57 protein-coding genes, 1 other RNA gene and 1 pseudogene (2 of these 59 cut by a window edge) are annotated in these 54,794 nt (G+C 61.9%); 23 read left to right on the top strand and 36 right to left on the bottom strand.

The genetic code is table 11. The annotated features are described in order from the left end of the window. A protein-coding gene (locus EFD56_RS12405; RefSeq protein ID WP_126905392.1) for a peptidoglycan -binding protein crosses the window boundary here: on the top strand, positions 1 to 888 show its 3' portion. The gene continues 144 nt to the left of window position 1, outside the view; the window shows 888 of its 1,032 coding nt (coding positions 145–1,032); its start codon lies beyond the left edge, outside the window; it ends in the stop codon at positions 886 to 888. On the opposite strand, the gene EFD56_RS12400 is transcribed toward EFD56_RS12405, so the two are convergent. From EFD56_RS12400 to EFD56_RS12380, 5 genes are all read right to left on the bottom strand, one after another. Next, positions 889 to 2,139 carry an RNA polymerase sigma factor gene (locus EFD56_RS12400; protein ID WP_126905391.1) on the bottom strand — a complete coding sequence of 417 codons (1,251 nt, stop codon included), beginning with the start codon at positions 2,137 to 2,139 and terminating at the stop codon, positions 889 to 891. Positions 2,140 to 2,146: 7 nt separating this feature from the next. Further along, a complete protein-coding gene (locus tag EFD56_RS12395) occupies positions 2,147 to 2,485 on the bottom strand; it encodes a YciI family protein (protein WP_012485138.1) in 339 nt (112 codons plus the stop codon). A gap of 251 nt (positions 2,486 to 2,736) precedes the next feature. Continuing rightward, on the bottom strand, positions 2,737 to 2,925 hold the full coding sequence (locus EFD56_RS12390; RefSeq protein WP_012485137.1) for a YegP family protein: 189 nt from the start codon (positions 2,923 to 2,925) through the stop codon (positions 2,737 to 2,739). A gap of 255 nt (positions 2,926 to 3,180) precedes the next feature. Next, positions 3,181 to 4,173: a Bug family tripartite tricarboxylate transporter substrate binding protein gene (locus EFD56_RS12385; protein WP_126905390.1), complete on the bottom strand. Its 993-nt coding sequence runs from the start codon at positions 4,171 to 4,173 to the stop codon at positions 3,181 to 3,183. 144 nt (positions 4,174 to 4,317) lie between these two features. Continuing rightward, on the bottom strand, positions 4,318 to 6,120 hold the full coding sequence (locus EFD56_RS12380) for an ABC transporter transmembrane domain-containing protein (RefSeq protein ID WP_126905389.1): 1,803 nt from the start codon (positions 6,118 to 6,120) through the stop codon (positions 4,318 to 4,320). A 192-nt stretch (positions 6,121 to 6,312) separates the two neighbouring features. On the opposite strand from EFD56_RS12380, the gene rpmE reads away from it, so the two are divergent. Beyond that, on the top strand, positions 6,313 to 6,534 hold the full coding sequence (gene rpmE / locus EFD56_RS12375; RefSeq protein ID WP_003566413.1) for a 50S ribosomal protein L31: 222 nt from the start codon (positions 6,313 to 6,315) through the stop codon (positions 6,532 to 6,534). 139 nt (positions 6,535 to 6,673) lie between these two features. Here the strand turns inward: rpmE and rcdA are convergent, their stop codons facing one another. The 3 genes from rcdA to EFD56_RS12360 all read right to left on the bottom strand — a co-directional run bounded on the left by rcdA (position 6,674) and on the right by EFD56_RS12360 (position 9,204). Continuing rightward, positions 6,674 to 7,189, bottom strand: coding sequence for a protease adaptor protein RcdA (gene rcdA, locus EFD56_RS12370; protein WP_004679442.1), 516 nt, complete (start codon positions 7,187 to 7,189; stop codon positions 6,674 to 6,676). A gap of 389 nt (positions 7,190 to 7,578) precedes the next feature. Beyond that, the gene (locus EFD56_RS12365; RefSeq protein WP_126905388.1) at positions 7,579 to 7,770 is read right to left on the bottom strand and encodes a DUF1192 domain-containing protein; all 192 of its coding nucleotides are present in this window, start codon (positions 7,768 to 7,770) and stop codon (positions 7,579 to 7,581) included. 153 nt (positions 7,771 to 7,923) lie between these two features. After that, positions 7,924 to 9,204: an MFS transporter gene (locus EFD56_RS12360; protein ID WP_004679449.1), complete on the bottom strand. Its 1,281-nt coding sequence runs from the start codon at positions 9,202 to 9,204 to the stop codon at positions 7,924 to 7,926. 171 nt (positions 9,205 to 9,375) lie between these two features. Here EFD56_RS12360 and EFD56_RS32595 point away from each other — a divergent pair, with 171 nt between their 5' ends. Next, positions 9,376 to 9,540: a hypothetical protein gene (locus EFD56_RS32595; protein ID WP_012485131.1), complete on the top strand. Its 165-nt coding sequence runs from the start codon at positions 9,376 to 9,378 to the stop codon at positions 9,538 to 9,540. Positions 9,541 to 9,562: 22 nt separating this feature from the next. Here EFD56_RS32595 and EFD56_RS12355 read toward each other — a convergent pair whose 3' ends face one another. The 8 genes from EFD56_RS12355 to tkt all read right to left on the bottom strand — a co-directional run bounded on the left by EFD56_RS12355 (position 9,563) and on the right by tkt (position 19,432). Then, on the bottom strand, positions 9,563 to 10,486 hold the full coding sequence (locus EFD56_RS12355; protein WP_126905387.1) for a PhzF family phenazine biosynthesis protein: 924 nt from the start codon (positions 10,484 to 10,486) through the stop codon (positions 9,563 to 9,565). A 265-nt stretch (positions 10,487 to 10,751) separates the two neighbouring features. Then, the gene (locus tag EFD56_RS12350) at positions 10,752 to 11,774 is read right to left on the bottom strand and encodes a class I fructose-bisphosphate aldolase (protein WP_037118104.1); all 1,023 of its coding nucleotides are present in this window, start codon (positions 11,772 to 11,774) and stop codon (positions 10,752 to 10,754) included. 285 nt (positions 11,775 to 12,059) lie between these two features. After that, on the bottom strand, positions 12,060 to 13,262 hold the full coding sequence (locus EFD56_RS12345) for a phosphoglycerate kinase (RefSeq protein WP_170965683.1): 1,203 nt from the start codon (positions 13,260 to 13,262) through the stop codon (positions 12,060 to 12,062). 70 nt (positions 13,263 to 13,332) lie between these two features. Then, positions 13,333 to 15,207 (bottom strand): potassium/proton antiporter, encoded by a 1,875-nt coding sequence (locus EFD56_RS12340; protein ID WP_126905386.1) that lies wholly within the window; start codon positions 15,205 to 15,207, stop codon positions 13,333 to 13,335. Positions 15,208 to 15,585: 378 nt separating this feature from the next. Continuing rightward, positions 15,586 to 15,765: a hypothetical protein gene (locus EFD56_RS12335; RefSeq protein WP_126905385.1), complete on the bottom strand. Its 180-nt coding sequence runs from the start codon at positions 15,763 to 15,765 to the stop codon at positions 15,586 to 15,588. Positions 15,766 to 15,908: 143 nt separating this feature from the next. Beyond that, the gene (locus tag EFD56_RS12330) at positions 15,909 to 16,223 is read right to left on the bottom strand and encodes a hypothetical protein (protein WP_126905384.1); all 315 of its coding nucleotides are present in this window, start codon (positions 16,221 to 16,223) and stop codon (positions 15,909 to 15,911) included. Between the two features lie 143 nt (positions 16,224 to 16,366). Beyond that, entirely contained in the window at positions 16,367 to 17,377 is a 1,011-nt protein-coding gene (gap, locus tag EFD56_RS12325) for a type I glyceraldehyde-3-phosphate dehydrogenase (protein ID WP_126905383.1), read from the bottom strand. Positions 17,378 to 17,458: 81 nt separating this feature from the next. After that, positions 17,459 to 19,432 (bottom strand): transketolase, encoded by a 1,974-nt coding sequence (tkt, locus tag EFD56_RS12320; protein WP_126905382.1) that lies wholly within the window; start codon positions 19,430 to 19,432, stop codon positions 17,459 to 17,461. A 332-nt stretch (positions 19,433 to 19,764) separates the two neighbouring features. Here tkt and EFD56_RS12315 point away from each other — a divergent pair, with 332 nt between their 5' ends. From EFD56_RS12315 to ssrS, 3 genes are all read left to right on the top strand, one after another. After that, a complete protein-coding gene (locus EFD56_RS12315) occupies positions 19,765 to 20,040 on the top strand; it encodes a DUF4164 domain-containing protein (protein ID WP_004673381.1) in 276 nt (91 codons plus the stop codon). 16 nt (positions 20,041 to 20,056) lie between these two features. Beyond that, on the top strand, positions 20,057 to 20,434 hold the full coding sequence (locus EFD56_RS12310; protein ID WP_004673378.1) for a cell division protein ZapA: 378 nt from the start codon (positions 20,057 to 20,059) through the stop codon (positions 20,432 to 20,434). 69 nt (positions 20,435 to 20,503) lie between these two features. Next, positions 20,504 to 20,662: non-coding RNA, 6S RNA (gene ssrS, locus EFD56_RS12305), on the top strand. A 79-nt stretch (positions 20,663 to 20,741) separates the two neighbouring features. Here the strand turns inward: ssrS and EFD56_RS12300 are convergent. The 4 genes and pseudogenes from EFD56_RS12300 to EFD56_RS12285 all read right to left on the bottom strand — a co-directional run. Then, positions 20,742 to 21,200 (bottom strand): annotated as a pseudogene (locus EFD56_RS12300) (esterase-like activity of phytase family protein); the annotation flags it as partial. 32 nt (positions 21,201 to 21,232) lie between these two features. Next, the gene (locus EFD56_RS12295) at positions 21,233 to 22,216 is read right to left on the bottom strand and encodes an NAD-dependent epimerase/dehydratase family protein (RefSeq protein ID WP_126905381.1); all 984 of its coding nucleotides are present in this window, start codon (positions 22,214 to 22,216) and stop codon (positions 21,233 to 21,235) included. A 66-nt stretch (positions 22,217 to 22,282) separates the two neighbouring features. Further along, entirely contained in the window at positions 22,283 to 22,849 is a 567-nt protein-coding gene (locus EFD56_RS12290; RefSeq protein ID WP_126905380.1) for a helix-turn-helix domain-containing protein, read from the bottom strand. Positions 22,850 to 22,925: 76 nt separating this feature from the next. Further along, complete coding sequence (locus EFD56_RS12285) at positions 22,926 to 23,261, bottom strand: ArsR/SmtB family transcription factor (RefSeq protein WP_004673371.1); 336 nt, start codon at positions 23,259 to 23,261, stop codon at positions 22,926 to 22,928. A gap of 55 nt (positions 23,262 to 23,316) precedes the next feature. Between EFD56_RS12285 and EFD56_RS12280 the strand changes: the two genes are divergently transcribed. The 3 genes from EFD56_RS12280 (at position 23,317) to EFD56_RS12270 (ending at position 27,276) form a co-directional block, all read left to right on the top strand. Next, positions 23,317 to 23,799: an SRPBCC domain-containing protein gene (locus EFD56_RS12280; RefSeq protein ID WP_126905379.1), complete on the top strand. Its 483-nt coding sequence runs from the start codon at positions 23,317 to 23,319 to the stop codon at positions 23,797 to 23,799. 148 nt (positions 23,800 to 23,947) lie between these two features. After that, a complete protein-coding gene (gene gnd, locus EFD56_RS12275; RefSeq protein ID WP_126905378.1) occupies positions 23,948 to 24,979 on the top strand; it encodes a phosphogluconate dehydrogenase (NAD(+)-dependent, decarboxylating) in 1,032 nt (343 codons plus the stop codon). A 185-nt stretch (positions 24,980 to 25,164) separates the two neighbouring features. Then, a complete protein-coding gene (locus EFD56_RS12270; protein WP_126905377.1) occupies positions 25,165 to 27,276 on the top strand; it encodes a mechanosensitive ion channel family protein in 2,112 nt (703 codons plus the stop codon). 6 nt (positions 27,277 to 27,282) lie between these two features. On the opposite strand, the gene EFD56_RS12265 is transcribed toward EFD56_RS12270, so the two are convergent. Beyond that, complete coding sequence (locus EFD56_RS12265) at positions 27,283 to 27,660, bottom strand: DoxX family membrane protein (protein ID WP_004673364.1); 378 nt, start codon at positions 27,658 to 27,660, stop codon at positions 27,283 to 27,285. A 237-nt stretch (positions 27,661 to 27,897) separates the two neighbouring features. Here EFD56_RS12265 and mprF point away from each other — a divergent pair, with 237 nt between their 5' ends. Together mprF and EFD56_RS12255 are read left to right on the top strand one after the other, a co-directional pair. Further along, positions 27,898 to 30,501 (top strand): bifunctional lysylphosphatidylglycerol flippase/synthetase MprF, encoded by a 2,604-nt coding sequence (mprF, locus tag EFD56_RS12260; RefSeq protein ID WP_126905376.1) that lies wholly within the window; start codon positions 27,898 to 27,900, stop codon positions 30,499 to 30,501. Next, entirely contained in the window at positions 30,498 to 31,880 is a 1,383-nt protein-coding gene (locus EFD56_RS12255) for a virulence factor family protein (RefSeq protein ID WP_126905375.1), read from the top strand. Before mprF ends, EFD56_RS12255 begins: the two co-directional genes overlap by 4 nt. Before the next feature lie 118 nt (positions 31,881 to 31,998). On the opposite strand, the gene EFD56_RS12250 is transcribed toward EFD56_RS12255, so the two are convergent. The 8 genes from EFD56_RS12250 to ruvC form a co-directional block, all read right to left on the bottom strand. Beyond that, a complete protein-coding gene (locus EFD56_RS12250; protein WP_126905374.1) occupies positions 31,999 to 32,562 on the bottom strand; it encodes a DinB family protein in 564 nt (187 codons plus the stop codon). Positions 32,563 to 32,600: 38 nt separating this feature from the next. After that, on the bottom strand, positions 32,601 to 33,107 hold the full coding sequence (locus EFD56_RS12245) for an NUDIX hydrolase (protein WP_012485113.1): 507 nt from the start codon (positions 33,105 to 33,107) through the stop codon (positions 32,601 to 32,603). Between the two features lie 7 nt (positions 33,108 to 33,114). Next, positions 33,115 to 34,014, bottom strand: coding sequence for a metallophosphoesterase (locus EFD56_RS12240; protein WP_064822689.1), 900 nt, complete (start codon positions 34,012 to 34,014; stop codon positions 33,115 to 33,117). Beyond that, positions 34,015 to 35,055 (bottom strand): Holliday junction branch migration DNA helicase RuvB, encoded by a 1,041-nt coding sequence (ruvB, locus tag EFD56_RS12235; protein WP_012485111.1) that lies wholly within the window; start codon positions 35,053 to 35,055, stop codon positions 34,015 to 34,017. An 82-nt stretch (positions 35,056 to 35,137) separates the two neighbouring features. Next, positions 35,138 to 35,752, bottom strand: coding sequence for a Holliday junction branch migration protein RuvA (ruvA, locus tag EFD56_RS12230; RefSeq protein WP_012485110.1), 615 nt, complete (start codon positions 35,750 to 35,752; stop codon positions 35,138 to 35,140). Between the two features lie 13 nt (positions 35,753 to 35,765). Then, positions 35,766 to 36,179, bottom strand: coding sequence for a type II toxin-antitoxin system VapC family toxin (locus EFD56_RS12225; protein ID WP_126905373.1), 414 nt, complete (start codon positions 36,177 to 36,179; stop codon positions 35,766 to 35,768). Further along, entirely contained in the window at positions 36,179 to 36,430 is a 252-nt protein-coding gene (locus EFD56_RS12220) for an AbrB/MazE/SpoVT family DNA-binding domain-containing protein (protein ID WP_010004698.1), read from the bottom strand. The genes EFD56_RS12225 and EFD56_RS12220 overlap by 1 nt, the downstream gene beginning before the upstream one ends. A gap of 46 nt (positions 36,431 to 36,476) precedes the next feature. Continuing rightward, positions 36,477 to 36,989: a crossover junction endodeoxyribonuclease RuvC gene (gene ruvC, locus EFD56_RS12215; protein WP_126905372.1), complete on the bottom strand. Its 513-nt coding sequence runs from the start codon at positions 36,987 to 36,989 to the stop codon at positions 36,477 to 36,479. A gap of 241 nt (positions 36,990 to 37,230) precedes the next feature. On the opposite strand from ruvC, the gene EFD56_RS12210 reads away from it, so the two are divergent. Then, a complete protein-coding gene (locus EFD56_RS12210; RefSeq protein WP_126905371.1) occupies positions 37,231 to 39,546 on the top strand; it encodes a methyl-accepting chemotaxis protein in 2,316 nt (771 codons plus the stop codon). Between the two features lie 123 nt (positions 39,547 to 39,669). Further along, entirely contained in the window at positions 39,670 to 40,671 is a 1,002-nt protein-coding gene (locus EFD56_RS12205; RefSeq protein ID WP_012485107.1) for an LLM class flavin-dependent oxidoreductase, read from the top strand. Between the two features lie 72 nt (positions 40,672 to 40,743). Here the strand turns inward: EFD56_RS12205 and EFD56_RS12200 are convergent, their stop codons facing one another. Further along, positions 40,744 to 41,490, bottom strand: a complete 747-nt coding sequence (locus tag EFD56_RS12200) for a YebC/PmpR family DNA-binding transcriptional regulator (RefSeq protein WP_012485106.1) — start codon at positions 41,488 to 41,490, stop codon at positions 40,744 to 40,746. A gap of 141 nt (positions 41,491 to 41,631) precedes the next feature. On the opposite strand from EFD56_RS12200, the gene EFD56_RS12195 reads away from it, so the two are divergent. Next, the gene (locus tag EFD56_RS12195) at positions 41,632 to 42,135 is read left to right on the top strand and encodes a pyridoxamine 5'-phosphate oxidase family protein (protein ID WP_029532164.1); all 504 of its coding nucleotides are present in this window, start codon (positions 41,632 to 41,634) and stop codon (positions 42,133 to 42,135) included. Between the two features lie 17 nt (positions 42,136 to 42,152). Here EFD56_RS12195 and EFD56_RS12190 read toward each other — a convergent pair whose 3' ends face one another. The 6 genes from EFD56_RS12190 to EFD56_RS12165 form a co-directional block, all read right to left on the bottom strand. Further along, positions 42,153 to 43,001: an MBL fold metallo-hydrolase gene (locus EFD56_RS12190; protein ID WP_126905370.1), complete on the bottom strand. Its 849-nt coding sequence runs from the start codon at positions 42,999 to 43,001 to the stop codon at positions 42,153 to 42,155. A gap of 109 nt (positions 43,002 to 43,110) precedes the next feature. Further along, a complete protein-coding gene (locus EFD56_RS12185) occupies positions 43,111 to 43,935 on the bottom strand; it encodes a TIGR00282 family metallophosphoesterase (RefSeq protein ID WP_126905369.1) in 825 nt (274 codons plus the stop codon). A 3-nt stretch (positions 43,936 to 43,938) separates the two neighbouring features. Then, entirely contained in the window at positions 43,939 to 44,526 is a 588-nt protein-coding gene (locus tag EFD56_RS12180; RefSeq protein ID WP_126905368.1) for a 5-formyltetrahydrofolate cyclo-ligase, read from the bottom strand. 130 nt (positions 44,527 to 44,656) lie between these two features. Beyond that, positions 44,657 to 45,577 (bottom strand): NAD-dependent epimerase/dehydratase family protein, encoded by a 921-nt coding sequence (locus EFD56_RS12175; RefSeq protein ID WP_126905367.1) that lies wholly within the window; start codon positions 45,575 to 45,577, stop codon positions 44,657 to 44,659. Beyond that, complete coding sequence (locus EFD56_RS12170) at positions 45,574 to 46,398, bottom strand: glycosyltransferase (RefSeq protein WP_064828373.1); 825 nt, start codon at positions 46,396 to 46,398, stop codon at positions 45,574 to 45,576. Before EFD56_RS12170 ends, EFD56_RS12175 begins: the two co-directional genes overlap by 4 nt. A gap of 202 nt (positions 46,399 to 46,600) precedes the next feature. Next, positions 46,601 to 47,821, bottom strand: a complete 1,221-nt coding sequence (locus EFD56_RS12165; RefSeq protein WP_126905366.1) for an NAD-dependent epimerase/dehydratase family protein — start codon at positions 47,819 to 47,821, stop codon at positions 46,601 to 46,603. A gap of 163 nt (positions 47,822 to 47,984) precedes the next feature. Here EFD56_RS12165 and ybgC point away from each other — a divergent pair, with 163 nt between their 5' ends. From ybgC to tilS, 9 genes are all read left to right on the top strand, one after another. Beyond that, positions 47,985 to 48,440 (top strand): tol-pal system-associated acyl-CoA thioesterase, encoded by a 456-nt coding sequence (gene ybgC / locus EFD56_RS12160; RefSeq protein WP_004671619.1) that lies wholly within the window; start codon positions 47,985 to 47,987, stop codon positions 48,438 to 48,440. Between the two features lie 368 nt (positions 48,441 to 48,808). Then, positions 48,809 to 49,528 (top strand): protein TolQ, encoded by a 720-nt coding sequence (gene tolQ, locus EFD56_RS12155; protein ID WP_004671617.1) that lies wholly within the window; start codon positions 48,809 to 48,811, stop codon positions 49,526 to 49,528. Positions 49,529 to 49,546: 18 nt separating this feature from the next. After that, complete coding sequence (gene tolR, locus EFD56_RS12150; RefSeq protein WP_003566333.1) at positions 49,547 to 50,002, top strand: protein TolR; 456 nt, start codon at positions 49,547 to 49,549, stop codon at positions 50,000 to 50,002. A gap of 8 nt (positions 50,003 to 50,010) precedes the next feature. Next, entirely contained in the window at positions 50,011 to 51,150 is a 1,140-nt protein-coding gene (locus tag EFD56_RS12145; RefSeq protein ID WP_126905365.1) for a hypothetical protein, read from the top strand. Next, the gene (locus EFD56_RS12140) at positions 51,151 to 51,459 is read left to right on the top strand and encodes a hypothetical protein (protein ID WP_126905364.1); all 309 of its coding nucleotides are present in this window, start codon (positions 51,151 to 51,153) and stop codon (positions 51,457 to 51,459) included. It begins immediately after the preceding gene. 20 nt (positions 51,460 to 51,479) lie between these two features. Beyond that, a complete protein-coding gene (gene tolB / locus EFD56_RS12135; protein WP_010008051.1) occupies positions 51,480 to 52,790 on the top strand; it encodes a Tol-Pal system beta propeller repeat protein TolB in 1,311 nt (436 codons plus the stop codon). Between the two features lie 151 nt (positions 52,791 to 52,941). After that, the gene (gene pal / locus EFD56_RS12130) at positions 52,942 to 53,475 is read left to right on the top strand and encodes a peptidoglycan-associated lipoprotein Pal (protein WP_004671607.1); all 534 of its coding nucleotides are present in this window, start codon (positions 52,942 to 52,944) and stop codon (positions 53,473 to 53,475) included. A 159-nt stretch (positions 53,476 to 53,634) separates the two neighbouring features. Continuing rightward, positions 53,635 to 54,624, top strand: a complete 990-nt coding sequence (gene ybgF, locus EFD56_RS12125) for a tol-pal system protein YbgF (RefSeq protein ID WP_037141178.1) — start codon at positions 53,635 to 53,637, stop codon at positions 54,622 to 54,624. 11 nt (positions 54,625 to 54,635) lie between these two features. Continuing rightward, positions 54,636 to 54,794, top strand: the start of a protein-coding gene (gene tilS / locus EFD56_RS12120) for a tRNA lysidine(34) synthetase TilS (protein ID WP_126905363.1). The gene runs 1,299 nt beyond the window's last position; 159 of the gene's 1,458 nt are visible here — the first part of the coding sequence; its start codon is at positions 54,636 to 54,638; the stop codon falls past the right edge of the window.

Genomic DNA, 54,794 nt, shown 5'->3' with positions numbered 1-54,794 from the left:
ACGGGGCGAGACGAGGTGCTCAATCGCCTCAACAGCCAGATCAACGAGCTCACCCAGCTTCTGGCGCTCGAAAAAGGCAGCAACCAGGATCTGCAGGACTCAGTCGCCAATCTGCAGGCTTCGCTTGCCAACGCCGAAGGCGAGCGCTCACGGCTGCAGGCGCTGCTGAGCGCCGGCTCGGGCGGCCAGGATGCCGCTCAGAAGCGGATCGGCGCGATGACGCAGGAACTCGACGAGCAGAAGCAGGTGAGCGAACGGGCCCTCAGCCAGGTCGAGCTGCTGAACCAGCAGATCGCAGCGCTTCGCAGCCAGATCGCCGCCGTCGAAGCAGCCCTGCAGGCGTCGGAGGAGAAGGATCGGGTCTCGCAGACCAAGATCGCCGACCTCGGCAGCCGTCTCAATGTTGCGCTCGCCGCGCGTGTGCAGGAGCTGAACCGCTATCGTTCAGATTTCTTCGGCCGCTTGCGCGAGATCCTTTCGGACCGCGAGAATATCCGCATCGTCGGCGACCGGTTCGTTTTCCAATCGGAGGTGCTGTTTCCCTCGGGCGGTGCCGAACTCAACCCGGAGGGGCAGACGGAGATGGCGAAGCTTGCCACCGCCCTGCTCGACCTCGCCAAGGAAATTCCGCCTGAGATCAACTGGGTACTGCGTGTCGACGGCCATACCGACAATGTGCCGCTTGCCGGAACAGGCCGCTATCGCGACAATTGGGAGCTTTCCTCGGCGCGTGCGACGTCGGTCGTCAAGTTCCTGATCGGCCAAGGCGTGCCGGCCGACCGGCTCGTTGCCGCCGGCTTCGGCGAGTTCCAGCCGATCGCGCCCGGCGATGCGCCGGATGCACGCGCCACCAACCGCCGCATCGAGCTGAAGCTGACCGAGAAATAATCAGCTTGATATTGTCCGCCGCGACTCCTCGAGCCTGTCGGCGAGAAAAGCGCGAACGGCGGGACTGTCGCTGAGGCCGATCGCCGTCGCGTAAGCGTCAGCCGCGGCGGGATTGTCGCCGGCCCGTGCCAGAAGAAAGGCACGCACGGCCCAGTAGGGCTGATAGGTCGCGATGGCGCGCGGATCGATCCTGTCGAGCCGGATGAGGCCTTCGGCAGCACTTGAGGCCCTGCCGATTACCGCCGCCTCGGCGACGCGTGCGCCGAGCGTCGGCTTCATCACCAGCAGCGCGGCATAGAGCGTCGTCAGCGCCTGCCAGTCGGTCGATCCGGAAAGGCGGCGCGCCGCATGCACGGATTGAATTGCCGCCTGACACTGAAAAGGTCCGAAACGCTCGAAGCCCCCGGCCTTGCGCAGCAGCGCGTCTGCCTCAGCGATCATCTTCACGTTCCAGAGGGCCGTATCCTGCTCGTCCAGCGGCACATATCGACCCTCGCCGCAGCGTCGGGCATTACTGCGGGCTTCGCAGTGAAGCATCAGCGAGAGGAGACCCATCGCTTCCGGCTCGTCCGGCAGCACCGCCAGAAGCGCGCGGCCGAGCCAGATCGCTTCGGCGGCGAGCGACTGGTGCGCCTCCTCGCCGTCAAGGCCATCCCATCCGAGGCCGTAAGCAGCGTAGATCGCCGAAAGCACGGCGGCCAGCCGCTCCGGCAGGGCGGGCCGAGGCGGAACGGTGAAGGGAATACCGGCATCACGGATCTTCACCTTGGCCCGCACCAGCCGCTGGCTTATCGCCTGCGGCGAGACGACGAAGGCCCGTGCGATGGTTCTCGCCTCGATGCCGAGAACCGTCTGCAGCATCAGCGCCGTATGCACGGAGCTGTCGATGGCAGGGTGGGTACAGGCAAAGAGCAGCTTCAGCCGCTCATCGGGAAAAACGGAACTGCCGGCCTCGTTCATGCGCTCCTCCGCTTCTTCGAGGGCGAGCGATATCGTCGTTCGTGCGTTGGCCTCGACGGTGCGATGGCGGGCCGACTGCATGAGGTTGCGGCGCGCCGCCACCAGCAGCCAGGCGTCCGGCTTATCGGGAATGCCGCGCTCCGGCCAGACGCGAAGGGCCGAAGCCAGCGCCTCCGACAAAGCGTCTTCCGCCGCCGGCACGTCCCGCGAGCGGGCGGCGAGAAAGGCGATCAGCTTGCCATAGGACTGACGCGCCACCTGTTCGGCGGCGCGTCCGACATCGGCGGACATTGCCGCCTCACATCTGCAGGCGCGGGCGCACCTCGACCGAGCCCTTGTCGGAGATCGGAACGCGGGTCGCCCATTCCAGCGCGGTGTCCATATCAGGGACCTCGATCAGATAGAAGCCGCCGAGCTGTTCCTTGCCCTCCGGATAGGGACCGTCCTGGACATCGTGGTCCTCGCCTTTGCGGCGCAGGATCGTGCCTGTCTCGGGGGCCGTCAGGCCGGCGCCGCCGGTCATGATTCCGGCCTGCGCCAGCGCCTTGCTGTAGGCGACCCAACCGTCGCGATAGGCAGGATCGCTGCGGCGGGCAAAATCCTCGGGGGCTTCGCGAATGATGAGAGCATATTGCATGGAAAACTCCTGATCTCGTTGTTGGCGTTGCTCCAGGCAGCCGACGAAAGCCACTATGCCTGGTGGAGCGGCTCAGCCGTTCCGAGACAATGAGGCGCGAGCGGCGGTCGTTTCGACATGGTTTTGAAAAAACTTGAAAATGAAAACGGCGCCGGAAATCCTAAAGCAGATGAGCCGGGCTCAAGAGACCCGCGCGGCTCACGGGCGCGAAAAAAAGCAGGGCGGCGCTCACGCCGCCCGTGCCTTCCTGCTCAGGCTTCGGCCTTCGTCTGATCGACGACGTCGGCGCCGGGCGTGTTCTTCTTGATGGATTCGATGGCACTCATGGCCGAGGCCTTCGCCTTGTAGCCTTCGGACAGGAACATGGTTTCCCCGTTCGATGCCTTGAAGCGGAAGCGGAATTCGCCGGCCTTATCCTTGTAAACTTCGAATTTGTACATGGATGTCTCCCGAAACGCTGAATTGCACCATCAGCATCAAGGAGGCTAGATCAAAATGGCGAGCTTTTCCACTACCTTAATGAGATTGAGCTGCCCGATGCACCGGCCCCGAAAATCGTCATCGATTTTCGCAAAGCATGATGCGCCAGGTCGGCGCGCTTTTCCTGTGCGCCAAAGACATGCCGCGCGACAGCGTCCAGCGGCATGGTTTCCATTGAATGCAAGACGCGTGACGTGCGGCGGACGCGGCCGGCGTCATTCCATTTGGATGTTCGCGCCCTTGACGACCGGCCCCCATTTGGCGAGCTCGGCTTTCACATGGGCAGCGAGTTCCTCCGGCGTCGAGCCAACAATGGTGGCGCTGAATTCCTTCATCCGCTCGGCGACGGCGGGGTCGGCGAGCGCTTTTTTGGCGGAGGCGTTGAGGCGCATCACAACTTCGTTCGGCGTCTTGGCCGGAGCGAAGAGAGCGTTCCAGGTATAGGTCTCATAGCCCGGAATTCCCGACTCCGCGATCGTCGGAATGTCGGGGAAGGAGGGCGCGCGCTCGGCTGTCGTCACCGCCAGCGCCCTTAGCGTGCCCGCCTTGATGTGGCTGGACGACGAGGGCAGGTTATCGAACATGATCGGCACCTGGTTGCCGATGACGTCGTTCAAGGCCGGTCCGGCGCCCTTATAGGGGATGTGCTGCATGCTGACGCCGGCCATGCTCTTGAACAGTTCGCCGGAAAGATGCAGCGGCGTGCCATTGCCCGAGGAGGCGTAGCTGTATTTATCAGGTTCGGCCTTCAGCAGCGCGATCAGTTCCGGCACGGTCTTTGCCGACAGTTCCGGATTGACGACGAGCACGTTCGGCACGATGACGAGCAGCGAGACCGGAGCGAAATCCTTCTCGGGATCATAGGGTGTTGACTTGAGGATCAGCGGATTGAGCGCGTGGGTCGCGACCGTGCCCATCAGAATGGTGTAACCATCAGGTTCAGCGCGGGCGACGTTGCCGGCGCCGAGATTGCCGCCGGCTCCGGCGACGTTCTGGACGATCACCTGCTGGCCAAGATCTTCCGACATCTTCTGCGCGACGATACGGGCGACGACATCGGTCGAGCCGCCGGCCGCAAAGGGCACGACCATGGTGATTGCACGATCGGGAAAATCCGCAGCGCCGGCAGACGTGCCGAGCGCAAGAGCCGCAAGCACGCCGAAGCCGAGCGCAAGGCTCGTCCGTCGCTTCATGTTGGAAAGCGCCATTCCTATCTCCTCCCAAGGATTTCAACAGCCATCCCCTACCCAGGGGCATGAAGAGGGTAGGGCGGGGGATGCGAAAGACAACCGCAGGAGGGCGGCAGGATTTTCAGACTTTCGTCGCGGTCTGCAGGAAAAGTGCGCGCCCGGCTATTTCGCCGGGGCGAGTACATCCTCGTTGGCGGCATCGAATTGCAGCCGTGCGAGTCGGGCATAGATGCCGCCCTGGCGGATCAGACTCTGATGCGTGCCTTCCTCGATGACGCGGCCCTGGTCCATGACGAGAATGCGATCGGCTTTCAGCACTGTTGCCAGACGATGGGCGATGACCAGCGTCGTGCGGCCATCGACCAGCCCGTCGAGCGCCTTCTGCACCAGCGTCTCGCTTTCGGCATCGAGCGCCGAGGTTGCCTCGTCGAGCAGCAGCAGGGGCGCGTTCTTCAGGATGGCGCGGGCGATGGCGATGCGCTGGCGCTGACCGCCGGAGAGGGTGATGCCGCGCTCGCCGACCTCGGTCTCGTAGCACTTGTCCAGCCGGGCGATGAATTCGTCGGCCTGGGCGGCAATCGCCGCGGCGCGAACCTCGTCGCGCGAGGCACCGGGTCGGCCGAAGGCGATGTTGTCATGGATCGAAGCGGCGAAGATGGTGACATCCTGCGGCACGATGGCGATGCGTTGGCGCAATTCGTCCGGTGTCGTCAGCCGGGCGTCGACGCCGTCGATGGTGACGGTGCCCTGCTGCGGGTCGTAAAAGCGCAGCAACAGCGAAAAGACGGTGCTCTTGCCGGCGCCGGACGGGCCGACGATGGCGACGGTTTCCCCGGGGGTGATCGCAAAGCTTAAGCCGTGCAATGCCGATTTGCCGGGGCGCGAGGGGTATGCGAAATGCACGCCGGCAAATTCGACGCGGCCGCGACCGGGCGAAGGAAGTGCTTCCGGGCTGGCGGGGGCGGCGATCGGGGAGACCTCGTCGAGAAGCTCTGTCAGCCGATCGGCAGCGCCGGCCGCCTGCGAGAGTTCACCCCAGACCTCGGACAGCGCGCCGAGCGACCCGGCTGATATGACGGCGTAGAGCAGGAATTGGCCGAGCGTGCCGGCCGAAAGGGTGCCGGCAAGGACGCTGTGAGCGCCGACCCACAAGACCGCGACGACGCTGCCGAAGATCAGCGTGATGGCGATGCCCGTCAGCAGGGCACGCGAGCGGATGGCGGCGCGAGCAGCCTCATAGGCAGATTCGACGGCGCCGCCGTAGCGCGTCGCTGCAGCATCCTCGCCATTGAAGGCCTGCACTGTGCGGGTCGCGGCGATCGTCTCGTTGGCGAAGGCGGAGGCTTCGGCAAGGGTATCCTGGGCGGCGCGGGAACGCCTGCGCACCGAGCGGCCGAAGGCGACGAGCGGGAAGACGATCAGCGGGATCGCCCCGATGACGAGGCTCGAAAGCTTCGGCGAGGTGACGACCATCATGCCCATGGCGCCGAGACAGAGGATGAGGTTCCTGAGCGCTACCGAGGCAGTGGCGCCGACGGCGGACTTGATCTGCGTCGTGTCGGCAGTCAGCCGCGAGACGATTTCGCCGGACTGGTTGACGTCGAAGAAGGAGGGCGACAGCCGCGTCACATGGGCAAAGACGTCGCGGCGAAGATCGGCAACGATGCGTTCGCCGATGGTGATGACGAAATAATAGCGCAGTGCGCTGGCGATCGCGAGCACGACGGCCATGACCATCAGCATGGCGAAGTAGCTGTTGATGAAGCTGCCGTCGGACTGGGTGAAGCCATGGTCGATCATGCGGCGCACGGCGAGCGGCAGCGCCAGCGAGGTGATGGCGGCAAGCGCCAGTGCAATCAGCGCTCCGGCCACCATGCCTCGGTAGCGCATGAGATAAGGCGTCAACCGCCCAAGCGGACGCAGCGACCGCCTTTTGTTTTCCCCAGCCTGTGCCTGTTCTGCCAAATCGTCTCCGATCGCCTTCAGGACCCGCTTATGCGGCCTGTTGGCTCTTGTTATCCCGGCGTCCTTCATGTATAGGCACGCCATCCTAATGGGAAGCCGTAGCCATCACGACTGCGGCTTCATTTATTCAATCGGTTCGGTGGCCGCAACTGCATGCGGCAATTTGAACTCCGGTATCGCAGGAAGATTGTTATGAAGGCAGGCATCCATCCCGACTATCACATGATCAAGGTAGTCATGACCGATGGCACCGAATACGAAACCCGCTCGACCTGGGGTTCGGAAGGCGCTGTCATGAACCTCGAAATCGATTCCAAGTCGCACCCCGCCTGGACCGGCGGCAACCAGCAGCTGATGGACCGCGGTGGCCGCGTTTCCAAGTTCAACAAGCGTTTCGGCGGCCTCGGCCTGTAATCGCTTCTGCTCGACGGAATTCGAAAAGAGCCCGGTTCTGCCGGGCTTTTTTGCGTCTGCCGGTTGGTACGGCGGCGCAGCAAATAAAAAACCGGCCGCGCAATGCGCAGCCGGTTCAAATGGAATTATGTCAGATCGCTCAGTTGTTTCCGAAGGCCGTCTGCAGCAGGGAAAGCTGGGCCTGGACGCTGTTCTGATTGTCGTGGACGATCACCGCTTCGGCCGGGCGATAGATTTCGCGGTCCAGCAGGGCGATGCGGTTCTGCAGGCGCAAGGAGCGCTCGACGAGATCGCGGAAAGATTCCGGCAGATCGCCCCAGCCCGGTGCGGCGCGGTCGACGTTGAAGCCGTCGAGGCGAACCTTGTTCTTCTCAGCCAATACCTGATCGCGGGACATCTCGCCGTTGTTGACGGCGCGCTGCAGCAGCAGCCAGGAGGCCATCTGCATCAGTCGGGTGGTCAGCCGCATCGATTCCGCGGCGTAGAGGACGGACGCCATGCGCGGCAGAACCTTGGAGGCTGCGCGGCCCTGGCCGTCGAGATAGGCGGCGGTCTCCTCGACCAGCGACATGCCTTCGGCATAAAGCGCCTTGAACTGCGAGGATGCAGCCGCGCGGCCTGCAAAACTGATCGTGTTCAATCCAACTTCCGACATCGCAATAGTCCCTGTTGCACGCAGCTACTTATGGTCAGGTAACGCCGGCGCCGACGGAAAAGTTTCCGAGCCCGGTCTTTATGACTTTAAGATGGTATCATTAGCGCAAATGCGCAAGCCGTTTCTTAAGAAAGGGTTAATCTCCACAGTTTCATGGAAATGCGCCGGCTGCAGCAAAAAGAAGAGCCGCAAAAGCGGCTCTCAAGGTAAAACAGGGAGAAAAATCAGACCAATTCACCGCGTGGAAAACTGTCTGAGACCCAGAGAAAATCTGGATGAATATAGTAATACCTTATAAAGCTTAATATTTTATTAACACTGTGCTGAATGAAGACTTGAGGCTGACTCATTTTGCCAGCCATGGTCTTGTTTTCTGACGTTTTTGCCGGTCACGATCGAAAGAAGCTTTCCGCCGCCTGTCGTCCGGAGGCCTTGCGGGCGACCTCGGCTTCCACGCGGGCAATCTCGCTCTTCAGCAATTCCACCCGCGCCTTCAGCTCATCCACGGAAAGCATGGAGAGATCGGTGCCGATCTCATGGGCGGTTTTCTTCTGCGGCCGGTCGTCATCGATAAAGCTCATCGGTTCTCCTCCTTTTGCTGCAGGCAGCATGATGGCGAAAAATACGGTTGATGCGGAAGGGAAATCTAGGCCGATCCGGCCTAAACCACCCATGTCCTGAGCCTCCCGTTGATGAGTCACGGAAAAAACCGCAGCGCAGTTCTGCGGGGCGCTCTATCCGAACTTTACAGCAGGATCGCCGCTTTCGGGAGACTTGCCGGTGCCGCGATCGGCCAGCGACATGCTTTCCGGCGTCAGCATCGGCGATGTGCCGGTCGGGATCGTCGTATAGGCATCGCGGTCGCTGGCCGGGACGGCAGCGCGGATGCGGCTTCTGACAATGGCATAACCGGTGATCAGCACATGGGCGACGGCGGTGACCAGGAAAAGCGCATGCGGGGTGATCGCCGACATCACGGGGCCGCCGAGCGTCGGGCCGATGACGGTGCCGATGCCGTAGAGGAGGAGCAGGCCGCCGGAGACCTTGACGAAATCCTCCGATGCCGCGAAGTCGTTCGCGTGAGCGACGGCGATCGGGTAGAGCGTATTGGCCACCGCGCCGTAGAGGACAACCAGCCCGATCAGCAAGGCGGGCGATGTCGGATGGAGCATGAAGATCAGCAGGCCGGCGAGCGCCGCGATCGCCGACATGGCGGCGAGCACGTAACGCCGGTCGATCCGATCGGAAAGCCGGCCAGCCGGCAACTGCATCATAGCGCCGGCGAAGATGGTGGCGCTCATCATGATGGCGATGCTGGTGTCGGAAAGACCGGCGCCGGCGCCGAAGACGGCGCCCAGCGTGCCATAAGCACCGTTAGCGATACCGACGAGCAGGATGCCGAGGCAGGAGACAGGCGAATTGCGGTAGAGCGCCGGCAGGTCGAGGCGCACGGCCTTCAGCGGCTGCGGCGAGGCGGCGGTCGAAAGCGTGGTCGGCAGCATGGCGATGCAATAGAAGATGCCGCAGATCATGAACAGCACCGGCGTGCGCACATCTTCGAGCGGGATCATCATCTGGCCGCCGACAACGCCGAGCAATGTGATGCCGATATAGAGCGAGAAGATCGCACCGCGGCTCTCGTTGCTGGCGCGCTCGTTCAGCCAGCTTTCGATGATCATCGACGTGCCGGCGGTGGAGAAGCCAGTGACGGCGCGCAGCACCACCCACCAGACGGGATGGATGATGATGCCACTCACCAGCGCGATGATGGCGATAATCGAGATGAAGCCGGAGAAGGCGCGCACATGGCCGACGCGGCGCACCAGTTTCGGCGCCACCAGGCAGCCGATGACGAAACCCGCGGCCCATGAGGTGCCAAGCAGGCCGAGCGTCGTCGTCGCATAGCCTTCGAGATTGCCACGCACCGGAAGCAGGATGCCCTGCAAGCCGTTGCCCATGAAAAGGAAGAGCGTGCCAAAGAGCAACGCGGCGACGGACAACAGATTTCTCTTCATTTCCCCAGACTCGGTCTCAGCGATTGTAAACGGACATAAGGCAAGACCTGCGTCTGCCCGGCCTCAAGATGATTGATTGTGCCCCGGAATCTCTTTACGGCGTGTCGGATCCTGTGTTCGCGCGGAAAAATGTCCGTCCTGTGACATTCCGAAAAATGGAAAAAATAAAGCATGACAAAGCTGATAGCCTTGCTGCTCATCCTTGCCATGGCGATACAGGTGATCAAGCCGCTCGGCTTTCCCGGCCTCCGGCGGCGCATGGATTTCTGGAAGATCGCGCTGATCGCCTTCGGCGTCTGGGCATTGGCGCTTTTGTCGCGCGACTTCCTGATGTGAGCCCGCACTCCTTGCGGGACCGTCAGTCCTGCAGGATGATTTCTCCGCGCATGACGGAAACGCAGCGTCCCGAGATGACAACATCGGTGACGATCCCGCCGGATTTCACGACATCGAGGGCAATGATGCTGCGGCGGCCCATTTCGACGCCTTGTTCGATGGTGATGCGGACATCCATATCGGCGTCCGGCGCGAGCGACACCAGATAGGCGCCGAGGGCGGCCGAAGCGCTGCCGGTTGCCGGGTCCTCGGGCACATTGTCGAGGGGCGCGAACATGCGGGCGCGAATGTTCCATGGATTATCCGCCGACCTGGCATAGACGAAGAGCGAAAAGTCGTGGCCGCTCGTCGTCTGACGGCCTGCGGCTGCTTGGAAACCGGCAAGGTTCGGGCGGGCGGCGGCCAGGCTTTCCAGCCCCTTCAATTCGGCGACGGCGAAGTTCAGACCGACCGAGGCAAAGACCGGCGCGTGGGTAGTGGTGACGATGACGCCCGGATCGAGAGAGATGCAACGGCCAACGGTTTCCTCGGCAATGGTATCGCCGACCGTCAGCGGCTGCGGCGCGCGGATGGCGGCGGCCGTGACCTTTCCGCCGCTGCGTTTCAAATCGACTTCGACGATGCCGGCCTTTTCCTCGAAGCGCAATTTTTCACCGACCGGTCTGCCGAAGAGTTCTGCCTGCTGCCCGAGCACAAAGGCGGTGCCGACATTCGGATGGCCGGCGAAGGGGATTTCCATCGTCGGGGTGAAGATGCGCACGTGGGCCGAATTCCGCGGATCTTCCGGCGGCAGGACGAAGGTGACTTCGGAATAGTTGAACTCGGTGGCGATCCTCTGCATCGCCGCATCGCTCAAGCCCCGGGCATCGGAAATGACGGCAAGCGGATTGCCCTCGAAGCGAGTGGAGGTGAAGACGTCGACGGTGAGGTAGGAGAGGGTGTTCATGGCGGCTCCTGTTTGTGGCAGGCCGCTATGAGTAAGCATGGTTTTTAAGGGAATGAAGCGGTTTCTTGTCGCCGTGACAATGAGAGGGGAAGCGTCTTACGCGGACGCACTTGTTGACCACGCAACTTCCCCGGTGGCGATGGGGAGGACGGGGTCTCTCCAGTCTCCTCATTCCTGTGACGAGCATAGGAATGAGGGAGGCGAGGGGACCGGGCGCGAGCGGCAACGCTGGTTCGCCGCTCCCGCCCGGATCCCAAGTCCACAATCAGGCGGCCTGTTCCAGGTCTTTCTTCCAGTTGCCCTTGGCGGCGAGGCTGTTCATCTCGGCGCGGTGGGTGAATTCGCGCTGGCCGGCGGCGACATTTTCCGGCTTGCCGTTCCAGGCCTTGAGGGCGCTGTCCTGCAGGGCGCGGCCATAGGAGAAGGTGACGAGCCAGGGCAGGTCAAAACCATTGATCGCGGAAAGATGCGCGGTCGCCTCTTCCGTGGTCTGGCCGCCGGAGAGGAAAGCGATGCCGGGAACCGCAGACGGAACCGTGCGCTTCAGCACCTGGACGGTGCGCTCGGCAACTTCCTCGACCGATGCCTTGCGGGCGTTCTTGCCGTCGATGACCATGTTCGGCTTCAGGATCATGCCTTCGAGGCTGACGCGAGCTTCGGCCAGTTCCTCGAAAACGATGCGCAGGGTGGATTCAGTCACTTCGGCGCAGCGGTCGATGTTGTGGTCGCCCGGCTTGCCGTCCATTAGGCATTCCGGCTCGACGATCGGCACGATCTTGGCTTCCTGGCAGAGAGCCGCATAGCGAGCGAGTGCCTGAGCGTTGGCGCGGACCGAGCCGCGGGTCGGCAGCGAGGACGAGATGGCGATGACGCCGCGCCATTTGGCAAAACGGGCGCCGGCTTCATAATATTTGGCAAGGCGTTCGCCAAGACCGTCGAGGCCTTCGGTGATGGTTTCGCCGGGAAATTTGACCATAGGCTTGGCGCCGGTATCGACCTTGATGCCGGGAATGGAACCGGCAGCGCGGATGATGTCGACGAACGGCGTGCCGTCGGCAGCCTTCTGGTAGAGCGTCTCTTCGAAGAGAATGACGCCGGAAATATATTTCTTCATCGCCTCGTCGGAGCGGAAGAGCATCTCGCGGTAGTCGCGGCGGCTGGTTTCGGTCGATTCGAGGTTGATCGTGTCGAAACGCTTCTTGATGGTGGAGGTCGATTCATCGGCGGCAAGCAGTCCCCGGCCGCCCGCAACCATCTGCACTGCAATGTCTTCCAGTCGTTCGCTCATTCGATCTCTCCACAGCGTTAAACATGGCGGTTTAAGAATATAGGACGGCGATAACAGAAGTTTATAGGGAGGAAAATGGAAGGCTAAGTCATTGAAACGATTGAAATCAATTCAATCGTTTGAAAAAATGGGATTTTTTTCAGCCCTTGAGCAAAAGACCGCGGAAGGCTTCTCGCCACCGCGGTCTATCCACATGTAAAACCTGCCAAATTGGCTTTGCGGCGCCGCACCCCCCTATAGCAAGGTGCGACGCCGAATGCGTCTTTCGCGCCGAGGCGCTGGGTCTTATCCGGCGGCGTTGAGGACGGCGACGCCGGGAAGTTCCTTGCCTTCCATCCATTCCAGAAAGGCGCCGCCGGCGGTCGAGACATAGGTGAAATCGTCGGCAACGCCGGCATGGTTGAGCGCCGAGACGGTGTCGCCGCCACCGGCAACCGAGGTCAGCTTTCCGGCTGCGGTGCGCTCAGCGGCATATTTCGCGGCAGCGACGGTTGCGGTATCGAAGGGCTCGATTTCGAAGGCGCCGAGCGGACCGTTCCAGACGAGCGTTGCGGCGCGCTCGATCCAGGCGTTGATAGCCTCGACCGATTTCGGCCCGACGTCGAGCACCATGGCATCGGCGGGAATAGCGTTGATATCGACCGTCTCGCTGGCCGCACCCGCCTTGAATTCGCGGGCGACCACACCGTCTTCCGGCAGGATGATGGCGCAGCCTGCAGTCGCGGCCTCGATCATGATCTGCTTGGCGGTCTCGGCGAGATCATGTTCGCAGAGCGACTTGCCGACATTGGTGCCGCGGGCGGCGATGAAGGTGTTGGCCATGCCACCGCCGATTACGAGCGCGTCGACCTTCTTGACGAGGTTCATCAGGAGGTCGATCTTGGTCGAGACCTTGGCGCCGCCGACAATTGCGACCACCGGGCGGACCGGGGCGCCGAGGCCTTTTTCCAGCGCTTCCAGCTCGGCCTGCATGGTGCGCCCGGCATAGGCCGGCAGGTGATGGGCAAGGCCCTCGGTCGAGGCATGGGCGCGGTGAGCGGCGGAGAAGGCGTCGTTGACATAAATATCGCCGTTGGCGGCAAGCGCCTTGGTGAAGTCGGGATCGTTCTTTTCCTCGCCTTTGTGGAAGCGCGTGTTTTCCAGAAGCAGGATATCCCCGTCATTCATCGCGGCGACGGCGGCGGCGGCGGCCTCGCCGGTGCAGTCGGACGCCGTCGCCACGGCGTGATCGAGCACTTCCTCGACGGAAGGGGCAATCAACGACAGCGACAGATCCGGCGAAGGGCCGTCCTTCGGTCGGCCGAAATGGGCGAGCAGGATCACCTTGGCGCCCTTCTCGGACAATTCGAGGATCGTCGGCGCCACACGCTCGATGCGCGTCGTATCGGTGACCTTGCCATCCTTGACCGGAACGTTAAGGTCGACGCGGACGAGCACGCGCTTGCCGCTGATGTCGGTGAGATCGTCGAGGGTCTTGAATGCAGGCATGGGGAGGATCCAGTCTTGGTTGGCGGAAGTTGCGCCGACCATAGCAAGGATCATTTCAGACGCAAGGCGTTCAACGGCCGTTTTCGCGTCTGGCTTCCTCCCCTCCGGCCGATGCTTTGGCCGCGCCCTCGGAGGTGGCCGCTTCGTGGCTTCGGCGTCCCTTCAGCCGGTCGCGGATGCGCTGGATGATGTCCTTGAGATTGATGAAGATCGGCAGCGTGATTGCCGGTTCGACCGCTTCGAGCGACATGCCGACTGAGGTCACGTGGTCGTGCTCGTCGAGATCGCGGACGATGAGAATGATCGAGCCAAGGCGGACGCGGTCGGCATAATCGGCCTTGCCGCCGAGGCGCTGGCGCATCAATTCGGCGATCGTCAGGCCCTTCTCGGATTCGTTGAGCAGGCCGGGACCGTAGGCGGCGTCGAGATCGGCGGCGGGGCGGGCAGGCGAGAGGGCGAAGGCACCAAAGAATTCGGCATCGTCTTCGTCCACGGGCGCACGGCTGGCGAACAGCCGGTCGAGCAGGCGGGAGTAGCTCGGCACGATGAAGAGATAGACGAGATCGTTCTCGCGCAGCCGCCCGGCATATTGATAGCGCATCGATTTGCCGTCGCGGATCACAAGCGAGGGGGTTGCCCAGCGCGGAATGCGCTCGCCGCGCAGCACCGGACTATCCTTGATGACGCGATAGGAGAGCAGTTCGTGGTTGGCAGCACCCGGCAGATCGACCTCGACCTTGTCGACGGCACCGATGCGTGGGGGGATGATGAGGCCGAGCTTTTTGGCGACGGGTTTGATTGTCCAGCCTTGCACCAGCAGGGAGACCAGCACGATGATGAAGGCGGTGTTGAAGAAGATCTGGCCGTTTTCCAGCTTGCCGAGGATCGGCATGATGGCAAGCAGGATGGAGACGGCGCCGCGCAGACCGACCCAGGCGACGAAGCCGATTTCCTGCTGCGTGTAGTCGAAGGGAAGCAGCGACAGCCAGACGGCGAGCGGCCGGGCGACGAAGATCAGGAAGAGGGCAAGCAGGATGGCCGGCACGATGATCACCGGGAATTGCGACGGCGTGGCGAGCAGGCCGAGCACCAGGAACATGATGATCTGTGCCAGCCAGGTCATGCCGTCCTGAAAGCGCTTGATGGTGCCGATTGCCTGCATCTTGCGGTTTCCGGCATAGATGCCGGCGACGTAGACGGCGAGGAAGCCGCTGCCGCCGACCGCGCCGGTGAAGGAGAAGACGAGCAGGGCGAGCGCCAGCACGAAGATCGGCGTCAAGCCGCGATCGGTATCGAGCCTGCTGACGATCAGCACGATCATCATGCCGCCGAGCAGGCCGAGGATCACGCCGAGCCCCATCTGCTGCACGAACATGGCGAGCATGCTGATGTTGATGCCGGCATAGCGTTCGCCGCTCGCCAGCACTTCGACGAGGGCAATGGTGAGAAAGATCGCCATCGGATCGTTGGTGCCGGATTCGACTTCGAGCGTCGAGCGCACCTTGTCACGGATATTGATGCCGCCGATGCGCAGCAGGAAGAAGACGGCGGCGGCGTCCGTCGACGCCACGATCGAGCCGAGCAGCAGACCTTCCAGCCAGGTGAAGTTCAACAGCCACATGGCGGCGACGGCAAAGAGTGAGGCAGTGATCAACACGCCGACCGAGGCGAGCGTGAGAGAAGGCACGGCCGCCAGCCGAAAGGCCTGCATCGGTGTGCCGAAGCCGGAATCGAACAGGATGACGGCGAGCGCGATGGAGCCGAGAATATAGGCCAGGTAGTTGTTGCTGAACTCGATGCCGAGGCCATCGACGCCGGCGGCAAGGCCGATCATCAGGAACAGCAGCAGCAGCGGCGCGCCGAAGCGGAAAGCGAGCAGGCTCGAAAAAGCAGCTAGAAGCACGAGCGCTGTCGCAACCAGCACCACGATATAGAACGCTTCCATGCCCGCCCCTTTCCATCGACTGCCTCGCGGATACGGCCACCCCCGGCCGATCCGTCTATTTCCACCCTCCACCACGCGCGTCGATCCAGTAAACGGCAAAACGGCAGAGAAGGGTAGGCCTTGCGGCTTAACCTCGTCTCGTGCTGCATCATGCTGCTGAACAGCCACCGGACGGCGACCGACACGGAAATGCTACGGGAGAAATTCTCTATAAAGAATGTATAGGAAAATCAGGCGAGAGCAGGGCGAAAGGCAGGAAGATCGATTTTTCCTGCGGGTATCCGCAACCGCGACAGGATAGGGCACGCTTCTGCTTTCACGCGGCCCTTTCGTCTTGTCCAATGATGGGAACGAAGGGATTACAGCCGCGGATCGGCGCTATCCCAACACTGCCTGAAGTATGATAACGGCGAGAAACGAAAGGCCGATGGCCGCGGCAACCCGGATCACCAGCCGATCAGCCTTCGCCAGCACAGCAGGTCGGACGTCCCGCTTCCGATGAAACCGCCGCCGCCGCTTGAGGGTGGTCTGGGACAAGCGTTTTTGCGCCTCTGCCATTGATCGCCTCCGCTTGGATCTTAACATCGCTCAATCTATCACGTTTGGCCAACGGATTGCCAACCTGCGATTCCATCATTGCGGTCACACCGACCTTTCGCTTCGAAGCGGTTTTCAAAGCCGGAAACGATGTAGAGCGACCGTCAGTCCTCGGCGTCTTCGCTCTCGTCGGTCAGATCCTCGACCGGAACCAGGAAAACGACGAATTCGTCGTCGATGGTCCGTTGCGGATCGTCATCGAATTCATAGGCGTGCTCGACTTCACTGGCTTCCTCGTCGGTCGCCTTGCGCAGGCTGAGCGCTGCCTTGCGGTCCCAGAGCGGCTTGCCTTCGGATTCGAGGATGGTCAGGTCGTCGCGAAAATCCTCCGCCTCGAAGAAATGCGTCGCTTCCTCATGGTTTTTCGAGCGAAAGCTGGCAATGGCGCGGCCAGCGATCTCAACGGTAAAGTAATCCATCCATCTCTCCCTATCTGCCCGGCCGGCAATGCGGCTCAGGGCTTGGTGCACCATAGCAGATTTTCGCAATTGATCCGGGGCGGTGCCTATAACAAAACGGCCCGGTTTCCCGGGCCGCTTGCGATTGGTCGTTCGTCAGACTCTCAGATCAGCTTGGCGAAGGCAACGGCCGTGTCCGACATGCGGCTGGAGAAGCCCCACTCGTTGTCGTACCAGGACAGAATGCGCACGAAGTTGCCTTCCATGACCTTCGTCTGATCGGTCGCGAAGATCGAGGAGTGGCTGTCGTGGTTGAAGTCGCGGGAGACGAGCGGCTCGTCGGTGTAGCCGAGGATGCCCTTCAGCGCGCCGTTGGAGGCGGCCTTGATGGCTTCGTTGATTTCGCCGACCGTGGTCGCCTTCTTGGAGACGAACTTGAAGTCGACCACCGAAACGTTCGGGGTGGGAACGCGGATCGAGGTGCCGTCGAGCTTGCCCTTGAGGTGCGGCAGCACGAGACCAACGGCCTTGGCGGCGCCCGTCGAGGTAGGGATCATGGAGAGGGCAGCTGCGCGGGCGCGATACAGGTCCTTGTGCATCGTGTCGAGCGTCGGCTGGTCGCCGGTGTAGGAGTGGATGGTCGTCATGAAGCCGTGGTCGATGCCGACGGCATCATCGAGGACCTTGACAACCGGCACCAGGCAGTTGGTGGTGCAGGAGGCGTTGGAGATGACCATGTGCTCCTTGGTGAGCTGGTCATGGTTGACGCCGAAGACGACGGTCAGGTCGGCGCCGTCGGCAGGAGCCGAGACGATGACGCGCTTGGCGCCGGCCGTCAGATGGGCGGCGGCCTTGTCGCGGGCAGTGAATATGCCGGTGCATTCCATGGCAATGTCGACGCCGAGTTCGCGGTGCGGAAGCGTTGCCGGATCCTTGATCGCCGTGACCTTGATCGGCTTGCCGTTGCCGACGGTGATCGTGTCGCCTTCGACCTTGACGTTTGCGGGGAACTTGCCGTGGATCGAGTCGTAGCGCAGCAGGTGGGCGTTGGTCTCGACCGGGCCGAGGTCGTTGATGGCGACGACTTCGATGTCGGTCCGGCCGGATTCGACGATAGCGCGGAGGACGTTACGGCCGATGCGGCCGAAACCATTGATGGCAACCTTGACTGTCATGTGCATTCACTCCCGATAGAATAGAGCCCGATGGAGAGGGCCTGGAATTGAGGAGATGGAGAGCGCCTCAAGGCGCCCTCTTTAAAGCTTTGCTTCCGCAGCCGCAACGACGGCGTCGGCGGTGATGCCGAAATGCTTGTAAACGTCCTTGACCGGGCCGGAGGCGCCGAAGCCCTTCATGCCGATGAAGCTGCCTTCCGGTCCGATGAACGCGTCCCAGCCTTCGCGCACGGCGGCTTCGACGGCGATCTTGACCGGCGAGTTGCCGAGAACATCCTTGCGATAGGCGTCCGGCTGCTCGAAGAACAGTTCTGTGCAGGGCACCGACACGACGCGCACCGAAACCCCCTTGGCTTCGAGCGTGGCGCGGGCGGCGACGGCGATTTCGACCTCGGAACCGGAAGCGAAGATCGTCACCTTGGCATCGGCGTTGCCGGCGAGCGTATAGGCGCCGAGTTCGCAGAGATTCTTCTCATTATACTCGGTGCGGACGGTCGTCAGGTTCTGGCGGGTGAGCGCCAGCGCGGACGGACGGTTCTTGCTCTTGATGGCGATCTGCCAGCATTCCGCCGTCTCGACGGCGTCGGCCGGACGGAAGACCTGCAGGTTCGGGACGGCACGCAGGCCGGCGATCTGCTCGACCGGCTGGTGGGTCGGGCCGTCTTCGCCAACGCCGATCGAGTCATGCGTCAGGACGTGGATGACACGAATGCCCATCAGCGCCGAGAGGCGGATCGGCGGGCGGCAATAATCCGAGAAGATCATGAAGCCGCCGCCGTAGGGAATGAGGCCGCCGTGCAGCGAGATACCGTTCATGGCAGAGGCCATGCCGTGCTCGCGGATGCCCCAGTGCATGTAACGACCCTTGAAATCCGTCGGGGTGATCGAGACCATCTGGCTGGTCTTGGTGTTGTTCGACGGCGTCAGGTCGGCGGAGCCGCCGAGCGTCTCCGGCAGGAAGCCGTTGATGATTTCGAGCGCATCCTCGGACGCCTTGCGGGTGGCGACGGTCGGTTTGGTCTCGGCGAGTTTCTTCTTGTAGTCGGTGATCGCCGCGTCGAAGCCTTCCGGCAGTTCGCCTGCCATACGGCGGGAGAATTCCGCTCTGGCCGGCGACTTGGAAAGAGTTTCTTCCCATGCCTTGACGATATTGTCGGAGCGGGTGCCGGCTGCACGCCATGCTTCGAGAACGTCGGAAGGGACGACGAAGGGCTCGTAATCCCAGTTCAGAGCCTTGCGGGTCGCGGCGATTTCATCGGCGCCGAGCGGGCTGCCGTGCACCTTGTGGCTGCCGGCCTTGTTCGGAGCACCGAAGCCGATGACCGTCTTGCAGGCGATGAAGGTCGGGCGATCGGACTTGTGGGCGGCCTCGATCGCATCGGCGATGGCAGCCTGATCGTGGCCGTCGATCTCGATGGTGTTCCAGTGGACGGCCTTGAAGCGGGCGATCTGGTCGGTCGAATCCGACAGCGAGACGGCGCCGTCGATGGTGATCGAATTGTTGTCCCAAAAGAGGATCAGCTTATTCAGCTTCAGGTGGCCGGCAAGCGCGATCGCTTCATGGCTGATGCCTTCCATCAGGCAACCATCGCCATTGATGACGTAGGTATAGTGGTCCTGCAGATCAGCACCGAATTCATCGCGCAGCTTGCGTTCGGCAATCGCCATGCCGACGGCGTTGGCGATGCCCTGGCCGAGCGGGCCCGTCGTGGTTTCGATGCCGGTCGCGTGGCCATATTCCGGATGGCCGGCGGTCTTGGAACCGATCTGGCGGAACTGCTTCAGGTCCTCGACCGTCATGTCGGGATAACCGGTCAAATAGAGCAGCGAGTAGAGTAGCATCGAGCCATGGCCGGCCGACAGCACGAAGCGGTCACGGTTCGGCCAGTGCGGCTTCTTCGGGTCGAAGCGCAGATATTTGGTGAACAGGACCGTTGCCACGTCGGCCATGCCCATCGGCATGCCGGGGTGGCCGGAATTCGCCTTTTCAACGGCGTCCATGGCGAGGAAACGGATCGCATTCGCCATCCGGTCGTTTTGTTCGGGAGAGGTCATGGCTTTTCCGCAAGCTCCGAGTGTCGGGGGATGGCCTCGAGCCTCCAAGACCATCGAATGAAAGCGGCAGAGACATAGCAGTTAAGACGGGCGAGTCAATAAATGGCGGGCCGAATCCGGCGGAGTTGCGGCGATTTTTGACATTTGTTCGTGCGATTATACAAATGACAAATCTTATGCGACAGGCACCGATAAAACGCTCATCCACAAGATAGGCCGGCGGACGGGTGCGGGGATTTATTGACGGGCCGTCGGCGAGCTGCATATCCTTTTGAACTCACAGGATCGGCGCGGAGTGCCGATTCGCAGATCCTGCGCGGGAATCGGAAGGCATGACGCCCACAGGCAAAACCATGGAAGCAGCGCTCAACGAGCTGAGACAGGCGATTTCGAGCCTCGAAAACGCCGTCGACATGCGTATCGAGCGGCAGCGCGAACAGGGGGAGATCGAGGGCGAGGTGCGGCGCGTGCATGCTGACCGCTCCCGGCTGGCGCAGGAGCTCGACCAGGCTGAATTCCGTGCCAACCGGCTGGAAGAGGTCAATCGCGAGGTCTCGCGGCGGCTGGTGACGGCCATGGAGACGATCCGCGCGGTTCTGGATCGCTGATAAAGAGAGTTTTAGCATGGCGCAGGTAACGGTAACGATCGACGGCAAGGCCTATCGCATGGCCTGCGAGGAAGGGCAGGAGGATCATCTGACCGACCTCGCTACCCGTTTCGACCGCTATGTCGGCCATCTCAAGGGTCAGTTCGGCGAAATCGGCGATCTCAGGATCACCGTCATGGCCGGCATCATGATCATGGATGAGATTGCCGAGCTGACGCGCCGCATCGCGGGCCTGGAATCCGAGCTCGAGTCGCTGCGCGGCAACCGCGACACCGTGCTTGCCGCGACCGCCCGCACCGAGGAAACGCTGGCGGCGGCGCTCGGCGAAGTGTCGAGCCGCATCCGCGGCATCACCGACAAGCTGAACGGCCGCTCCGCCCCGGAGCTCAACTGATCTCAATTAAATCGGCGCGGGCCGCCGTCGCCACTGGCGCGTCGGCGCAAACGACCTTATATATCGCGATGCGGTCTGCGCCTCTCGACAGGAACCACAATCCCTGGGGCCATACTCGATCCAAAGGGAGCTGTCCCTGGCCAGGCCCGTGGGCCTGGACACACGGTGCCCACCTACGTTTGTAGGCGCCCAGGATCGTAAACATCCATCGGTCGTCGTGGATCGCACTTTCTCTCCATTGCCGGCGAAGGCATCCAGATCGACAGGCGAACGCGGCTTACGCGTCCGCCTTTTTCAGCAGGTGCGACTACTTCTTCAAGCCGGGAAGGGTGACCTGGAACACCTGGAACATGGTGTCGACGTCGGCGCCGCCTTCCGCCTTATAGGCTGCGCCCTCCTGGAAACCATCCTGAGTCAGGAAGTCGTTGTCATTGGCGACGAACAGGAAATAGTCATCCGGCAGGTTCGGATCGAGAACGCTTGCAAGCCCCATGGCTTCCCATTTTTCAGACAGGTCGTTCTTGTCGTTCGGCGCACCGTTGTGCAGGCCGAAGCGGGCGAGATCGGCCTTGTCATTGAGATCGATGAAGGGCGTCAGCGTCGCCGGCGTCAGCGAGAGATCGACGACCCCTTTCGGTGCGATCGGCTTGTCGGCGTCGAAATCGCTGCCGGCGATATCGGTCGCGGCGGAGAGATCGACGATATTGACCTTACGGTAGAGCGAGGTATCGCCCTTTACGCCCTGGCCGTTGCCGCTGTCGCGGGATGACGCTTTTCTCGCCTCGGCGATTCAGCGCCCTAGTCGACCGGATAGGGGCCTTCGGCGAAAATTTCTTCGTGGTAACCTTTGGCGCCGACCGCGAGCGACAATGGGCTGCGCCATTCGCGTTTTTCGCGCAGGCAATCGAGCACGAAGCGGAAATCATAGCGCGGCTGCCAGCCGAGTTCGCGCCGTGCGCGCTCATTGACGTAGACGCGGTCGAGAGCCGGAAACATCTTCCAGCTGCGTTCGGCATAGAGGGCGCGCGCTCCGGGAAAGAGCCGCCCGACGGCCGCAGGCGCATCGCGCCTGAGGTCAGCGCAATCGGCCGGTGAAAAGGGCGTTGTGGCCGAGATGATGTAGCGGCTGAAGCCGATCGAACGCGCCCTTTCGAGCGCCAGCAGGTGGGCGCCGACCACATCCTCGATATCGACGCGGCGATGGAGCAATTCATTGGCTTGGGCATTGTCCGCCGAATAGACATTGCGGATATCGGGATCGTCGTCACTTTCGGGAAAGAAGCGCGAAGTCCTCAGGACGATAACCGGCAGTCCGAACTTACGGGCGAAGAGCTCGCACAGAGCTTCGGCAGAGAGTTTCGTCACGCCGTAGATATTCTTCGCGACCGGCCACACGTCCTCGGTGACCCAAGCCGCCGGTTCGCCGGCCACCGGCGTCAACGCCGCGCCGAAGGTGCTGGTGGTGCTGGTAAAGACGAAGCTTGCGACGCCCGCGGCGGCCGCTTCTTCAAGCAGGTTCAGCGTGCCGCCGACATTGGTGTCGAGGAAGTCGCGATTGCCGTGGGTTGCCACATGCGGCTTGTGCAGCGTGGCGGCATGGATGACGCGGCTGATGCCGGACATCGCCCGCCGGACGAAGGCGCGGTCGCCGATGGAGCCGACCGCGTCGGTGAAATCCGAAGGCTTGATGTCGACGCCGCGCACCGATCGGCCTTTCGCCTTCAGGACGCGCATCAGCGCCTCGCCGAGATGGCCGGCGCTTCCCGTCACCAATATCGTCATCGCATTTCTCCAGACCGTTTCCGCGGCGGAGGCTATTGAGACCGGGATTTCCGGGCAACGCATAAATTATGCATGAGCGTGCAGGAAAGCTGCAGGCTCGGTGACGGTCGTGACGAGGCGCCCGGCGCTGCCGTCGGAAAGCATGATCCGTTCCCAGGTGACGCGGCCGGCGGCAATCGGCAGGCGCGCATTGCCGTTGGCGCCGGTATCGAATGTCAACGACATGAGCCTGCCCTCATGCCAGCCGCATGCCTCCAGCGACTGTTCGGCGGCGGCGATCTCGGCGGAAGCGTAGGAGAAAAGAGAGCGGCCGAGAAAAGCGCCGATCGGTGCGCGCCATTCCGCCTGCCGCGGACGAGAGGCGGACAGCAGCCGGTGGGTGCTGTCGCAGATCAGATGCACAGGCCGGAGGGAATCCTCGACCAGCCGTTTCAAGGCTGCATCGGCCGCGGCATGGTGCGGCGCGGCGAAAATTCGTTCCAGCTTGACGGCTTGCTGCGGCGAGAGGGCAAGTTGATCTCGCTCCCAGCGCGAAACGGTCGCCTGGTTGACGCCGAGAAGTTCGGCGAGGTGTTGCTGCTTGATGCCACGCAGCAGGCGCATGCGGCGTATGCCGGTCCCCGTTAATGTCATCTGTCCCGTCTCTTGTCTTTTGGTCAGCATAGGATTTTGGCCGGCCGAGAGACAAGGTGGGGCGGGCCTGCTCGGGTCATTGTTCCGGCTGGCCTTCGAGATCGCTTCTCAGCCGATCGAGGATCGACAGGGCATGACCGGCATAGGCGCTGATCCAGCGATCATAGATCTGCTTGATCGGTAGGCTGTTCAGGTGGTTCCAGCGTTCGCGCCCCTCCTTCCTGGCGATGAGCAGATCGGCCTCCTCGAGCACTTTCAGATGCTGCATCACTGTACAGCGGTCCATGTCAGGAAACATGTCGCAAAGGGTCCCTGTGGTGCGGGGGCCGTCCTTGAGCAGATCGAGAATCTCGCGGCGGCGATGATGCGCCAGCGCCTTGAAAACAGGGTCGTCGATTGATTCGCTTGACATGTTATATTTTTATAACATAATGAGTCCAGACACAATGGAGAAGAGGAGCAAAGCCATGTCTCTCGGAATCCGCATTTCCGGCCGCATCGGCCGTCCCGTTGCAGAGGTGTTCGACGCCGTCGTCAATCCGAAGAAGCTCAGCAGGTATTTCACCACGATCGGCGGGGCGAGCGCCCCGCTCGTCCAAGGCACGACGGTGACCTGGTGGAAGGATGCGCCGGTCGAGGTCGTCGAACTCGTGCCGGAAAGCCGCATCGTGCTGCGCTGGGACGGCGGCACCGGCGAGGACAAGACGAGGTATAAGACGCTGGTGGAGATGAATTTCAAACCGCTGGAGGATGGCGGCACGTTGGTGACGATTGCCGAGAACGGCTGGCGCGAGGACGAGGCCGGCCGGCGCGGCACCTATCTGAATTGCGAAGGCTGGACGCAAATGCTCTGTTGCATGAAGGCCTTCGTCGAGTACGGCATCAATCTGCGCGAGGGCATGTTCCTCAGCGAGATGAAGGGTGAACCGGCGAGCGCGCCCGACGAGTGAGGAATGAGCCGGCCTCGGGCTCTTCGGGTCGACCTCATCCCGCCGCGGCGCGATCGTCGCATGCGCGGATCAAGACTTCGCTTGCCTGTCACACTGCGGGTGCTAGTTTCCGGAGTCGATACTTCATTTCGGTTTCCAGGAGATTCATATGCAGCTTGGCATGGTTGGTTTGGGCCGCATGGGCAACTACATGGTCCAGCGCTTGATGCGGGGCGGTCATGAATGCGTCGTCTATGATGCGAGGCCGGAAAGCGTTGCCGCGCTTGCGGGTCTCGGTGCGACCGGGAGTGCGTCGCTCGAGGAATTCGTCGCGAAGCTTAGCCACCCCCGGGCAATCTGGCTGATGCTGCCGGCGGCGATCGTGGACAAGGTGCTGGCGAGCCTGGTGCCGCTGCTCCAGAACGGCGATATCGTCATCGACGGCGGCAATTCCTATTACCACGACGACATCCGCCGCGGCGCCGAGCTCATCACCAAGGGCATCCACTATGTCGATGTCGGCACCAGCGGCGGCGTCTTCGGCCTGGAGCGCGGCTATTGCCTGATGATCGGCGGCGAGAAGGGCACCGTCGAGCATCTGTCTCCGATCTTTGCGACGCTCGCTCCCGGCGCCGGCAAGACCGAAGCCTCGCCGAACCGCACCGCTGAAGCGGCAGCGGCCAGCACGGCGGAGCAGGGTTATCTGCATTGCGGCCCGCACGGCGCCGGCCATTTCGTCAAGATGGTGCACAACGGCATCGAATACGGTCTGATGGCCGCCTATGCCGAGGGCCTCAACATTCTGAAACACGCCAATATCGGCGCTGCCTCGCATGCGGCCGATGCGGAGACCGCGCCGCTCGCCCATCCCGAACATTTCCAATACGATTTCAATCTGCAGGATGTCGCCGAAGTCTGGCGACGCGGCAGCGTCATCACCTCCTGGCTGCTCGACCTGACGGCCGATGCGCTGCATGCCGATCCCGGACTTTCCAAATATGCCGGCCGTGTCTCGGACAGCGGCGAGGGCCGCTGGACGATCATGGCGGCAATCGATGAAAGCGTGCCGACCCCGGTGCTGAGCGCAGCCCTCTACGGCCGCTTCTCCTCGCGCGACAATGACGAGTTCGCCAACAAGGTGCTGTCGGCAATGCGCGCCGGTTTCGGCGGCCACGTGGAAAAGCCGACGCCGAAATCTTGAGGATCAGGGCTTTCCTTGTCGCCCCGACGAGGAAAGCCGTTTCGCAATTTTCCTGGAATTGTCCTAGCCATAGGTATGGTTTTCCTACCGCTTGCTGGCGGCTACGGTCACGAGTATCCATTGCGGAAAGGGAAATGTCGGGGCTGCTTCCATCCAAGCGGCCGACACTCCATTGGAGGGCGGTCATGGGACGTGGCACGGCGGCGGGCTTGAAGGCCGCCATATTCGGCATCCTGGCATTCGTTGCGCTTTTCTCGGCGGCGTCGCCCGGCTTTTCCCAAACGCCTGCGCAAACGCCGGCTGCAAATACCCCGCCGGCGCAGGTGCGTGAAATGATGCAGCTCATGCAGGCGCCGGAGGTCAAGCAGTGGATGGCGACGCAGATGGCGGCACCTTCTGCGGCCGATTCGGCGAGCCAGAACCAGATGTCGGTTCTTTCAGGCCTGCTGCAGCATGCCCGCCGGCATGTATCGATGGTGTCCGACGCCGCGATGACTTTGCCCTCACAGATCGGCAATGCGTCCTCACTGTTTTTCGGTGAGCTCGCCGCCACCGGCTGGAGCCGGATGATCGCGCAATTCCTGGCAATCTTCCTGCTCGGGGCCATCGTCGAAAGCATCGTCCGCTATGCCTTCCGCAGTCGCCGCCGGCGTCTGGCTCAGATGGCGGGCATGCATCTGACGCCGCGCGTCGTGCCGGCGCTCATTTTCGCCGCGGCAACCATGCTCGCGCTGTTCAGTCTCAGCTGGCCTCCTCTCAGCCAGAGCGTGGCGATCCTCTGCGCCGTCGCGCTCATCGTCCAGCGTTTCACGATTTGCCTGGGCGGTGTCTTGGTCGATCTCATCGGGCTGGCGCGGGCCGAGGAAGAGCGGCAAGGCGTGATCGTTCCGATCATGCCGTCACGAACCGTCGCGCTCTTCTGGTATCGCCGCTCCGCGATCTTCGTGATCTATTTCATGCTTGGCTGGGCGGCGATCCAGTCGATGGAGCCGCTCGGCTTTTCCCCGAGCGCCCGGCTCTTCGTCGGCTATATCCTCGGCATCGGGCTGCTGCTGATCGCCATCGAAGCTGTCTGGTCGCGGCCTCAGAAGGACGAGAAACGCGGTCACGGGATTTCCTGGGCACTCACCGTTTATTTCCTGTTGCTCTGGGGGCTGTGGGTCACCGGATTCAACTGGCTGCTCTGGCTCGGCATCTATGTGCTGATGCTGCCGCGGGTGCTCGCCGTCTCGACGATTGCAGTGAAATCGCTGCAGCAGACCGAAGCAAGCTTCCTTGCCACGCGCCGCATTGCCACCGTATTGCTTGACCGCGGCGTCAGGGCGCTGATCATCGCATTCGCGGCCATCTGGCTCGGCCAACTGCTCGGCGTCGGCGCCGACACGATGGCAGCCGGCGACAAAATGGTCGACAAGATCGCGCGCGGCGTCATTGGCGGAATCGTCATCCTGCTTGCTGCTGATCTGCTCTGGCACGTCGTCAAAGCCTATATCGACGGCAAGCTGCTCGGTATGCCCCTGGACGGCGGCGCAACGGATGAGGAAAAGGCTAAACATGCGCGGTTCCAGACGCTACTGCCGATCTTCCGCAATATCCTTGCCGTGGTCATCGCCGTCATTGCGGTTCTCATGGTGCTCTCGGGCCTCGGAATCGAGATCGGCCCATTGATTGCCGGCGCCGGCGTCGTCGGCGTTGCTGTCGGTTTCGGCGCCCAGACGATCGTCAAGGATGTCATCAGCGGCATGTTCTATCTGTGGGACGATGCTTTCCGTGTCGGCGAATATATCGAAAGCGGCAGCCACAAGGGCGTCGTCGAGGCCTTCAGCCTGCGTTCGGTGAAGCTCCGGCATCATCGCGGGCCGCTGACGACCGTGCCGTTCGGCGAACTTGGCGCGGTGAAGAACCTCAATCGCGATTGGACGATCGACAAGATCAGCCTCAACGTCACATACGACACCGATCTCGTCAAAGCGAAGAAGGTGATCAAGCAGATCGGTCAGACCCTGCTCGAAAACCCGGAATTCGGCCCGCACATCATCGAAACGCTGAAGATGAAGGGTGTCGAGCAATTCGGCGAATTCGCGATCGAGATCCGTCTGTCGATGATGACGAAGCCTGGCGAACAGTTCGTTATCCGCCGCAATGCGCTGGCAATGATCCGCAATGCCTTCAAGGAAAACGGCATCGAATTCGCCGTGCCGACGGTGCAGGTGTCAGGCGAGCGCGCGGCGGAGGTGGATGCCGCTGCGGCGCGCTACGCTGCGCATGCACGGGCCGGCGGCGAGCCGGCTGCGTGAACCGCCTTACATCGCCCCGGCAGCGGCGGTGAGCAGGCCGCCGATGATGGCCATGTTGCTTTTCCAGCTGTTGATGGCGCTGTCGCGGGCTGTGCCTTCCATGTCCCAGAAATTCAGCAGCATCACGGAGGCGGCAAGGGTGAAGATGATGAGGCCGAACGCCGCCGCGGCGACGAAGAGACCCAGCATCAGCAGGAGACCGGCGGCAATTTGAAAGACGCTGCCGGAAATCAATACCCATTTCGCAAAAGGTATGCCGCGGGCTTCGATGGCGTCGGTTATCGGCACGATGACGAAAAAATGATGAATGCCGGCGGCAACGAAAAAACCGCCGAGCAGCAATCTGCCGAGGATGAGGATCACGAAGGCCAGGTCATCCTGCATGTCTAACCCTACTCTCGCGTTTCAAATCTTCGTCATCACCGCAAACTCTCGCAAGCTTACGAAAATGCAATGTGCCAATACAGTTTGCCTGCGCAAATTCGCCCCAATTGAGGATGATTGAGGCGCAGGCGGCGGGGCTGGGGTAGCGGCGGCATGGCTTCATAGAGCTTATATGCCTGTCATGTTACGTCTTCGAAAAATGATTCCCGCCAAGTTTGGAAATTGCGCAGGTACGAGATGTCGGGTCACGGCAATTTGGATGAGATGGAAGCGGCGGACGGGTTTTCTTTAGGCGCGCTTTTCAGACGCTACAGGACGCCACTGACGGCAGCAGCGACACTCGTTGTCTTCTGCCTCGTCGGTTATGCGATTATGCAGCTCACCAACGAGGTTCGCTATGATGATGTCGTCGGTGCGCTTGCGGCGACCAGGCCGAGCGCCATCCTGCTGGCGCTGTTCTTCACCGCACTCAGTTTCCTATCCCTAGTCTTCTACGACCTCAACGCCATCGAATATATCGGCAAGAAGCTGCCGTTCCCGCATGTGGCGCTGACGGCGTTCAGTGCCTATGCGGTCGGCAATACCGCCGGTTTCGGCGCCCTTTCGGGCGGCGCGATCCGCTACCGCGCCTATACGCGTCTCGGTCTTTCGCCGGACGATATCGGCCGGATCATCGCCTTCGTCACCCTGTCCTTCGGTCTCGGGCTTGCCGGGGTCGCGGCGATCGCCCTCATTATCATCGCCAGCGAGATCGGGCCGCTGATCGGTGTCAGCGCGTTCCTTCTCCGTCTGATCGCCGGCTCGATCCTCGCCATTCTCGGGGCTGTCATGATCATCGGCCGCGAAGGCCGCGTGCTCGATCTCGGCGCGGTGGCGATCCGCCTGCCGGATTCGCGCACCTGGTCACGCCAATTCCTGGTGACGGCCTTCGATATCGCCGCCTCGGCCTCGGTGCTCTACGTGCTCTTGCCGCAGACGGCGATCGGCTGGCCGGCCTTCCTGGCCGTCTATGCGATCGCCGTCGGTCTCGGCGTGCTCAGCCACGTTCCGGCCGGGCTCGGCGTGTTCGAGACCGTGATTATCGCCTCGCTCGGCAGCGCGGTGAATATCGATGCGGTGCTCGGATCGCTGGTGCTCTACCGGCTGATCTATCATGTGCTGCCGCTGTTGATCGCCGTGCTCGCGGTGTCCGCGACGGAACTGCGCCGTTTTGTCGATCACCCAGCCGCCTCCAGCGTCCGGCGCATCGGCGGACGGCTGATGCCGCAGCTGCTGTCGACCTTGGCCCTGCTGCTCGGCGTCATGCTGGTGTTTTCGAGCGTCACACCGACGCCGGATCAGAATCTGGAATTTCTGTCCAACTATCTGCCGCTGCCGATGGTCGAAGGCGCGCACTTCCTCTCCAGTCTGCTCGGATTGGCGCTGGTGGTCGCCGCGCGCGGCCTGGGACAAAGGCTCGACGGCGCCTGGTGGGTGGCGGTATTCTCGGCCCTTGCGGCATTGACCTTGTCGCTGTTGAAGGCGATTGCGCTGGTCGAAGCGGCTTTTCTCGCCTTCCTCATCTTCGGGCTCTTCGTCAGCCGCCGGCTCTTTACCCGCCATGCGTCGCTGCTCAACCAGGCAATGACGGCTTCCTGGCTGATGGCGATCGCCGTCATCGTCGTTGGTGCCGTCGTCATTTTGCTCTTCGTCTATCGCGATGTCGAATACAGCAACGAACTCTGGTGGCAGTTTGAATTCACCGCCGAGGCGCCGCGGGGACTGCGCGCCCTGCTTGGCATTACGATCATCTCGTCGGCCATTGCCATTTTCAGCCTGCTTCGGCCGGCGACCTTCCGGCCGGAACCGGCGACGGAGGAGGCGCTGGCGCGCGCCGTCGATATCGTCAGGAAGCAGGGCAATGCTGACGCCAATCTGGTGCGGATGGGCGACAAGAGCATCATGTTTTCGGAGAAAAGCGACGCCTTCATCATGTACGGCCGGCAGGGCCGCTCATGGATCGCGCTCTTCGATCCGGTTGGAGATCATCGCGCCGTACAGGAACTCGTCTGGCGCTTCGTCGAGGCGGCGCGGGCAGCAGGCTGCCGCGCGGTTTTTTACCAGATCTCGCCGGCGTTGCTTTCCCATTGCGCCGATGCCGGCCTGCGCGCCTTCAAGCTCGGCGAGCTGGCGGTGGCCGATCTCAGGACCTTTGAGATGAAGGGCGGCAAATGGGCGAATCTCCGGCAGACTGCGAGCCGGGCGCAGCGCGACGGGTTGGAATTCGCCGTTATCGAACCGCAGGATGTGCCTGCTGTCATCGATGATCTTGCGGCGGTTTCCTCGGCCTGGCTCGAGCACCACAACGCCAAGGAAAAGGGCTTCTCGCTCGGCGCCTTCGATCCCGATTATGTCTCTTCTCAGCCGGTCGGCATTTTGAAGAAGGACGGTAAGATCGTTGCCTTTGCCAATATCCTCGTCACCGAATCCCAGGAGGAGGGCACGATCGATCTCATGCGTTTCTCTCCGGACGCGCCGAAGGGCTCGATGGACTTTCTCTTCGTGCAGATCATGGAGTATCTGCGCGGTCAGGGTTTCACTCACTTCAATCTCGGCATGGCGCCACTCTCCGGCATGTCGAAACGCGAGGCGGCACCCGTCTGGGACCGCATCGGCAGCACCGTCTTTGAGCACGGCGAGCGCTTCTATAACTTCAAGGGCCTTCGGGCATTCAAATCCAAGTTTCATCCGCACTGGCAACCGCGCTATCTTGCGGTTTCCGGAGGGGGCAATCCGATGATCGCGTTGATGGACGCGACGTTGCTGATCGGGGGCGGATTGAAAGGGGTAGTGAGAAAATGATCAGGACAATCCTTCTTGCCACGGCATGCGCCTGCATGCTCGCGGCCGCACCGGCTCATGCTGCCGAGGAAACCAGGCAGAGCTTCGAAAGCGGGCTCATTCCGTCGCCGCACATCTTCTTGCCGGAAGGCGAGGTGAAGGGCACGGTGATGCTGATCTCGGATGCCGCCGGCTGGGGCGATTACGAGAAGGCCGAGGCCGACAGGCTGGTTTCCGAAGGCGCCGTCGTCATCGGTGTCGACTTTCCTTCCTATATCCAGGCGCTTGACCGCTACGATGTCAACCTCAATGACGGCTGCCTCTACATGGTCTCGGACATCGAATCGCTGAGCCAGCAGGTGCAGCGTGCGACCGGCAACAACGCCTATCATCTGCCGATTGTCGCCGGAATCGGCGAGGGCGGGGCCTTGGCGCTGGCAATTGCAGCGCAGACACCGGATGCGACGATCGGTCAGACGCTTGCCGTCGATCCGAAGGCCGGCATCCCGCTGACCAAGGAACTTTGCACGCCGGCTTCGAAGAAGGCCGTCGACGGCCGCATGGTCTACGGGCTGAGTGACGGCGCGCTGCCGGACCCCGTTATATCGGTCTTCACGCCCAACGCCGACAAGGATGGGAGGGCGCATGCCGAAGCGCTGAAGAAAGTCCATCCCGCGATCGAGATCCGCGATTCCACCGACGACGCGCAGACGGTCTTCGCCGATACGCTCGATGACCTCGTCACCGCCTCGGGCGCTTTCGGCAATCCGCTCGGCTTGCCGCTGGCGATCCTCGAGGCCACCCCCACCCTGGATACGATGGCGGTGATCTATTCCGGCGACGGAGGCTGGCGAGACATCGACAAGGAGGTGGGCGGCACCCTGCAGAAGGAAGGTATTCCCGTCGTCGGTGTCGATTCGCTTCATTATTTCTGGTCGGAGCGCAAGCCGGAGGAGACCGCCGGCGATCTTTCGAAGATCATCGATTTCTACCGCAAACAGTGGAAGGTGAAGCATGTGCTGCTCGTCGGTTATTCCTTCGGCGCCGACGTCGTGCCCGCGACCTATCAGCTGCTGAAACCGGCCGAGAAGTCGGCGGTGGCGCAATTGTCGCTGCTGTCGCTCTCGCACCAAGTCGACTACGTCATCTCCGTTCTCGGCTGGCTCGGCCAGAAAACGGAAGGGGCGGGAGGCGATCCGGTCGCCGATTTGAAGAACGTCGATCCCAAACTCGTGCAATGCGTCTACGGCAAGGACGATGACGACGACGTCGCCTGTCCGGCGCTGAAGGATAGCGGCGCCGAGGTCGTCGAACTGCCCGGTGATCATCACTTCGATGAGAATTACGATCTTCTCACCAAGACGATCATCGACGGACTGAAGAAGCGGCTGCAAGATTAAAGCATGTCGCGCAAAAGTGTGCAGCGGTTTTGCGTCAACTACATGCGTAAAAACAAAGAACTAAAGCGCAAGGAGCGAATCTGAAGGATCGCGACGCGCTTTAGAACCGTATCGTGCTCTAACGTGCCAGCATCTCCTCGCTCCAGCCAAGCTCGGCGACTTCCTTGCCCCGAAACCGCGCATCGTCGGCGACGATGAATTCATCGAGTTGCGGCGGAGCGACGCCGGAGCCGGAAAGCATCGCGTGCACCTGGCCGCGATGATGGGTCTGGTGCTGGAAGAGATGGGCGAGCACGTCGTCCATGCGCTCCTCCTGAATGCGGTCGCCGCGATGGAGCCTGACGGTCGAGACCAGCCCCTCCGGGCTCAGGGCCTCACAGAGCACCGTCAGGCGGAGGTCGACCGCCGCCTGCGCTGCGCTCAGCGATGCTATGTCGTCGAAGGGTTCTTCGATCTCGAAGGCCTGGTAGCCAAGCGTGCCGCCTTCCATGCCATCGACATAGAACCAGTCGACCGTGATGATGTGGTTCAAGGTTTCCTTGATCGAGGGGAAGAAGCCCGTGCGCGGCGCTTCGAATTCGCCAGGTTTCAAGGCTGCGCAAGCGCGCAACAGACGGTGGTTGGCAAGGGCGTTGTTATAGGCAAGTTTGCGAAAGACCCTGACGGGATCGACGGTCGACATCGGCGGCTTTCCTCTCAAGCGCTTGCGGAATGTTTGCGTCAGTCATCAAGATTGCCGTCGCGCCAGACGAGATGACGCGGTGCTGCCGGCAGGTTCTCGATTTCCTGGGCAATGAAATAGGGCGGGATGTCGAGCGCGGTCAGGGCTGTGCGCGTCGCCGCAACCCATTTGAACTCGAGATGGTTGTCGCCGTCTTCGACGCGATGGACGATCTCATGCGGCCGAAAGGGAAATTCCGGTGGGATTTCCATCAGATAATAGAAGCCGAGTTCATGCCAGTCGCGCTGTTCGCAGTGGAAAAAATTCTCGACGGTCCAGAGGAGGCGCGAGACTGTGACGTTGAGGCCGAGTTCCTCCATCATCTCCCGTTTTAGCGTTTCTTCCGAGGTCTCGCCGATTTCCGCCGTTCCCCCAGGAAAGGTCCAGAAGGGCTCGTGCACGGCGCGATGAACGAGCACATGGCCATCGCGAAAGGCGAGGCCGGCGATGCGATGGTTGAAACGTTGAGCGCCCACAGTCAGGCGGATGTGGGTGCGCTTGCTCATGTCATTCTTATCCGAGATCGATTACGACGATTTCCGGCGGCACACCGAAGCGGACCGGCGCGATGGAGCAGCCGAGGCCGCCGGACACGATGATATTGCGCCCCTCCTCGACGATATGGCCATAGGCGTAGCGATTGCCGTAACGCGAGGGGACGATCGGCGAACGGCCGAGGAAACGGATCTGCCCGCCATGGGTGTGGCCGGACAGCGTCAGCGAGACGCGCTCGGGCACGCGCGGAAAGATATCGGGCTCATGAGCAAGCAGAATGACGGGCGCATCGTCGGTCACCTGCGCCATCGTGCCGTCGAGGTCGTCGAGGCCAAGCATGCGTGTGCGCCCCCATTTCCTGCCGGGCAGCAGCGCCAGCTGGTCTTCGAGGCCCGCGAACCAGAAGCCGCGGCCGTCCTTTTCGAGCCGAACGGCGCGGTTGCCGTAGACCGGGATGCCGACGTCGGCAAGCGCCCGGTGTCCGAATGTCATCCCGCCGTTCTTCTGGGCAGTCCCGTCCTCCCACCAGTCATGATTGCCCATGATCGCATGGACGCCGAGAGGGGCCTGCAGAGTGGCCAGCGCCTTCGACCACTGGCTCGAATGCACGTATTGCGTCACCATGTTCATGCCCGAGGCGTAATCGCCGAGCAGGACGGTGACGTCGCCTTCGAGTTCATTCGCCCTGTGGCAGATCGCTGTGATGCGGTTTGCCGACATCCAGGGTTCGCAGGCATGAATATCGGCGAGCGCGACAACGCGGAGCTTCAGCCCCGGAGTCCATCCCGGCGGCGTCAGCCGGTAACGGGCGATGCCCAGTCGCGCCAGCGGTTCATAGGCGAAGGCGTAACCGCCGAGCGACATAACACCTGCGATACCGCCGCCGACAAGCTTGAAAAATCCGCGGCGGGTGATCACTCAGTCGTCCTCCTGGAACAGCCGGAACTGCGCAGCCTCCATTTCCTTGGGCGGTTGCATTCCGAGATGTTTCCACGCGATTGCGGTCAGAACACGGCCGCGCGGCGTGCGCTGAATGAAACCCTGCTGGATCATGTAAGGCTCGATGATGTCCTCGATTGCGTCGCGCGGTTCCGACAGGCCGGCGGCGATGGTTTCGATACCGACCGGGCCGCCGCCGAAATTGACGGCGATCATGTTAAGGTAACGCTTGTCGAGCTGATCGAAGCCGACATTGTCGACGAGCAAGCGGGTCAGCGCCTCGTCGGCGATCTCGCGGGTGACGGCTTCCGCCCTTGCCACCTCGGCGAAATCGCGCACGCGCCGCAGCAGCCGGCCGGCGATGCGTGGCGTACCGCGGGCGCGTCTGGCGATCTCGCGCGCACCTTCTTCGGTCATCGGCAGGTTCATTAGCCGCGCGCCGCGGCGCACGATCAGCTCCAGCTCCTCGACGGTATAGAAGCTCAGGCGCACCGGGATGCCGAAGCGGTCGCGCAACGGCGTCGTCAGCAGGCCGAGGCGGGTGGTCGCCGCCACCAGGGTGAATTTCGACAGATCGATTTTCACCGAGCGGGCGGCAGGGCCCTCGCCGATGATGAGGTCCAATTGGAAATCTTCCATGGCCGGATAAAGGATTTCCTCCACCGCCGGATTGAGGCGATGGATTTCGTCGATGAAGAGCACATCGCGCTCCTCGAGATTGGTGAGTAGTGCGGCGAGATCGCCGGCCTTGGCGATAACAGGGCCTGACGTCGAGCGGAAATTGACGCCGAGTTCCTTCGCCATGATCTGCGCCAGCGTCGTCTTGCCGAGACCGGGCGGACCGACGAAAAGCACATGGTCCAGCGCCTCGCCGCGGTTCTTCGCGGCCTCGATGAAGACCTTGAGATTGGCGCGCGCTTCCGCCTGACCGGTGAATTCGTCTAGCGATTGCGGGCGCAGGGTCATGTCGAGATCTTCGCCCCGCTTTTCCGGCGATATCAGGCGGGCGGGTTCGCTCATGCTCTTATTCCGTTTTGAAACCTGTCACAGCAATACACCAAAAAAAGGTCGCCTCGATATCCAACCGTCGTTTTTCCGGGCTTCACCGCGCCAACTCCTTCAATCCCAGCCTGATCAGTTTAGCGCTGTCTGCGCCGTCGCCGGCCGTCTTCATCGCCGCCGCAACTGCATTGGCCGCCTGGTCTCTGCTGTAGCCGAGGTTGGTCAGCGCGGAGACCGCATCGGCGACCGGCGCGGCCGCGACACCTTCGCCGAGTTCCTGCTTGAGGGCGATATTGATCGCTTCCCCGGCAAAGGCCGGCGCCCGGTTCTTGAGCTCGGTGACGAGGCGCATCGCCACTTTCGGGCCGACGCCCGGCGCGCGGGAAACGGCGGCGCGGTCCTGCAGGGCAATCGCATTGGCGAGTTCGCTCGGCGTCAAGGTCGAGAGCACGGCAAGCGCGACCTTGGCGCCCACCCCCTGAACGCTTTGGAGCAGGTTGAACCACTCCCGCTCCAATGCAGTCATGAAGCCGAAGAGTTTCAACTGATCCTCGCGCACATAGGTCTCGATGAACAGCACGCAGGCCTCGCCGGCCGAGCCGAGCTTGGACAGGGTGCGGGCGGAGCAGTGGGCGACGTAGCAGACGCCGTGCACGTCGACGAGCACATAATCTTCGCCGATCTCGTCTATGGTGCCTTTCAGCTTGCCGATCATGGGGCGCGGTCTCTCAAGGGTGCGTTTCGGGCGTGATAAGTTCAACGGAGGGGAAATAAGATCGGTATCCGCCGGGGTCGCGGGTCAAAATCTTGTAGCCTCTTATCGCCGCATGGGCGCCGATGAGGAAGTCGGGCAATATCTGATCGCGCCGTCCGCCGGCGCGACGGTAAAGCCGGAAGGCTTGAGCTGCGGCGAAGACAGCCGGCCAAGGCAGGTTCTCGCGGCGGAATTCATCCTGCGGAAGCAGTTGCTCGACTTCATCCATATCTTCGTAGCGAACGGAAAATTCGGAATAGATGATCGGATTTATAAGGACCGGGCCATCTCTGAAGACGTCGAGCATTTTTCGACGCGACCAATCGTGCCAGTCCGAACCGGCCACAGCCAGATCGACGAGTATATTTGTATCGACAAGCGTTGCCATCAGCGATCACGGGTCATCGACATGAGGTCTTCGGCATCAATCGCCTGATCGCCGGTGCCTTCGAGACGGCGGATCGTCTGCAGGAAACGGTCGAGCCGGCCCCGATCCTCGATCTCCTGCTTGCAGTTCTTCGGCGAGAGAACCAGCTTGCCATTCTCGATCGAGAAGATGACCTCGCTGTTGGCCTCGATGCCGGCGAGCTCTCTGAGATCGCGAGGAATGGTGACCTGGCCTTTGGACGTGACGCGCATCTTGCTGCTCCTTCGAAGTAAGAATTATCCTTACTGTTGGAACAAGTCAAGAACAGACCAGTGCCTGCCGCATCCGATTGCTGCCGCGATTGTGGGCATGACAGATGGCGATCGCCAGGGCGTCGGCGGCATCGTCGCCCTTGAATTCGACTTTCGGCATCAGGATCTTTAACATCATGTGAATCTGATGTTTTTCGCCGTGGCCGACGCCGATGACGGCTTTCTTGACGGCGTTGGGCGCATATTCGGAGACGTGCAGACCGGCACGCGCCGGCACCAGCATGGCGATGCCGCGGGCCTGGCCAAGCTTGAGGGTCGCCACCGCATCTTTGTTGACGAAGGTCTGTTCGACGGCGGCCTCATCCGGCTTGTAAGCGTGGACGACCTCCGCCAGGCCATCATGCAGCTGGCAGAGGCGGGAGGCGAGATCCATGTCTCCGTCGGAGGTCACGGTTCCCGAGGCTACAAACCGCAGGGAATTGCCCAGCGTGTCGATGATTCCCCAGCCGGTGCGGCGAAGTCCTGGATCGATGCCGACGATGCGAATCGTATTTTGCATGGTTTAACCTATAGCGACTGCGAAATAACTGCCATCGATATGTGAACAAAACAAAAACCTTCTCGAATAAGCCGCTCCATTTACCGCGAATTAAAACAGATGCTTGAATTCTAGTGTCAAATACGAAGGGGGTCTCGTGTCGCAAAGAGATAAGCCCCCGAGGTTCTGTTTGAAGATCGGCCGATCAGGCTCATGCCGCCTGCCCGCGCCGGCAGACGCGTTCAGAAGGGGTTCGTCGTACATGGCTCAGAGATTTCAATCCCTGTCCTTCAAGGTCATTGCCACATTCATCCTGATGACCGTGCTGTCGATCGCGGTGATCGACGTGCTCGCCTATTTCGCCAGCAGCCGCATCTCAGACGAGCAGGCGCTGAAGGCCAAGGAGAGCGTGCTGATCTTCCGCGGCGACATGCTGCAGGACCAGCTGGCGCAGCTCGAGAACCAGGCCAATTCCATTGCCCGCATCGAGGCGCTGCAGATGTCGATCACCAGCCTGAAGAGCGGCTGGAAGACCATCGAGAAGACCTCCGGCGATGCCCGCGCCGAGCTGAAGAAAGTCTTCATCACGGCCAATCCCAACCCGGCCGATCAGCGCGAGAAGCTGATGAAGCCTGAAGCGCCGAGCGGCTTTTATTATTCGAACCATGAAAAGACGCAGGGCGAAGTCGCCCGCGACCTCGAAGACACTGCTTTCAGCGATCTCTTGATCGCCGATCTCGATGGTTCCGTTCTCTATTCCTACAAGAAGGAAGACGACTTCGCCGAGAATCTGAAGTCGGACGCTTGGAAGACGACCGGCGCTGGCATCGCTTTCGCCAAGGCGATCGAGAATACCGCCAAGGCGACCGATGATGCCGCACCGACAGGCTTTTCCGGGCTCCGCGTCGATGCGGCCAGCGGCAGGTCGGCGATCTTCTATGCCGTGCCGATCGTCAAGCTCGGCGCGGCCAAGGGCATCATCCTGTTCAAGGTGCGTGACGACATCGTCGCCAGCATCCTGGCAAAGGGGATTGTTCAGGGCAGCACCGCGCGGGCGGCGATCGTCTCTGCCGATGGTTCAGCGATCGGTCTCGATGCGAGCGGCAAACTTGCGACGCTCGATGCCGCTCCCTTCACCTTCATCAAGGACGCGCTTGCCAGTTCGGCGATGACGGTGGCCGATTTCAACAGGACGGACGGCTCAGCGCGCGCCTATGTCCGCGGCATCGATTATCGCGGCGATCGCTTCCTCGTGGTCGAAAGCGTGCTGCTCAGCGAACTCAATGCCGGCTCGCTGGAGATCGCCACTTTGCTGACGATGATCGGCATCGGCGTGCTCGTCGTCATGGCGATCGCCACCGGCCTCGTCACCAATTTTCTGTTCTCGCCGCTTGCGCGGCTTGCCGGCGTCACGCGCGATGTCGCCGACGGCAAGCTCAACACCGAGATCGGCAGCCTGAGCCGAAAAGATGAGATCGGCACGATGGCCAACGCGCTTGCCCGCTTCCGGCAGTCGCTGATCGAAGGCCGCGAACTGGAAGCCGCCAGCGAAGAGACACGCCTACAGGCCGAGCAGGACCGCCAGCAGAACCTTGCCGAGCGCGAGGCAGAGGCGCAGACGCTGCAGCAGGTGGTGGAGGCGATCGATGAGGGCCTGCATCATCTGGCGAACGGGGATCTCGCCTATCAGATCGATCGGCGCTTCCCGAACGAGCTCGAAAGCCTGCGCATCAATTTCAACGAAGCGCTCGCGACGCTGAGCGAAACCATGACGGCCATCGGCGGCAACTCGATGGCGGTGCGGGCCAGCTCCGAGGAGATGCGTACCGGCGCCGACGAGCTTGCCGGGCGCACCGAGCGCCAGGCCGGCTCGATCACTGAGACGGCGAATGCAATCAGCGCGATCACCCAGTCCGTCCGCCGGCAGATCGAGCGGGCCGAACAGGCCGAGCGCATCGCCCGCGACGCCAAAAAGGAGACGACCGGCTCCGGCCAGATCATGCGTGAGACGATCGCGGCCATGGAGGCGATCCAGACCTCCTCACGCCAGATCAACACAATCATCTCCGTCATCGACGACATCGCCTTCCAGACCAACCTTCTGGCGCTCAATGCCGGTGTCGAGGCGGCGCGCGCCGGTGAATCGGGCAAGGGTTTTGCTGTCGTCGCCATGGAAGTGCGCGAGCTCGCCCAGCGCTCGTCGAGCGCGGCCAAGGAGATCTCCAGCCTGCTGCAGAAATCGACGCATGAGGTCGAAAGCGGCGTATCGCTTGTGGAAAGGGCAGGTGTCGCGCTGACCGGCATCGGCGCGCATGTCGAGGCGATCAACGGGCAGATCAACGAGATCATGGAATCGACCCGCGAGGAGGCCAATACGCTGCGGGAGATCAACAGCGCCGTCGCCGAACTCGACGCGATGACACAGCAGAATGCCTCGATGGTTGAGGAGACGACGGAAGCGATCCACCGGCTGGCGACGGAAGCCCTGGAAATGGATCGCCAGCTCGGCAATTTTACGCTGCCGCACAGCGACCACAGGCCGAGCGCCGAGGTGCATGTGCTGCGCCGTCACCGGTAGGCACTGCTTCCGGCATCCCGCCTGGGCCGCGTTCGCCGGCCCTTTTGTTTGCGTGCATGGTTTGGAATGGCGCGGGCGCGAACCTACATAGGCTGCATCGTTCAACTGGCCGGCAGGTTTCCCATGGTTCCCTTCTCCATCCTCGACCTTTCCCCCGTTGCCGAAGGCAGCACCGTCAGCCAGTCGCTCGAAAGCTCGGCGCGAATGGCCCGCAAGGCCGAGGAATTCGGCTACAAGCGCTTCTGGCTCGCCGAACATCACGGCATGCCGGGGATCGCCAGTGCAGCCACCGCCGTCGTCATCGGTCATGTCGGGGCGGCGACGAAAAGCATCCGCATCGGCTCCGGTGGCATCATGCTGCCCAATCATTCTCCACTCGTCATCGCCGAGCAGTTCGGCACCTTGGAGGCGCTCTTCCCCGGCCGCGTCGATCTCGGCCTCGGACGTGCGCCGGGGACGGATATGCGCACGGCACAGGCGCTGCGGCGAAACCTTGAGGCCGGCGCCAACAGCTTTCCGAACGACGTGGTCGAACTGCAGCAGCTGCTCGGCACGCCTGTCGAGAACCAGGCGATCCTCGCCGTTCCCGGCAGCGGTTCGCGTGTTCCGATCTGGCTGCTCGGCTCCAGCCTCTACAGCGCCCAGCTTGCCGCCATGCTCGGGCTTCCCTATGCCTTTGCGTCGCATTTCGCGCCCGACATGCTGCTCGATGCGATCGGCATCTACCGCGATCGCTTCCAACCCTCGTCGACGCTCGACAAGCCCTATGTGATGGTCGGCGTCATGGGCGCGGTAGCGGCGACGGACGAGGAGGCGCGCTATCATTTCACTTCGGCTCAGCAGCAGTTCGTCAACTTGCGCCGCAATGTCCGCGGTCCGTTTCCGCGACCGGTGGCCGATATGGAGGCGTTCTGGTCACCGATGGAGAAGATGAACGTCGAAAACACGCTGCGTTATGCCGTGGTCGGCTCGCCGGAGACGGCGGAGACAAAACTGACAGCGTTTCTCAAGGAAACGCAGGCCGACGAGGTGATCATCTCCATGCCGATCCATGATATCGAGACGCGGCTGAGATCGGTGGAACTATTCGCGGGCCTCGGAAACTTCATGCGGGTGGCCGCATAGGTTCGCAACGCGCGGCTCGGGACAAAAAACCCGGCGTCACGGCCGGGTTTTTCATGGAGGATCGTTGGAAGGTCAGGCCGAGAGCTTCGCCAGCACTTCTTCCGAGACCTCGAAATTGGAATAGACGTTCTGCACGTCGTCATCATCTTCCAGGCTGTCGATCAGCTTCATCAGCGACTGGGCTTTTTCCTCGTCCACCGGCACATTGTTCTGGGCGCGCCAGACGGCCTTGACGGTTTCGGCTTCGCCGAGGCCGGACTCCAGCGCTTTTGAGACGTCGCCGAGGGCTTCGAAGGCGCAGGTGATGTAGTGGCCCTCTTCATCGGTCTCGACGTCGTCGGCGCCGGCTTCGATCGCGGCTTCCATCACCTTGTCAGCATCCCCGACCGAAAGCTTGTAGGTGATTTCGCCGACATGGTCGAAGGAGAAGGACACGGAACCGGTTTCGCCGAGAGCGCCGCCGGCCTTGGTGAAGATCGAGCGGACGTTGGAGGCGGTGCGGTTGCGATTGTCGGTCAGGGCTTCGACGATGATCGCCGTGCCGCCGGGACCATAACCCTCGTAGCGGACTTCGTCATAGTTTTCGCCGTCGGCGCCGGCTGCCTTCTTGATGGCGCGATCGATGTTGTCCTTCGGCATGGACTGGGCCTTGGCGTTCTGGATCGCCAGGCGAAGACGGGCATTCATCGTCGGGTCGGGCAGGCCGGCCTTGGCGGCAACGGTGATTTCGCGCGCGAGCTTGGAGAACATTTTCGACCGCACGGCATCCTGACGGCCCTTGCGGTGCATGATGTTTTTAAACTGTGAATGGCCAGCCATGGCACCCCTGTTCACGTCTCATTGTTCGGAATGGGCCGCCTTATAAGAGCGAAACGGCACCCGTTCAAGGGAAAAGCAATTCGGAACAAAGGCGAAAGGATGACGTTTCAACCGAACTCTATCCAATGGAAAGGAACGGTCATGGCTAGTCTCAGCGAGGCGCAGGAACAACCGGCACGTCAACTCTGGGATCAGGTCAACGGCGTTCATGCCGGAATGCTCGGAATTTCCGGGCTGGATATGCACATGCAGCCGATGGCGCCCCATGCAGATCCCACCACCAACACGATCTGGTTCTATACCAAGACCGACGCCGATATCGTGCGCTCCATCAAGCCCGGCAGCCGCGCCCATTTCTGCGTCATCGGCAAGGATCATGACTATCACGCCTGTCTTTCCGGCGTGATCGAGGTGCGCCCCGACCCTTCCAAGATCGAGGAATATTGGAGCTCGATGGTGGCGGCCTGGTATGACGGCGGCAAAAAAGATCCCAAGCTCACCATGTTATCTCTACATATCGACGACGCCGAGATCTGGGTTTCCACTGGCAACACGCTGAAGTTCGGCTGGGAGATCGCCAAGGCCAATCTCGATGACGACAAGATGCCTGACGTCGGCATCAAGCGCCATCTGCAGTTCGCCTGAGCAAACGCCGGGCCGTTTTACCGGACGCCCTTCAGCACATAGATCAATGGCTTCTTCGGCAGCGTGCGCAGGGAGACGGTGATGCTGTCATCGGGTGCATAGGCGACATCGAAGTCCTTGCCGAACATGGAGAGGAAGGCATCGACCGGCGGCCCGCGGCGGTGCATCGGCAGGATCAGCGACGAGCGCAGCCGCTTGATGACACGGCTCATGCTGTCGGCGCCCATGGTCAGGCCGCCGTCGACCGGCACCATGACGACGTCGAGGCGGCCGATCTCGGTATATTGGGTCTCAGTCAGCTCGTAATGCAGATGGCCGAGATGGCCGATGCAAAGGCCGGCAATTTCAAAAACGAAAATCGAGTTTCCATTCTGCTGCGAGCCGCCGAGGCCATAGCTGAAGCGGATATCCGTGGTGATGTTGCGAATATGGGCGTCTCCGACCACAAGATCGATCTTGGCTGCCTCGCCGGGCACATCGCTCCACCCATGCAGCACATGCTTGATGCCCGGCTCGGGCGTCAGGGTGAAGTGGGTCGGGTGAGCTTTGTTCATGGTCACGACGTCGGGCGTTATCGCCGGCCGGTACCAGCCGTTGTAGTCCGTCGCGATGACAATACCGGCGGGAGTGTCGATCTCGAAGGTGGAGTGGCCGAGGAAGGTCAGTTTGACGTCCTCGCCCTCGGTGACGGCCGGCTCCGGCTGCTCGCTGCCGGAGAAGCTTGCAAAGGTGGCCCGCGGGATGGACTGCGCGATCGCCTGACAGTGGCTGACGGGCGGTCGCTGCTGCTGCGCCCTTGCTGCGGGACCCGATAGGATGAAGGCGGCAAGGCATGCGATCGCGAGAACAAGATGTTGCGGCTTCATGCCACCCCTCCGGCGCTTTCACGAGAAGGCCGGAGAATGCGGCAAGAGGTCGCAGCGGTCCAGACCGGAGATACTCACAATCGTGTGTGGGGTCTGGGTCGAGCGAGCCTTACCGCCAGAACTCCGGCACTGTCTCGGCCAGGCGCGGTCCGAGCCGCAGCGGCGCGATCTTTTCGGCCAGTCCCGTCACGTCGGAAATCTCGACGCCGACGCCGCAGATCGTTGCCGGGCCGCTTGCCGCTTCCATGCGGCCCTTCGGCATCTTGGAGATGAAGCGGTTGAGCGGCTCCTCCTTGTCCATGCCGAGGGAGGAATCATAGTCCCCACACATGCCGGCATCCGACATATAGGCCGTGCCGCCGTTCAGGATCTGTGCATCGGCGGTCGGCACGTGGGTATGGGTGCCGACGACGAAGCTGGCGCGGCCGTCGACGAAATGGCCGAAACACTGCTTCTCGCTGGTCGCTTCCGCATGGAAATCGAAGATGATCGCATCGGCCTGCTCCTTCAGCGGGCATGCGTCGAGGATCACCTCCGCCGATTTGAAGGGATCGTCGAGTTCCGGATGCATGAAGACCCGGCCCATCACATTGGCGACGAGCACGCGCGCGCCGTTCCTGGCATAGAAAAGGCCGGAGCCACGGCCGGGCGTGCCCTGGGGATAGTTGGCCGGCCGCAGAAACTGATCGTGGCGTCCGGCAAAGGCGACCGCTTCCTTCTGGTCCCAGACGTGATTGCCTGTGGTCACCACATCAGCGCCGGCATTGATCGTTTCCAGAAAGATATCCTCGGTGATGCCGAAGCCGCCGGCGGCATTCTCGCCGTTGACAACGATGAAATCGAGCCTCAAGTCGGAGATCAGGCCGGGAAGGCGGTCCCAGACTGCCGTGCGTCCCGTCTTGCCGACCATGTCACCCAAAAAAAGCAGCCGCATTCCCTATCCAATCCAAGAGGCAAAAAAGCGAAGGCCGCTTTCTGTCAGGATGGCATCCAGGCTTATGTCGTGCGGCTCGTCGGGCACATGTGCCACTTCCTGGCAGTCGAATGCAATGCCGATCAGCTTCGGATGCAAGCCTTTCTCTCTTAGCCGGCTGATGGCGCGGTCATAGTAGCCGGCGCCGTAACCGATGCGATGGCCGCGGGCATCGAAGGCCGAAAGCGGCACCAGCATGATCTCGGGATCGAGAATGGCGGCCCCCGCGTCGGGGCCGACCGTGCCGAAGCCGGTCTCGATAAGAGGCAGCCCTTCCGTCAGTTCCCGAAAGGCGATGGTCTGCTTGTCGAGGATCGCCGGCACGCATAGCCGCGCGCCGCGCGCTGCAAACCGGGTCATTAGCGGCCGCATATCGGCCTCGGACCGGATCGGCAGGAAACCGGAGACGATCGTGCCGGGCGCAAAGGCGACGGCCTCGCCGGCATGATCTGCCATTGCAAGGCTTTTGGAGATGCGCTCCTCAGGAGCGATGCTGTCGCGGGCTCCCAGCCGTTCATTGCGCAACTGCGCTTTCAGTTCTCGTGCGGTCATTCGATCTGCCGGATGTGAGAGGTTCGGCCCGAGCATAGACGGCTGGAGGTCCGATGCAAATGCAGGCTGCGACAGGAGCGCGGTTTCACGCCGTGTCAGCCTGCGGCCTGCGGTTGTCAGACGAGGATGCCTATCGCTTCTGCGTCGATTCGCGGGCCGGCGGCGTCGGCAGCGCGGCGGCCAGCCGCCGCATTGTTTCGTCGAACAGAAGGGTTCCGCCCGGCATCCAGCCGAGCGCGCGGATTTTCGCCGTGCTCATCGGATTGAGCGCTGTGTTGTCGGCCGGAGCCGGCAGCGCATGACGGCAGCCGGTCTCACGGCGGATGGGTCCCAGAATGTCGCGGGTGTCGACGACGATGTCCGACACGTTGAAGATCTCGCCGGAGATGCGCGTGCTTTCCGTCTCCAGCATCAGCCGCACCGCGCGTCCGAGGTCGCGGCCGTGAACCTCCGTGCCAGCGCGGGGAGCGATGGGCCGGCCGGCGCAATAATCGTCGATGAGGCCGTCCCATTTGTTTGGCGAGAGATCGCCATAGATGCCGGTCGCCCTCAGACTGACGCCGGCAAAACCGGGAGTCGACAGGTGGGTCAGTGCGCCCTCGGCGTCGAGCTTGATCTGGCCGTAGAGCGTCTCCGGCTTCGGGAGCATTGTTTCGGTAAGCTCGGTTCCCGCAGGGTGTTCGCCATAGGCCGCCCGGCTGGACAGGAAGACGCAGCGGCGGGTGCCGGCGCGTTTGGCGGCCTCGAAAAGCCGGACGGTGCCGTCGAGGTTCAACCTGTGAAAGCTTTTCGGATCATCCCCCTCGCCGCCGCGATATTTGCCGGGGATATGGCTGAAGGCGGCGTGGACGAAGAAATAGGCGTCGTCGAAAACGTCGATCTGATCCTGTTCGGGATCGAGGGAGAGCGCTGCGAACTCGACCGGGCGGGAGAAGAGGCGGGGATGCGGCGCCCGGCGTCCGCCGACGATCACCTGATAGCCGGCGCTCAGAAGTTCCTCGACGACATAGCGGCCGACGAGACCCGTTCCGCCGGATACCAATACCTTCATGCTGCCCCTTCCGGATTAGTGAGCGCCGCGATCTCGGGCACGTCGCCGCCATCGTGGAAACGGTGCCATAAATCGACCAAAGGTTGTAGCTGCGCTGCCTTGGGATGATCCTTTTCCCATGGTTTTTCATATTGGTAGTGCAGGATCGAGACGCTCTTCCAGTCCCAAAGCGCCGGCATGGTGAACCATACATATTGTAGCATGTTGAAATAAACCGGCAGGCCGTGCCAATCCGGGAAGAACGTCTCGAGAAAGGTCTGATCGGTGCGGCGCCAGAAGGTGTCCGGCCTGTCGAGCCTTTCGAGCATGTGCCGGAATGTGTCATGCGACGGCGTGGCGACGAAGACGCCGGAATTCATGCGGCGGAAATCGGTGAGGCTTTCATAGACATTGGGGGCGGCGGAAAATTCCGGATAGAGGAAGAGCCTGTCGACATTTTTCAGCACCAGGGCATCGGCGTCGATGAAGACGCAGCGTTGGTATTCGACGAGCTGCCAGAGCCTCAGCTTGCAGAAATTGTCGAGCGGCGAATGAAACGCCGGCTTGCGGCCCTTGGTGAAAGGCGCTGCCGAATGGAGATGACCGCGGGCGTGGCGTTCGTTGAAGGCATCGGAGAGCGGCAGGTGCTCGACTTCGATCAGGCGGCAGCCGAGGGTCGCGAGCGGGGCGAGGGCGGCTGCATCGGCCCCGCCGGTATGGAGGACGACGATGTCGGCGCGGGTTCCGGTCCGGCGCAGGGAGCGGGCAAGCGCGGTCGCGCCCATGGCGTAGTCGGCGTTGGTGACGAGGGTGACGTAGGCGAGGCTCGAGGTAGACGTCATCGGTCCCAGCCGCCTCCACGCGCGCCCCCATTCCTGTGCTTGTCACAGGAATCCAGCCACGGCGCGTCCGCGCCGCGAATGACTCTTCTACGCCCAAAGACTTGGGCGCGCTGGATTCCTGTGACATCCCTCGGGTCAAGCCCGAGGACAGGAATGAGGGGGAGTTCGTCGGACTGACGGCGTTCTAATAACAAACCATTGCTCATGACACCGACTTCAGCCGCTTGCCTTCCGGATCATGATTGATTGTCGCGGCAATGTCCTTGGTCCAGGCGGAGACGGCCGGTACGCGCGCGCGGTCGACGCGATAGGCGAATTTCTTCGCCACGTCGACGATCTCGCCGAGCAGGCCGGCTTCCAGGGTGATCGGCTCGAGGCCGAGATTGCGGAACTTTTCGTTGCGCACGATCAGCTCGTTTTCGGCAGCTTCCTTGCGCGGATTGGGCAGCCAGGCAATTGTGGCACCGCTGATTCTCGCGATCATCTCGGCGAGATCGCGCACCCGGTGGGTTTCCGTCATCTGATTGAATATTTCGACGCGGGCGCCGCGGACCGGCGGGTTCTTCAGCGCCAGCTCGATGCAGCGCACCGAATCCTGGATATGGATAAAGGCGCGGGTCTGGCCGCCGGTGCCGTGCACGGTCAGCGGATAGCCTATCGCCGCCTGGATGAGGAAGCGGTTCAGCACCGTGCCGTAATCGCCGTCGTAGTCGAAACGGTTGATGAGTTGCGCATGACGGCGCGTCTGCTCGGTGTGCGTGCCCCAGACGATGCCTTGGTGCAGGTCGGTGATCCGCAAGCCGTCATTCTTGGCATAGAACTGGAAGAGAAGCTGATCCAGGCACTTGGTCATGTGGTAGATCGAGCCGGGATTGGAGGGGTAGAGGATTTCCTGACTGATCGTCTCGCCGCCCGCCGTTTCGATGCCGACCGGTAGGTAACCTTCGGGGATCGCCGCGCCGACCGTCGAATAGCCATAGACGCCCATGGTGCCGAGGTGAATGAGGTGGGCATCGAGGCTGAGTTCGGTCAGGGCGTTCAAGAGGTTGTGCGTGGCGCTGACATTGTTGTTCACAGTGTAGTTCTTGTGGCGGTCGCTCTTCATCGAATAGGGCGCGGCACGCTGTTCGGCGAAGTGGATGATGGCATCGGGGCGATGTTCTGAGAGCCAGTTCTTCAGGAGTTCGTAATCCCTGGCGAGATCGATCAGGTTGAAGTGGATGCGGCGTCCCGTTTCGGCATGCCAGATGCGGGTGCGCTCCTGGATCGAATCCATCGGTGTCAGCGACTGAACGCCGAGTTCGGTGTCGATCCAGCGGCGCGAGAGATTGTCGAGGATATGGACGTCATGACCGGCATCGGAGAGATGCAGCGACGTTGGCCAACCAATGAAACCGTCTCCGCCCATAACCGCAATCTTCATCGCATCGTCTCCTGATCGGTCGCTCATTATCGGGAATAGTTAGGAATTATGACAATCATTCAATGGCTGGCGGCGGCGCATTCAATGCTTGCCGGCAAGGCATTCAATGCTTGCCTGTCGAGAAGCGTTGCGCCAAAGAGGGCACCTCAGTTTGGAGAAAATTATGACGGAACGCCCTTTTTCCATTTCGGGAGAGCTGACGGAGGCCGGACATCGCCTCGTCCAGCGGGTTTATTATGAGGACACGGATTTCTCCGGCCTGGTCTATCACGCCCGCTACCTGCATTTCCTCGAGCGCGGCCGCACCGATTATCTGCGCTGCCTCGGCGTCGAACAGCGCGAGCTCGTCAGCGCCGATGAGGAGGGGCTTGTCTTCGTCGTCCATCGCATGGAGATCGACTTCAAGAGCCCGGCGCGCATGGATGACGTGCTGACGATCCTGACGCACACGGAAAAAGCCGGTGGCGCCAAAATGGTGCTCAACCAGCAGATCCGCTCGGGCGAAACGCTGCTGATCGCGGCCAAGGTGATCATCGCCGTCATCAACGCCAAGGGGCGGCCGCGGCGGCTGCCGGAAACGCTTGCAGCGAAATTCCTGGAAGGCAGCACGCCGCTATAGCGTCGAATCGGCTTAAATTCGGCTTGTAAAAACTTGATCTTTATGTGAAGGAATTCCCGCGCAGGATGAGCGCTCTTCGGCCGCCGGATAATGCTCCGGTCAAGTAATCCAGGAATAAATCTCCCGAATACAGGCTTGCTGTCATAGTCCGGCACTAACCGTCTATTAACCATAATAGTGTCTTACTGGGAAAGTCGGAGTTTGTGCGGTGCACGCCTTCCTTTGACCAAATTTGACGGCAAGAAGGCGGAAGAAGAGCTTGGAAGCTTGACCAGGGCTTTGGGCGGCGGTCGCCGGACACTTCTTGCGAGATCATTTTGTGCCGCCCGGTCCAGCACCGGGCGTTTGGATTCGGGGATTTTGGATCAATGGAACAAGTAGGATTGGCAGCAGCCACGACGGACGTCAGCCTCTGGTCGCTTTTCATGCAGGCCGGCATCGTCGTCAAGCTCGTCATGCTCGGGCTCATCGCAGCCTCTGTGTGGACCTGGGCGATCGTCATCGACAAATACCTGGCCTATGGCCGCGCACGGCGCCAGTTCGACAAGTTCGAACAGGTGTTCTGGTCGGGCCAGTCGCTGGAAGAACTCTATCGCTCGCTGTCGGAGCGCAACAATACCGGCCTGGCATCGATCTTTGTCGCCGCCATGCGCGAGTGGAAGAAATCTTTCGAACGCGGCGCCCGTTCGCCGATCGGCCTGCAGATGCGTATCGACCGCGCGATGGACGTGACGCTCGCCCGTGAAACCGAATATCTCGGCGCCCGTCTCGGATCGCTTGCGACCATCGGCTCGGCCGGCCCCTTCATCGGCCTCTTCGGCACGGTCGTCGGCATCATGACATCGTTCCAGGCGATTGCCGGTTCGAAGTCGACCAACCTCGCGGTCGTCGCACCCGGCATTGCCGAAGCGCTGCTTGCCACCGCGATCGGCCTCGTCGCCGCTATTCCGGCGGTTATTGCCTATAACAAGTTCTCCGCCGATGCCGGCAAACTCTCGGCGCGCATGGAAGGCTTCGCGGACGAATTCTCCGCCATACTTTCGCGCCAGATCGACGAGAAGCTGCAGCCGCGTGCTGCCGCTCAGTAACCAACGGAGTATTCTGACATGGGTATGGCTGTTGGAGGCAATGGCGGCGGGGGCGGCGGGCGCCGCCGTCGCGGCGGTCGGAACAAGGCCGTCATCTCCGAAATCAACGTGACGCCGCTCGTCGACGTCATGCTGGTGCTTCTGATCATCTTCATGGTCGCCGCACCGATGATGACCGTCGGCGTGCCGATTGACCTGCCGGAAACGCAGGCCAAGGCGCTGAATTCCGAGACGCAGCCGATCACCATCTCCGTCAAGAATGACGGCGAGGTATTCCTGCAGGAAACGCCGATCCCGGCCGCCGAGATCGCCGCCAAGCTCGAGGCGATCGCCACCACCGGCTATAACGAACGCATCTTCGTGCGCGGCGACGCGACAGCACCTTACGGCGTCATCGCCGACGTCATGGCGCGCATCCAGGGCGCCGGCTTCAAGAATATCGGCCTGGTGACGCAGCAGAAGAAGGACCAATAGCGTTCAAGATGAAGACCAGCGTCGTCACATCTGCTGTTCTGCACTGCCTGGTGCTGACCTGGGCGATGGTATCGCTCAGCGCCCCCGAATCCTTCAAGGTGGAGGATTTCGAGGCGATGCCGGTCGATCTCGTGCCGGTGGAATCCATTACCCAGTTGCAGCAGGGCGACAAGAAGGCTCCGAAGAAGGAGACGTCCGCACCGGTGCCGACGACACGGCCGCCTATCGCGCAACCGGCAGAAAACGCCGGCGACAACAATGTCGACCTGAAGACGCCGCCGGTGCCGAACGCCAAGCCGAGCAACAGCGAGGCGGCCGCCGCCAATTCCAGCGAAAAGCCGCTTCCGCAGGTCGATCCCAAGCCGAACGACCTCAAGGAAGTCAACAAAGAAGAGACCGAGGTCGAGCAGCCGAAGGAAGTAGCTTCGATACCGCCGCCGAAGCCGGTCGAAGTGACGCCGCCGAAGCCTCAGGAAAAACCGCCGGAAGAACAGGCCAAGCCTGAGGAGCCGCCGAAGCCGGATGCCGAAGCATTGCCGGACAAGGTGCCGACGCCGGTCGTCAAGCCACAGGTAAAGCCGCCGGAACCGCAGAAGCCTGCCGAAAAGCCGCCGGAAAAGACACCGGATCAGCCGAAGGCTGCGGAAGCACCGACGGACAAGAAGAAGGCTGACAAGAAGCAGGAAGTGGCGAAATCCGCTTCGTCAATGAAGAGCGACTTCAATGCCGACGAGATTTCGGCCTTGCTGAACAAGACCGATCCTTCGGCCGGCGGCGCCAAGCGTTCGACGCAGGAGGCATCGCTGGGGGCGAAGAAGAGTAACGGCGGCTCGAAACTCAGTCAAAGCGAAGAAGATGCAATGCGCAGCCTGATCGAGGGTAATTGGCTGATCACTCCGGGGATGGAAGGCCTTTCCGGCATGGTCATCAAGGTGCACATGAAGCTCGACAGGGACGGCAACATTATCGGCCAGCCGGAAGTCGAGTCATCAGGTGGCAGCAGCAGCGATTCCACACGCCGTGCGTTGGAAAGCGGGGCTTATAGAGCTGTTATGAAATCCGCGCCCTTCACGACGCTTCCGAAGGACAAGTACGACGCCTGGAACGAGTTCGATCTCAACTTCGATCCTAGCAGCATGGGAATCTAGATGCTGATGGATCTCTGCCATGGCAAGAATTCGGTGACGGCTGCCGTCACGCTCAGCGCAGTTCTGACCTGTGCGCTTGATGCGTCAGCACAATCGAATGGCATGGCGATTTCCGAAAAACCGGCCGCAATCGTCGGCTCGTCCGAGGTGACAGCGGCAGGCGGCAGCGCAGCCGCTGGGAAAGCCCTGTCGGCTGCGGCTCTTCGCGCGGTGTTGCGTTCGTCCCCGTTCACCATGCTTCCGAAAGAAAATTACGAGTCCTGGAGGGAAGTCGTCCTGCGCTTCGAATCCGGCGATCCGACTCCATAGATGCTGAAAGGCTGTTTGGTATGATGAAGTGTTCCTTTTTCCGCGCTATTTTGGTTGCAGTCGGTCTGATGGCCGCTGCCGTCGTCGCGACGCCGGCCAATGCGCTGGTCACGCTCGACATCCGAAAGGGCAATGTCCAGCCAATGCCGATTGCGGTGACGGACTTCCTGCAGGGCGATATGGGCGCGCAGGTTTCGCAGGTCATTGCAGCTGATCTGCAGCGATCCGGTCTGTTCGCGCCGATCAACAAGAGCGCTTTCATCGAGAAGATTTCCAACCCGGACGCTTCGCCGCGTTTCGAAGACTGGAAGGTTATCAATGCGCAGGCGCTGGTCACCGGCCGGGTGACGCAGGAGGCCGACGGGCGTCTTCGTGCCGAATTCCGCCTCTGGGATCCGTTCGCCGGCCAGCAGATGACCGGCCAGCAGTTCTATACGCAGCCGGAGAACTGGCGGCGTGTCGCGCACATCATCGCCGATGCGATCTACAAGCAGATCACCGGTGAAGAAGGCTATTTCGACACCCGTGTCGTCTTCGTCTCCGAATCCGGCACCAAGCAGCAGCGCAAGCGTCAGCTGGCGATCATGGACCAGGACGGCTTCAACGTGCGGATGCTGACCGATGGCAGCGATCTCGTACTGACGCCGCGCTTCTCGCCGAACCGGCAGGAAGTCACCTACATGTCCTTCGCCAACCAGCAGCCGCGTGTCTATCTGTTGCAGCTCGAAACCGGGCAGCGCGAGGTCGTCGGCAACTTCCCCGGCATGACCTTCTCGCCGCGCTTCTCGCCGGATGGCCAGAAGGTCATCATGAGCCTGCAGCAGGAAGGCAATTCCAACATCTATACGATGGACCTACGCTCCCGCACGACGACGCGGCTGACCTCGACGGCGGCGATCGACACTTCGCCCTCTTATTCGCCCGACGGTGCCCGCGTCAGCTTCGAAAGCGACCGTGGCGGCAAGCCGCAGATCTACGTGATGAATGCCGATGGTTCCGGCCAGACCCGCATTTCCTTCGGCGACGGCTCCTATTCGACGCCGGTCTGGTCGCCGCGCGGCGATCTCATCGCCTTCACCAAGCAGGCGGGCGGCAAGTTCTCGATCGGCGTGATGAAACCGGACGGTTCGGGCGAACGCATCCTGACGACCGGCTTCCACAATGAGGGCCCGACCTGGGCGCCGAACGGCCGGGTGCTGATGTTCTTCCGTCAGGCGGCAGGCGCCGGTGGTCCGCAGCTCTATTCGATCGATCTGACCGGCTACAACGAACAACTCGTCAAGACGCCGAGCTACGGTTCCGACCCGGCCTGGTCGCCGCTTCTGGAGTAAGAGGCGCGGCAATGCCTTCTTGTCGCCCCAGAATCATGGAAACCGGGCGACTACGGGACAAATCAGTAAATCATTAACCATAAACTTTGAGGGGCGGTTAACCGAGTGCGGTTACTGTCCGGAAACCCTGAAATCGCAAGGAGACCCGGCCATGAGCCGAATTCACACCCCGGCAATGAGCCGCATGCAGAATTTCGCCCGCAACCCCGTCATGATCGCGCTTGTGGCCGGTCTCGCGCTGGCAAGCTGCGCCAAGAAGCCGCCGAACAGCGCCGGCGAGCTCGGCCTCGGCGGCGGCGCGGGTGGTGCTGCAACGCCGGGTTCTGCCCAGGACTTCACGGTGAATGTCGGCGACCGCATCTTCTTCGATACCGACTCCTCGTCGATCCGCGCCGATGCCTCGCAGACGCTCGACCGTCAGGCGCAGTGGCTCGCCCGCTACCCGAACTATCAGATCACCGTCGAAGGCCATGCCGACGAACGCGGCACCCGCGAGTATAACCTGGCGCTCGGTGCTCGCCGCGCCGCTGCCGCCAAGGACTACCTCGCTTCGCGCGGCGTTCCGGCGCAGCGCATGAAGACGATCTCCTACGGCAAGGAACGTCCGGTCGCCGTTTGCGACGATATTTCCTGCTGGTCGCAGAACCGTCGCGCGGTCACCGTGCTCGGCGGCGCCGGCATGTAATTTGCCGATATAATTCGTTGTCTGAAGGCGGTCCCATCAGGGGCCGCCTTTTCTTTTTGACCACACTTTGGCCAGACTCCGTTGCTTTTTGACAGCAATTGGAAAAATCTCCTGTTCGTGCCTTAAGGCGCGAAGAATCACTGGGACAGGACGATACATATGAAGAAACTTGTCGTGGCAGGCATGCTGTGCCTCGCGGCTGTGACCGGAAGCGAGCGGGTGGCCTATTCGGCCTCGTTCTTCGGGCTGAATCTCGGCGGCCGATCCGCGGAAAACCAGGCGGCCCCGCCTGTTATCAAGGTACAGAGCGGCGACGCCGAGGTGCGCGTGCAGCAGCTTGAAGAGCAGCTGCGGCAGCTGAACGGCCGGATCGAGGAGATGAGCTTCCAGCTGCTGCAGATGCAGGAGACGATCCGCAAGCAGCAGGAAGACAATGAATTCCGCTTCCAGCAGCTCGAAAAGACCGGTTCCGGCGGCGGTGGCGCCAAGGCTCCCGTCAAGAAGAGCGAGACCGATGCCGCTCCGGCAGCCTCCGGCGGGGACGATGTCGCCAGGGTGATCCAAGCACCGCAGGGAGCCGAAACGGCTCCCTCCACCGATGTGCCAGACAATACCGGCCTCGGCCAGCCGCCGAAGCAGCTTGGCTCGATCGACTTCGATCAGAACGGCAACGCCGTCGGCGGAACCGTCGACGAAAAAGCCAATATCGGCTCCGGCCCGATTCCCGATGCCAACGGCAAGACGGCGCAGCAGACGGCGTCGCTCGGTAGTGAGGCGGATCAGTACAAGGCAGCTTACGGCCACGTTCTTTCCGGCGATTACGGCACCGCAGAGCAGGAATTCAACCAATACATCGCCCATTACCCGAGCAGCGCGCGGGCGGCCGACGCCAATTTCTGGCTCGGCGAAGCGCTCTATTCGCAGGGTAAATATAACGAGGCGGCCAAGACCTTCCTCAACGCGCATCAGAAATACGGCAGCTCGGAAAAGGCGCCGGAAATGCTGCTGAAACTCGGCATGTCGCTTGCTGCCCTCGATAATAAGGAAACGGCCTGCGCGACGCTGCGCGAGGTCTCGAAGCGCTATCCAAAAGCTTCGCGCGCCGTCATAGGCAAAGTTGCGAGCGAACAGAAACGCCTCGCCTGCTGAGGTCTTCCGGAATGTCTCCGGAAGCCGCGTCGCCTCATGCGGCGATCCGCCAGTTTCTCCTATCGCTCCAAAGTCCTGCACGCATTCTCGTCGCGATATCGGGCGGCAGCGATTCCACCGGCCTGCTTCTTCTCCTCGACGAAGCCGTGAAGGTCGCGCCTCATCTCAAG

The sequence above is a fragment of the Rhizobium phaseoli genome, from assembly GCF_003985125.1.
GTDB lineage: Bacteria > Pseudomonadota > Alphaproteobacteria > Rhizobiales > Rhizobiaceae > Rhizobium > Rhizobium phaseoli.
Note: the sequence above shows the minus strand (reverse complement) of the source record. Positions and strands in the feature narration are given on the sequence as shown.

Excerpts from the sequence above, each read along its gene's own strand:
- EFD56_RS12385 (WP_126905390.1), bottom strand. The coding sequence starts at position 4,173 with ATGGCGCTTTCCAACATGAAGCGACGGACGAGCCTTGCGCTCGGCTTC.
- EFD56_RS12395 (WP_012485138.1), bottom strand. The coding sequence starts at position 2,485 with ATGCAATATGCTCTCATCATTCGCGAAGCCCCCGAGGATTTTGCCCGC.
- EFD56_RS12365 (WP_126905388.1), bottom strand. The coding sequence starts at position 7,770 with ATGAGCTTTATCGATGACGACCGGCCGCAGAAGAAAACCGCCCATGAG.
- EFD56_RS12175 (WP_126905367.1), bottom strand. The coding sequence starts at position 45,577 with ATGAAGGTATTGGTATCCGGCGGAACGGGTCTCGTCGGCCGCTATGTC.
- tolB (WP_010008051.1), top strand. The coding sequence starts at position 51,480 with ATGATGAAGTGTTCCTTTTTCCGCGCTATTTTGGTTGCAGTCGGTCTG.
- EFD56_RS12310 (WP_004673378.1), top strand. The coding sequence starts at position 20,057 with ATGGCGCAGGTAACGGTAACGATCGACGGCAAGGCCTATCGCATGGCC.
- EFD56_RS12165 (WP_126905366.1), bottom strand. The coding sequence starts at position 47,821 with ATGAAGATTGCGGTTATGGGCGGAGACGGTTTCATTGGTTGGCCAACG.
- EFD56_RS12250 (WP_126905374.1), bottom strand. The coding sequence starts at position 32,562 with ATGTCGACCGTCGATCCCGTCAGGGTCTTTCGCAAACTTGCCTATAAC.
- EFD56_RS12400 (WP_126905391.1), bottom strand. The coding sequence starts at position 2,139 with ATGTCCGCCGATGTCGGACGCGCCGCCGAACAGGTGGCGCGTCAGTCC.
- ybgC (WP_004671619.1), top strand. The coding sequence starts at position 47,985 with ATGACGGAACGCCCTTTTTCCATTTCGGGAGAGCTGACGGAGGCCGGA.
- EFD56_RS12245 (WP_012485113.1), bottom strand. The coding sequence starts at position 33,107 with ATGAGCAAGCGCACCCACATCCGCCTGACTGTGGGCGCTCAACGTTTC.
- EFD56_RS12350 (WP_037118104.1), bottom strand. The coding sequence starts at position 11,774 with ATGAGCGAACGACTGGAAGACATTGCAGTGCAGATGGTTGCGGGCGGC.
- EFD56_RS12360 (WP_004679449.1), bottom strand. The coding sequence starts at position 9,204 with ATGAAGAGAAATCTGTTGTCCGTCGCCGCGTTGCTCTTTGGCACGCTC.
- EFD56_RS12195 (WP_029532164.1), top strand. The coding sequence starts at position 41,632 with ATGGCTAGTCTCAGCGAGGCGCAGGAACAACCGGCACGTCAACTCTGG.
- EFD56_RS12265 (WP_004673364.1), bottom strand. The coding sequence starts at position 27,660 with ATGCAGGATGACCTGGCCTTCGTGATCCTCATCCTCGGCAGATTGCTG.
- EFD56_RS12220 (WP_010004698.1), bottom strand. The coding sequence starts at position 36,430 with ATGCGCGTCACGTCCAAAGGCCAGGTCACCATTCCTCGCGATCTCAGA.
- rcdA (WP_004679442.1), bottom strand. The coding sequence starts at position 7,189 with ATGTCGGAAGTTGGATTGAACACGATCAGTTTTGCAGGCCGCGCGGCT.
- EFD56_RS12255 (WP_126905375.1), top strand. The coding sequence starts at position 30,498 with ATGATCAGGACAATCCTTCTTGCCACGGCATGCGCCTGCATGCTCGCG.
- EFD56_RS12390 (WP_012485137.1), bottom strand. The coding sequence starts at position 2,925 with ATGTACAAATTCGAAGTTTACAAGGATAAGGCCGGCGAATTCCGCTTC.
- EFD56_RS12205 (WP_012485107.1), top strand. The coding sequence starts at position 39,670 with ATGGTTCCCTTCTCCATCCTCGACCTTTCCCCCGTTGCCGAAGGCAGC.
- ruvA (WP_012485110.1), bottom strand. The coding sequence starts at position 35,752 with ATGATCGGCAAGCTGAAAGGCACCATAGACGAGATCGGCGAAGATTAT.
- gap (WP_126905383.1), bottom strand. The coding sequence starts at position 17,377 with ATGACAGTCAAGGTTGCCATCAATGGTTTCGGCCGCATCGGCCGTAAC.
- tolR (WP_003566333.1), top strand. The coding sequence starts at position 49,547 with ATGGGTATGGCTGTTGGAGGCAATGGCGGCGGGGGCGGCGGGCGCCGC.
- EFD56_RS12285 (WP_004673371.1), bottom strand. The coding sequence starts at position 23,261 with ATGTCAAGCGAATCAATCGACGACCCTGTTTTCAAGGCGCTGGCGCAT.
- EFD56_RS12200 (WP_012485106.1), bottom strand. The coding sequence starts at position 41,490 with ATGGCTGGCCATTCACAGTTTAAAAACATCATGCACCGCAAGGGCCGT.
- mprF (WP_126905376.1), top strand. The coding sequence starts at position 27,898 with ATGTCGGGTCACGGCAATTTGGATGAGATGGAAGCGGCGGACGGGTTT.
- gnd (WP_126905378.1), top strand. The coding sequence starts at position 23,948 with ATGCAGCTTGGCATGGTTGGTTTGGGCCGCATGGGCAACTACATGGTC.
- EFD56_RS12185 (WP_126905369.1), bottom strand. The coding sequence starts at position 43,935 with ATGCGGCTGCTTTTTTTGGGTGACATGGTCGGCAAGACGGGACGCACG.
- EFD56_RS12180 (WP_126905368.1), bottom strand. The coding sequence starts at position 44,526 with ATGACCGCACGAGAACTGAAAGCGCAGTTGCGCAATGAACGGCTGGGA.
- EFD56_RS12190 (WP_126905370.1), bottom strand. The coding sequence starts at position 43,001 with ATGAAGCCGCAACATCTTGTTCTCGCGATCGCATGCCTTGCCGCCTTC.
- rpmE (WP_003566413.1), top strand. The coding sequence starts at position 6,313 with ATGAAGGCAGGCATCCATCCCGACTATCACATGATCAAGGTAGTCATG.
- tolQ (WP_004671617.1), top strand. The coding sequence starts at position 48,809 with ATGGAACAAGTAGGATTGGCAGCAGCCACGACGGACGTCAGCCTCTGG.
- EFD56_RS12140 (WP_126905364.1), top strand. The coding sequence starts at position 51,151 with ATGCTGATGGATCTCTGCCATGGCAAGAATTCGGTGACGGCTGCCGTC.
- EFD56_RS12270 (WP_126905377.1), top strand. The coding sequence starts at position 25,165 with ATGGGACGTGGCACGGCGGCGGGCTTGAAGGCCGCCATATTCGGCATC.
- EFD56_RS12335 (WP_126905385.1), bottom strand. The coding sequence starts at position 15,765 with ATGGCAGAGGCGCAAAAACGCTTGTCCCAGACCACCCTCAAGCGGCGG.
- ruvB (WP_012485111.1), bottom strand. The coding sequence starts at position 35,055 with ATGAGCGAACCCGCCCGCCTGATATCGCCGGAAAAGCGGGGCGAAGAT.
- tkt (WP_126905382.1), bottom strand. The coding sequence starts at position 19,432 with ATGACCTCTCCCGAACAAAACGACCGGATGGCGAATGCGATCCGTTTC.
- EFD56_RS12280 (WP_126905379.1), top strand. The coding sequence starts at position 23,317 with ATGTCTCTCGGAATCCGCATTTCCGGCCGCATCGGCCGTCCCGTTGCA.
- EFD56_RS12210 (WP_126905371.1), top strand. The coding sequence starts at position 37,231 with ATGGCTCAGAGATTTCAATCCCTGTCCTTCAAGGTCATTGCCACATTC.
- ruvC (WP_126905372.1), bottom strand. The coding sequence starts at position 36,989 with ATGCAAAATACGATTCGCATCGTCGGCATCGATCCAGGACTTCGCCGC.
- EFD56_RS12170 (WP_064828373.1), bottom strand. The coding sequence starts at position 46,398 with ATGACGTCTACCTCGAGCCTCGCCTACGTCACCCTCGTCACCAACGCC.
- EFD56_RS12345 (WP_170965683.1), bottom strand. The coding sequence starts at position 13,262 with ATGCCTGCATTCAAGACCCTCGACGATCTCACCGACATCAGCGGCAAG.
- EFD56_RS12145 (WP_126905365.1), top strand. The coding sequence starts at position 50,011 with ATGAAGACCAGCGTCGTCACATCTGCTGTTCTGCACTGCCTGGTGCTG.
- EFD56_RS32595 (WP_012485131.1), top strand. The coding sequence starts at position 9,376 with ATGACAAAGCTGATAGCCTTGCTGCTCATCCTTGCCATGGCGATACAG.
- EFD56_RS12340 (WP_126905386.1), bottom strand. The coding sequence starts at position 15,207 with ATGGAAGCGTTCTATATCGTGGTGCTGGTTGCGACAGCGCTCGTGCTT.
- pal (WP_004671607.1), top strand. The coding sequence starts at position 52,942 with ATGAGCCGAATTCACACCCCGGCAATGAGCCGCATGCAGAATTTCGCC.
- EFD56_RS12225 (WP_126905373.1), bottom strand. The coding sequence starts at position 36,179 with ATGGCAACGCTTGTCGATACAAATATACTCGTCGATCTGGCTGTGGCC.
- EFD56_RS12330 (WP_126905384.1), bottom strand. The coding sequence starts at position 16,223 with ATGGATTACTTTACCGTTGAGATCGCTGGCCGCGCCATTGCCAGCTTT.
- EFD56_RS12315 (WP_004673381.1), top strand. The coding sequence starts at position 19,765 with ATGACGCCCACAGGCAAAACCATGGAAGCAGCGCTCAACGAGCTGAGA.
- ybgF (WP_037141178.1), top strand. The coding sequence starts at position 53,635 with ATGAAGAAACTTGTCGTGGCAGGCATGCTGTGCCTCGCGGCTGTGACC.
- EFD56_RS12295 (WP_126905381.1), bottom strand. The coding sequence starts at position 22,216 with ATGACGATATTGGTGACGGGAAGCGCCGGCCATCTCGGCGAGGCGCTG.
- EFD56_RS12355 (WP_126905387.1), bottom strand. The coding sequence starts at position 10,486 with ATGAACACCCTCTCCTACCTCACCGTCGACGTCTTCACCTCCACTCGC.
- EFD56_RS12290 (WP_126905380.1), bottom strand. The coding sequence starts at position 22,849 with ATGACATTAACGGGGACCGGCATACGCCGCATGCGCCTGCTGCGTGGC.